We start from the raw sequence: 57,671 nt of genomic DNA on the forward strand, positions 1-57,671 counted from the left end.
ATGACCATTAAGATCATGCGCTTCATCCACAAACAGAGCGACGGGACGCTTACTTTTCTTAATCAACTCCTGCAATTCTCGTTCCCGACGTTCGCCTTGCTTGGGAATTTGTACCGCTTTATCCTGAACCAAATCATAGAACAGAGCAGAAATCAGCGTAGCCAGCTTAATGCCGCTTTTCTCCACCTACAGTGATTTGGCCACCAATAGTCAATTGACGTTTTTTATTGTCTGTCCTATGGTTAAATTGTAACGTTTCATTAAGTACCGTTGATGATCCTCTAACCAATAGAAGGTGTTCAATGATATCAAAATTAATCGCGACAATTTTCATTGTGTTTAGTGTAAATTCAGCCCTCGCAAATGGTCAGATTAGATTTGTAGGTGCTATAACAGAATCTACATATAGAGCAAGTGACTTTGAAAAATCTCTCACGAGCATTAACCGTCTCAGTAAAACGGTGCGTGCTGTTTCTGATATAAAAAACAAGATGATTAATATTAACTACCTTAATAAAGAAAAAACCTTCGCAGTAACTCAGATTAGTTATAAATAATAGCTTTTGAAAATGTATAAATTTTCCTGTTGCTAAAACCATTCAAAATAGGAATAAAATGATTTGTAATAAACATGTTGAATTCAGTAGAATATGAGGGGAAAATAAGGAACAACCACAATTGTCGGAAATATAGCTACACCGTGCACAAAAAAATAATTGTATTCTTCTCAAAAGACGTGATTTGTCACAAAAAAGTTGAAGCTTATAGTGGAATATTAGTAATCAATGTGGCGACCCGCGACTGGATACAGTATCTCGATGCGCTGGAAATATTTATAAATAACAACACCATAAGTAAATATTATTCACAAATAGTGTTGCATACTGACAATGCAAAACCATTAAAACATCCAATGCCTTTTCAAAACAAAGGTAAGGTAGTATTTAAAACGGGAATTCCCTCCATTTATTATAGAGTTCAACCAAGCTAGTCGCTTCATATTTCTTAAGTATATTTATTTTATGAGAACTGATTGTTTTTAAATTAATACTCAATAAATCCTCAATGTCTTTAGTGTCCATACCAAACATTAAAAGTGATAATATTTCATTTTCCCGCCTAGTTAATTTCAATGATTTATTTTCATGGGACATGGAAATATTTGGAATTTTATTCCGGGAAGTTACAAGTCTATGAAAACACTGAAATATGGTTGATTCTATCTCCATGAGCGTTGCTGTTTTACAAAGGTGTATTACATCCACACCTTTAAAATAGGAATAATTATTTGATAATTTACTTTCTTTAGAGTAAAAAACAAGATTGATTTTATTTATTTTTCTCTTAATCTTTTCTAGTATAGAATACTGATTAATTATGGGCACATTATCAATATCAAAAACAACAACCGGATTGACGGACGTTAATATCTCACGCTCAAACTCTGGCAATGAGGTACAGACCTTAAGGACCGCACTGACTCTATCAGGCTGGTGAATGATCACTGGCTCTATAATCGCTCTTAAGGCGAATCGGATTAAATCACTGCCACTGAATATAACAATATCTCTCATAAATCACCTTTTGCATTTAAATTATCTAACGATTAATTGAATAAAAAACAGTTAAACGCAAAATCAAATATCTGGTGTGGATTAAAGAGTGTGCGTTGAGACCTTCCTTGGTCTCTTTATCCATCGTGGTTTAATAGCGGTTAATCGTAAAAATATTTTCCTGTCAGAACAATAAAAATCACCGTTACGCTCAACAGCCTCAAATTACGGACTTATTAAGTTCAACGTTATTTATCCAACACGCCATGGGAAATTCACTTCCCTCGGGCGAGGTTAATAACGCATTCGACGTAGGACATTAATAATAATTGATCAAGAACACGGCTTTACCATTCGCTTTACCCGGTGTGACGTTCGCTTCTGTTTGAATATAACGGGCAGACAGCGGAACACGGATTGTAGAACTGCCGTCTTTTGGCAGCGTCACTGTTTGTTCTGCCGCAAAGTTAAACAGCGTTGGGGTTTGGCTACTACTTCCCCAACCAATCTGGATACCTACGCCCGATGCTGCACCGGATACCGTCGAGTCGATAGCCATAATCCCATTGGCGGCATCAATTACATTGGTAGCAGGTGTCAGGCGCACGCCAATACCGTTATTGAGCGAGTTGGATGGACTCCCCATTCCGGTATTGTAATCCATCAATATCGTCGTATTGGTACTGTTATAAAAACCGTAGAATCTAGGGCAATTTATAAGGTTAATTGACGCATCAATCCAAGGTGTTGTTGAGTTTATCCCCCTAAAAATTTCATTTTTGTCATAACGTCCCAATGCAACCGTGACATCTGGTGTGGTGCAGGTTTGCGTAGACACCGTCAGGGTTCCCTGAAAATTGATATTGTAAAAAGTAAACGGCAACCCGGTGACGGGAACAGAACCCGCATGAGTATTCACCGCGGGCTCAATCGCAGTCGTGATACTCGGGAAATTTGCACCGCTAATCGTAAAGCTACCGGGGGTAATAGCCCCCGTTTTAATGAGCGAGACATAACGTGTTGAACCGCCAAAATTCAAGGCGCCGCCTAATTCATTGCTTACCTGCCTTATAGGGTTCTCTACATCCGTGGTTACCGCAGGCCGGTTAACTATTATCGGATTGCCATCCGGGGTTCGTGAAATGGCCACACCAATCCCCGGAATATTGGTCTGATAGACGGCACCCGCAAACGGACCGGTCATCAAGCCGCTCAGAGGGAGTGGGGCATGGCTAATCAACGTTGAACTGCTGTACCAAAATGATTTACCTACGTCAGCCTGTGCCCACTGGCACTCCATAAGCGTATTTTTCATCACCCAGGCCCCTTGATAAAGAACCGTCCCCACAGGAATATCGACCCCTGCCGAAATCACTGGTGGACTCAAGGGGACTGTTTCGGTTTGAGTCGAGCCAGCGGGAAATGAACAATTCGCCACGGCCCAGCTACTGGTACTGATAACACTTAACAAGAGGCCGCCAAACAGCCCACCCACTTTATTCATAGATAGTTTCATACATCATTGCCTCTTTTTCTGGCAGTAAACAGCATTGGGTTAGTGCCTTCCTGCAGCGTTATCGTCTTTTCCGCTGAAAAAATACGTCATATCGAAGCCTTTACTCACGAAGTGATTGCTCCTGAGGCACACAGGTCGAGGTAAACCGCATCATCGCGCTGGCTTTACCGTTGGCTAATTGCGGCGGCAGAATATAGTTCAGGTAACATTGCTGGCCGGTACCTTCACCCCAACTGACTTGCAAACGGCCACGCTCCTCGCTCACCCGCGCATAAATCTGACCACCCTGACCGACAGAACCCACTACCTGACCTTTGGTGTCTAACACTTGCGACCCAAACGGCACCGGCTCGCCATCTGACTGGGTGGCATTGACCAATATCGGATAGCCCTTGGTACTTTTATATTTCACCATCACCACCGCACCGGCATTCGGCGCCACTTTCTGACTGGTGGATTCCAGCTCCACGTCATAAGAGGTCCCCTTCGGATCGATGGTTATCTCATTCATCTGATAGGCACTCAGATACGGCACCACGGCATAACCCCGTGAATCAATTTTCACGCCGGAGTAACCGGACACTTCGGCCCCTTCAGCGCCCTTAGCTTCCACCACCGCAAAGGTCTCACTGCTGTACGGCGTTAATGTCACGCCGCCGGGGTGGGCAATCATGCTGCCTGAAATGCCGACCGAGCCACTCTGATAGTCGCGACCGCCACCGTAAGACGCCATACTGGTGGCTTTAGAACCGCGGTACTGACCATTGACACTGCCACTGGCCCCCGACCCGCCGTTGCTGTTCATGGCGGTTGCCCCATAACTGAACTGGCTTTGCTCGCCAGCACTGCCTGAAACCGATGCCTGTTCGCCCCAGTTGCCCTGACCATTGCGGTTCATTTCCAGTCGCATTTGCGGCACGTTCTGCTGGTCATTACGCCCCAACGGGAAACTCATACTGACCAGATAAGTATTTTGCATCTCGCCAAACCCGGAGCGGCTGCGATTCACGCTGACGCCGTAGGTCATGCTTTTATAGTTGTTGCTGTAACCCACCTGATACTGCTGGTCACTGCCACCTTTATTCCAGTAATCCTGCAAAGAACCACTGATATACATCTGGCCCCAGCCGTCCGGTAATCCCTGATTGGCGGTCACGGTTAAGCGGTTTTTTGCCCGGTAGATACTGTTGGCGTCATAGCCCTGACGTTCGGCATCAAGGGTTTGCATCGCCGTGGCGAAATCGAGATAGCCCTGAGTCGAAAAGCGGTGCGCCGCCACACTCAGGTTACTGTTGGTTTCAGCAATCACCTTGCTGTAACTGACCTGATAGCTTTGGCCACTTTCATTGCCGTTACGCAGGCGGGTATTGGCCTGGGTCACGTCGACCGCCACCGCCCCAATCGGGGTACTGAACGCAGTCCCGACCTGCACGGCATAGTAGTCTTCACTGGCCTGCGCCCCGGTATAACCGGTAATGCTGTTGTTCAGACCACGCTGATAGGTTCCCTGATAAAGACCCGGGGTAAAGGAGAGCGAATCATTGCGCACTTTACCCACCGTCAGGCTGTAGCGCTGCGAACCGGGGCGCAGCAATTGCGCCACTGCCGCAAACGGCACCTGGAAATTCTGTGTGCTGCCGTCGGCTTCACGCACCGTGACATCCAGATTGCCGCCGTAACCGGTCGGATAGAGGTCATCAATGATAAATTCGCCCGGCGAAACCGTGGTTTCATACAATACCTGACCACTCTGGCGCACGGTCACCAGCGCATTGGTGCGGGCAATCCCGCGCACTTCCGGCGCATAGCCACGCAGGGACTCTGGCAACATGCGGTCATCGGTGCTGAATTGTGCTCCAGTGAAAGGCACGGTATCGAATAACTGCCCGGTGGTATTGGATTGTCCCAGCAACACCCGGCCCAGCGCAGCCGGGACATCCCGCTGCACATAACTGTTAATACTGGTGTATTTGCTGTCACCGTCTTCTTGCCAGTTATACGAGCCGTTATGACGGAAATACCATGAGCCGAGGTTTACCCCGGTGTTAATCCCGGCAAAAGCCGAGTTAAATGTCTGTCCGTTGGCGGAGGAGCTGTAGCCATTGAGTGAATAGCCCAACATCCCTGATGTCACGCCGCTGTCCCACAACGCGGGGTTGACGGTGCCACGGGCGGTACGGAGTAACAATGCCTGGGGAATAGCGATATCCAGCCGTTGTTCGCCGCTGTCAAAAGCCACCTGGGCATCGGGGATCAGCGACGCCAGATCAACACAGCCGTCCTCTTCTTTCAGCGGGGCCAGTGATTCAGGCGGTAAGGCTTCTGTCTTGAGATTAAGACTGGCAATGACCGACGAGGATAAGCAGGCATGGACACTTTTATCGTCGCGGGCCTTAAATTCCACATTCTCATTGCCAATCAGGGTATTGTTTAAATAAATGTCAGCCCGGTAAGTGCCGGGTAGCACGCTGCCCCCTTTCGAGAAGCGGCTTAAATCAATGCCGGAACCACCGTGTTCGGTATTTAAGTAAATACTGTCAAACTCCACCGCCTGAGGTTTATTAGGCTCAAGTGATACAGTACTCTCTGTTTTTCCAATGCTATCAACAGCAAAAACAGTTGGTGACAAAAAAACGGTAATAACCGCCGCCGCAACGGGTGTTAAACCAACATTGCGGGTACGCCGTTCTGCTGAAAAAGGCATTGCAGGGTGTTTCATTATTCAATTATTCCGTAGTGTACAGATGTATTCCGCCCCCACGAGATAACCTGCGGACGCTGTGTATAACTGCTGTATATAAATTAAATTAAGGTTTAATGGGCTGACTCAGTTTATTGAGTGCGCCATAATCATTAACAAATTCAAAATCAACGTTATTGCCGGCGGTATTTCCCGGTAACGAAAAGGTCAGCGAATTATTAGGGCTAATCATTTGGCCTTCAACCGGCGCTGTTTTACTGCCCGTTATCCCCACCGTGACCAAAGAAACATGAAACGGTGTCGGATTGGTGGCTTTAAGTCCGCCAGGGACTTTGGTCCAGACTAAAGATTGTGCAGCATCATTCGCATTACCCACTAACCCTGCGGGACGGAAAAACAATTTAATACGGGAGCGGTAGGCCATCTGTAAATAGTTCTGGCTGCTACCCGCATCCGCTTTAGCCGGTATCTCTAATACATTTAACCAAAAAACAGATTCTTTATCTTTTGGTAACGCCGCACCGGTATAACTGATGCGCAGTGTCTGGCTTTTATTCGGCTCAACCCGGTTAATCGGTGGTGTCAGTACAAAAGGCACTTTTAATGTTTCCGGGCGGGCATTCACATCCCCGTTGTCAATCCAGCTTTGTAATACCACCGGGCCGGTGCCGGTGTTATTAACCTTTACCGTCACTTCTTTTTGTTTTTCCGGATAAATTACCCGGGTGCCGGTAATAACCACACTGGCCTGAACAGAGCGTCCGACAAATAGAATCAAGAACAAGGCTGAAAATACAGTTAATAAAAGACGGTTAGTGCTGTTCATAACAACCTCGACACTTAATGAATGTGTGCATGCTTTAATTTTAGTGCTTATCGTCAAAAAGGGCAGATATCTGCCCTTTAAAATTTATATGTTACTCGTTAATACTTATTTGTACTGGATAGAGTAAACCACGTTGCTGATAACTGTACCGGCAGTGGTTGCGCCATCAGCATAATATTGAACCGCATACGGCAGTGAAGCAGAACCCGTAGAAGCATCAATATAAGTGGTGCTGGTCGTCTGGTTGCTGTTACCGGCTTTAATTGGCGTCATGGCGTTAGACGCGTCCAGCAGTTCCAGGCTAACCTGACCGGCAGTACCGCTTACATTTTTCAGGTGACCGGTAACCACATCGACACTTGGGCCTGCTTCAAAGAAAGCAGAAACTGTTTTCAGAGTGCCAGCACAGTCGCTCAGCGCCATGTTAAAGCCTGTGCTACCAGCAACCTGGTTAGCAGAAGTCAACTGGTTGGTACCGACAGTTGGCAGTACCACTGTTGCGTCTGCACCCTGGCCGTCGACGGATACGTCACAAGTAGACGCTGTCAGTTCACCGTTAAAGGTGATGGTACCGGTAGAAGCGGCTTGAGCAGCGTTAACACCCGCGAATGCAGCAACGATTGAGGCAATAATAGCTAACTTTTTCATATATATTCCTAACGTTTTAATTGAGCTATATGAAATATAAATTCATATAACAGGTGAATGTTCACCTAAAGTGAATAATCATCTTTATTGCTTTTCGATATATTTATCGAATGCATTGGTGATGATTAAGTAATGTTATTTTAAATCAGAAATACAGCTTCCATAAAGGTTGGTGGTGCATTTTTAAATATCTCTAATTTTTTATTTCTGTTTTAAGGTAAACAATTTAATAAGCATTCTCGCTAAATTGTGTGCAAATAATATGAGATATTTCTCGGTAGAGGAAGTCGCCATTTCTGTTGTGCGTGATGCTTATTTTGAACTAAAAAATTAATTAATTGCTTAATAACAATGGGTTGTGATTTTATTGTCATTTTCTTTGTTAAATAAACCACATTAAAACCTGTTTTATTTTTTATTTCGTTTATTTGTTTTCGGAGTCATTACCCAGATTTGTGTGAAATTTCCCAGATAATTTTGTATTTATAGAATCATTTCTGTGAATGTTCTGACCATACCCCTTGGGTGAGGATAAACATAGTATAAATTAATTGGGGAAGGATTCAGCGCTATGCCCCTGAAATGAAAAAATGGCTGCGCTGGTACTGGCATCATCTCACCGACCTACATCCCTAGCATTTGGATGAAACCTACGTCAAAATCAGCGGTAAATGGGCTTATTTGTACTGGGCCGTCGATAGCCACGGTCGGACTATCGATTTTTGAAGAAAATGCTGGGTAACCGAAGAGATTGGGAATAGCCGCGACACCGCATTACAGATAAGGCACCGACCTATGGCAGAGCACTGGCGCTGCTGACAAGTGAGGGAATATGTCCACCTGGCGTTGAGCATCGGCAGGTGAAATACCTTACAACGTGATTGGATGTGATCATAGTAAGCTGAAATGGATAATCAATCTGATGCTGGGCTTCAAGTCGATGAAGACGGCTTACGTCACGATTAAAGGCATTGAGGTGATGCGCTCATTACGCAAAGGACAGGCTTTATGGCCATCTTCAGGTCGAAGTGCGCCTGGTGAACTATGTTTTCAGTCTCTGAGGCCTTTGACCTGAGAGGAAACTTACCTTTCGTGACTATTTGCAACAGTGATCCCCGAGCACTGCGAGCCTAAAAAACAGTATGTTACTTGATTGTTGCCTTAATATGATACAGCCCTTATCGCTGAGTCTTCGAACGCCAAAATCATGTCGTCAACTAAACGTTGTGCCATTGGAGTTAGTGCCACATTCTGGCTATGAATAAAACTATAGTGCCCCTGAGGTAAAGACTCTTTAATCGGGATATAACACAATCGGTCTTTAAGATAGGGAACGTTTAGTAATTCTTTTGGCGCGATAGTTAAGTACCCTTCATTAAGAATAAGTTGTTCTCCCAGTATTGTTGAATCGCCAATAATTAGAGAACCTAATGGACTCCGACCATTGGGGAAGACAAATTTATTCATATCACTGTAATATCCTGCACTAGCTTTTGGTAGATACCACTTTGCTTCCTTCAATTCAGCTAATGAAGTACACATAGCAAGCGGGTGACCTTTAGAGGCAACGACACAAAACTCTGATGTCATCAGAGGCTTCTCAACAAAGCTACCGAGTGATATATGTGGGTTAACGATACCAACAAAGAAATCCATCTGACCAATACGTAAATCAGGCAACAGCTCTGACAATTGCCCTTCGCTCAGGATTATATTGACGTGTGGATATTTTTTTTGAAACTTTATGATTACATCAGGGAGAATAGAGAAGGATAGTAAATACGAACACCCTAGTGTGATAGTTCCGCTTAAAGATAAGTGAATCTGTTCTATTTCATCAGTGGCCCGTTGTATCTCATTTAAGATTAATTGCATTCTGGGTCTGAAGACTCTTCCCATTTCCGTCAGCACTATCCCCTTAGCTCCTCTTATCAATAAAGGAACACCTAACGTTTTTTCCAAGTCTCTTACCGCTCGAGTCAGTAATGGCTGAGTTTGACCTAATGCCTCAGCCGCAGCACGATAACTTCCATGCTTTATCACGGCATGAAATGCTTTAAGTTGGCTTAGTTTTGGTAACCTATTCATAGAGTATTCACTCTCATCATTCTTCAAATTTATCAAGACTAGATAGTTAAATATAATCCAACGACTAACAGTGCCTGAAAAAGAACAGGCACATCTCTTTGAAGAGTGGGTGGGTATGTGCAAGATTATCTGATCCAGACTTTATAGTGGTCAACTAAAATTGGCCAGAGCCGCCGCTGGCGTTCCACGCTTCTTTGACCCGGCTGCGTTTAACCACTCGCTCAGCATCGGGTTCATCAGTCTGGCTATGCCAATGCCGGTAGCTACTGCGATGAACGTCAAAAATCTGGCACAACGACGTAACCGGATATCGCGCCCTAAATGGGGACAGTTTGGATACCTACGCTAATGCGACAGAACCGTAATAAATGAAGATCAGCAGAAATTAGAATAGATAACGAGCACCCAGCACCACTTCGCTGGAAACCAGACGGGCTTTCATTTGCTCGTCTTTCAACCCTCTAACGTTGTTGAAGTTATTGTAGCCACTTTCAACGTTGCCCATATCAACGTAACGGTAGCCCAGATCGAGGTTAAGACGCTTTATCGGCGCATAACTGATCCCTGCACCAAGTGAGTAAGCTAGGTTGGTTTGCGTATTTGAACCATATTGACGCGAGGTATTACCCTGCCAGCCATCAGATTCTACTTTAGCGATACCTAAACCAAGGGTACCATAAATCGAGAAATCATAACCCAATGCGTAGTCACGGTAAGCATTGAGCATCAAACGTTGTACATCCACTTTGTGGTGATTAAAGCTGTTGGCAAAGGTGGTTGAACCGCTGGTGTATTCGCTCTTTTTCTTGAAAACGTATTCACCTTCAGTGCGCCAGCCATTACCAAACTGATAGCCCGCGGCCGCAGCACCATTAAAAAAGCTCTCTCTTTCGTTACCGCGGACAAAACTCCCAACGCCCGGACGGCTGCTGGTGTCCATATTTTTTGCAGATTGCTCAACATGCAGTAACTTCAGTGAACCGTAATAACCTTGCAAATAATTATCAGCAAAAGCCTGGCCAGAAATAGTCGCTAAAGAAATAGCCAGCACAAGAGGTTTAATATTCATACGTTCCTTGCTTTAAAGAAAATTAATGATGATGTAGAACATCGCAGTCTGGATTATTTACATCATCGCAATTGATTCAGTTAAAATAACCAGCCCGAAGCAAGGAAACAATTCGTTCGATTACTTAACCTACTAGGTATTTTTACTTAGTAAGTGGAGAGCATAAAAAGGGCACTGTGGCAAATAGTCGCTAAGGGGGGTTCCACGCGCAAACCGCCGAAAATTCCGTCTGGCCTGTTAATCGATTTTTTGAGGCATAACCCCGTTGCACAAACGTTCGTTTATGCTTGGTTACTATAGGGCATCGGCAAATCAACGGCTTATTTGATGCAAAAACCTATTGCTAAATCATCCAGAAAGGCAAGAGGTCACTGCAATCCACCCTCGCGGAATTTTCGGCGGTTTGCGCTTACAACCCCATATACAGCACGATTAGTACCATTGGTACCTCAAACCAAAATGTCGTCAAATCACAGCTTCGCTTCCAGTGCCAGTGGGCCTGGTTGCAGTTAATGTGGGTTAGTCTGAATGGAATGCAGGTTGACGCCATCAAATGCAGGTTCATTTGCACTTAATCTGGGTTTACCACTCCGAATACATACAGATAATTCGGGTCGAAAAACGCGATAAATGCAGGTTTGTGAATTTATAAACGCAGGTCGCTACAGATAGCACTTTATACCGATTGCGTGGGGGGTATCACTTGCAGGGACAAAGGATAGCGTTAAAATAGAAATGCCGTTTCAGAAATCCGATAAGCAGAGACAGGAGCCATCATGCCCTACCAAGCAGACCCTTCCCGATATAACCAAATGCAATATCGTTTTTGTGGAAAAAGTGGCTTACAGCTTCCGGCGTTATCGCTTGGGCTGTGGCATAACTTCAGTTTTAACAATACATTAGAATCGCAACGTACATTATTGCGCAAAGCCTTTGACCTAGGGATTACTCATTTTGATTTGGCCAACAACTATGGCCCACCTCCTGGCTCTGCCGAGCAAAATTTTGGTAAATTGCTGCACGACGATTTTAAGCCTTACCGTGATGAGCTGATAATCTCGACCAAAGCCGGTTATAACATGTGGCCTGGCCCGTATGGTGCGGGCAGCTCGCGCAAATATCTGCTTGCCAGCCTGGATCAAAGCTTACAGCGTATGGGGCTGGACTATGTTGATATCTTCTATTCGCACCGTGTAGATGAAAATACGCCAATGGAAGAAACCGCCTCGGCACTGGCTCAGGCGGTACAAAGTGGCAAGGCACTCTATGTGGGGATTTCTTCATATTCTTCTGAGCGTACCGCCACAATGGTCGAGCTATTGCAGCAATGGAAGGTTCCGCTGCTTATTCATCAACCTTCCTACAATATTTTGAATCGTTGGGTTGAGCAGACTCATTTGTTAGATACGCTGGAGCAACAGGGGGTGGGTTGTATTGCTTTTACCCCATTGGCTCAAGGGCTGTTGACGGGGAAATACCTCAATGGCATTCCCGATGATTCTCGAATGAAAAAAGAAGCGGGCGGCTCGTTGAAGGAAAATATGTTATCAGCCGCCAATCTGCGCAGTATCAAGGCACTGAATGCATTAGCTCAACAACGTGGGCAATCATTGGCACAAATGGCATTGAGCTGGTTATTGAAAGATAATCGTGTGACCTCGGTATTGATCGGTGCCAGCCGCCCAGAGCAGTTGGAGGAAAACTGTGTAGCCCTGACTAACCTGAGTTTCAGCGCTGAAGAGTTACGTGAGATTGATCAGCATGTGGCCGAGGGTCAGCTTAATTTATGGCAGGCCTCTTCGGACCGCTAACCGGTGATAACGTGAGAAGCCGGAGATGTTCCCCGGCTTTTTTAGGGGCAAAACCCTTATTTTGCTTTGGGTGATGAGTCCTCCGCCAGCCCTAGCTTCAGTAGTTTGCCGTCACTCTCATCAGTTAGCAGATAGACATAACCATCTGGCCCGACCCGGACATCGCGGATACGCTCACCGCGATCACCCAGTAAACGCTCCTCTGCGATCACTTTGTCACCATCCAACTGCAAGCGAATCAACTCTTTCTGTGCCAATGCCCCGATAAATAGTGAATGTTGCCAGGTGGGGAAGCGGGCTGCGTCATAGAAAGCCATGCCGCTGATACCGGGTGATTTCTCCCAGTAATATGCCGGTTGCTCAGTACCCTCGACATGGGTACCTTTCGCCTCTGGAATGGCTAAACCTGAGTAGTTAACACCATGAGTGGCTAATGGCCAGCCGTAGTTTTTCCCGGCCTGCGGGATATTGATTTCATCGCCGCCTTTAGGACCATGCTCATTAGCCCACATTACTTCAGTCCATGGGTTAAGCGCCAGACCCTGTGGATTGCGATGGCCATAGGACCAGATCTCTGGCTTTGCCGGAGACTTATTGGCAAATGGATTATCTTTTACTACCTTACCATCAAGTGTCAGACGTACGATTTTACCTTGATGTAGGCTTAAGTCTTGAGCCGTAGGGCGCTGATTGTTTTCGCCCAGAGTAATAAAGATATGGCCTTGTTTATCAAAGGCTAATTTGCCACCAAAATGGTTGCCGGTAGATAATTTGGGTTGCTGGCGGAAGAATACCTTGAAGTTTTCAATGGCTGTCCCCTGAGGATTAAGATGGCCATAACCCACGGCGGTGCCCGCTTTACCCTCTTTTCCCACTTCAGCAAAACTTAGGTATATACGGCGATCCTGAGAGAATGTCGGTGATAATGCCACTTCTAGCAGACCACCTTGCCCCTTGGCATAGACTTCTGGTACCCCCTTTAAAGGTTCTGATAGTGGCTTCCCTGCTTGCCATAAACGTAATTGCCCAGAACGCTCAGTGATTAATATTCCCCCATTATCAGGCAGAAATGCCAGTGACCATGGATGATCCAATCCATCCTGTAATTCCGTTACGGTCACCGCCGGAGCGGCAAGGGCGGCCATCGAAACAAATACGCTAAATAACAGGCCACTCAAGCTATAGCCCAGTGTTCTATTTCCCAATATTGTCATCAGTTGCTCCTTTAAAATGCCAACAACTGTTAACTTTAGAGTATTAAGGGCAAGTCAGCGAATAACACCAGTAAAATCAGCGACTACATTACTGTAGCCAGTGCCATGCTGAGGAGTGCATTCTGATTTCGTTTCACAAAAAAAGCTCACAAGCTGAGCAGACGAAAAAGTGGCAAAGGCTAAGTTCAGACAATTCTGCAAACCGATAAGGTGTCCTAATTAATGATGCTGCCAGCCACTCATGGCTATTGCGAGTACGAGAAATCCATAATTGATGAGTGAATAATCATTAACTTAATGATATATAAATACATTAAACTTAATTCGCCTAGAAAAAGAATCATAATTTTGCGATAAACATCACATTGCATTTGCTTAGAAATGTGAAGAGCATCAATGTGAAAAGTCAATTAGAGACGATTATATGACTAGTTGAATTACTGTCTTAACTATCAACGCCATATACTGCCGACAACCAGAAACAATGGGGCTGGGCAAGGGGCACGATAAAGTACAGATAAAGGGAATTCACCATTGCACTGGCATACAGTTAACGTGTGTCTTTTGAACATCAAAAGGTGTTGGGTATGGAAAAGAAAAAAATTTATCTATTTTGCTCAGCCGGTATGTCTACCTCGCTACTGGTTTCCAAAATGAAAGTACAAGCAGAGAAGTATGAGGTGCCAGTGATTATCAATGCTTACCCCGAGGCCCTGGCCGCAGAACATGGTGCCCAAGCGGATGTCATCTTGTTAGGACCACAAATCGCTTACATGTTGCCTGAAGTTGCAAAAATGTTCCCCAATAAACCCGTTGAAGTGATCGACGCGCTCCTATACGGCAAAGTCGACGGTCTGGGGGTATTAAAAGCTGCCGTAGCCGCAATAAAAAAAGCAAAACAATAAGGGGTGCACTGTGAGCGCATTTATTAATTCTCTGGAAAGGGTCATCTTGCCTTTTGCTATTAAAATAGGCAGACAGCAACATATTAATGCTATCAAGAATGGGTTTATTCGGCTGATGCCGTTAACCCTGACGGGTGCCATGTTTGTACTGATCAACAACGTTTTCTTAAGTTTTGGCGAAGGGTCGTTCTTTTTCTCAATGGGCGTACGATTAGATGCCGATACCATTACCATGCTCAATGGTTTTAAAGCGATAGGCGGCAACGTTTATAACGGTACTCTCGGTATCATGTCGTTAATGACACCATTTTTTATCAGTATGGCGTTGGCTGAAGAGAAAAGGGTCGATCCTCTGGCTGCGGCCCTGCTGGCAATTGCTGCCTTTATGACCGTGACGCCATACAGTGTTGGCGAGGCCTATGCCGTCGGGGCTAATTGGTTGGGAGGGGCGAATATTATCTCCGGTATCATCATCGGTTTGGTGGTTGCAGAGCTCTTTACCTTTATCGTGCGACGTAACTGGGTTATCCGCCTGCCAGACAGTGTGCCGACATCAGTTTCCCGTTCTTTCTCTGCATTAATTCCCGGGTTTATCATTCTTTCCATCATGGGCGTGATTGCTTATGCCCTTGGATTGCATGGCACCAACTTCCACCAGATCATTATGGACACCATTTCAGCACCGTTGTCGAAAATGGGCAGTGTTGTGGGATGGGTGTATGTCATGTGCTCCTCACTGTTGTGGTTCTTCGGGATACACGGTGCGATGGCCTTATCTGCACTGGAAAGTGGCATTATGATGCCATTTGCATTGGAGAACGTCGCAACCTATACCCAGTATGGTTCTGTTGTTGCGGCGCTGGCTGCCGGTAAAGAATTCCATATGTGGGCTAAGCCGTTTGTTGACTCCTATATCTTCTTGGGAGGCACTGGCGCAACACTTGGACTGGTTATTGCCATCTTTATTGCTTCTCGCCGTGAAGACTATCGTCAGGTAGCAAAATTGGGTGCACCGGCTAGTATTTTCCAGATTAATGAACCTATCCTATTTGGTTTGCCGGTCATAATGAACCCGCTGTTCTTTATTCCGTTCATCTTGGTTCAACCGGTATTAGCAATTATCACTTCAGTGGCGTATTACACCGGCCTTATTCCGCCAATCACCAATATTGCGCCGTGGACCATGCCGGTCGGCTTAGGTGCCTTCTTCAATACCAACGGCAGCATTGCCGCGATGTTATTAAGTTTATTCAACTTAGGTATCGCGACATTGATGTATTTGCCATTCGTAATAATTGCCAATAAGGCGCAGAGCGAGATAGATCGTCAGGTTGAAAGTGAAGAAGAGATTGCTGATAGCTTGAAATTCTAAGCGTTAAATCTGTTTATCGTATAAGGCTGGAGGCCGGTATGAAATATCAATTTCCCGATGATTTTTGGTGGGGCAGTGCCACCTCCGCAGCCCAATCCGAAGGGGCGTCACTGCGGGATGGCAAGAGCAAGAACATCTTCGATTATTGGTACGAAATTGCACCGGAACGTTTTCATGGTCAGATTGGTCCTGAAAACACCTCCACCTTTTACGATAACTATCAGCAAGATATTTTGCTATTAAAGCAACTGGGCCATAACACGTTCAGGACATCGATTTCATGGTCGCGGCTGATACCAAAGGGTGACGGTGAGCTTAACCCCAAAGCTGTCACGTTTTATAACGCGGTGATCGATAGCCTACTGGCGAATGGCATTACCCCTTTCATCAATCTCTATCATTTTGATATGCCGTTATGCATGCAAGAGAAAGGCGGTTGGGAAAATCGTGCGGTTGTGGAAGCCTATGGCCGCTATGCTAAAAGCTGCTTTATGTTGTTTGGTGATCGGGTAAAGCATTGGTTTACTTTTAATGAGCCGATTGTGCCTGTTGAAGCCGGCTACCTGAACGACCTGCATTACCCTGGTGTGGTTGACTTTAAACGTGCGGTGACTGTTGCTTATCACAGCGTATTGGCCCATGCCAACGCGGTGCAAAACTACCGAGAGTTAAAGCAGGGGGGGGAAATTGGTATCATTTTGAACCTCACCCCGACCTATCCTCGCTCCGACAGTGCGCCAGACCTGATTGCAGCTAATCATGCCGATTTATTGCTTAACCGTAGCTTCCTCGATCCCGTCACCAAGGGGATATACCCTGATGAACTGATTACGTTGCTGCGAGAGCACGACTTATTGCCACAAATTGAAAACGGTGATTGCCAGTGCATTGCGGCGGGCGTCGTTGATCTGTTAGGGGTTAACTATTATCAGCCAAGACGGGTTCAGGCGAAAGATATCCCAACCCCTCGAGGGCTGGTGAAAACGCCGGAGGATTTGTTCAGTTTTTATGCGATGCAAGGGCGCAAAATCAACCCGCATCGTGGTTGGGAAATCTACGAAAAAGGGCTGTATGACATCCTGAAAAATCTAAGAGAGAATTATAACAATATTGCGTGTTATATCTCTGAGAATGGCATGGGTGTTGAGGGCGAAGAGCAGTTTATCACGCCATCAGGTAGGGTTGATGACCAGTATCGCATCGAATTTATCCGTGCACATTTGAAGTGGCTACATCAAGCATTACAAGAGGGCAGTAATTGTAAAGGGTATCATCTGTGGACCTTTATTGATTGCTGGTCTTGGCTCAATGCATACAAAAACCGCTATGGTTTAGTTCGGTTGAATATTGCCGACCAGACGCGAGTATTGAAACAAAGTGGCTACTGGTTTGCTGATGTCGCCAGGCAGAATGGTTTTAATTAATGGCTTTAATTTACGGAGTAACAATAGCATGTTTGATTTAGATAAAATCGTGGGTGAGGTGCAGCCTACCGATGAGATGGAAGATGTGGTTATGGGGCTGATTATCAACGCCGGGCAAGCCAGAAGTTTGGCCTACAAGGCTCTGAAACAAGCCAAGGCGGGTGACTTTTCCCAAGCGGATGAGCTGATGGTGCAATCTCGTCTGGCGCTGAATGAAGCACATTTAGTTCAGACCAGGTTGATTGAAGCTGATCAAGGTGAGGGGAAAACCAAAGTAACATTGGTGCTGGTACATGCTCAGGATCATTTGATGACGGCAATGTTAGCCAGAGAGTTAATTGATGAGTTGATCGAATTGCATCGAAAGTTACAGTGAACTTTGTCTAACACATTGGCTATTTTGAACGAGGGTGAAGGTAAATAAGATGGAAGTCAGATTAGTACGTCAAAAAGATTTTTTTAACGGAAAAGAATTCCATCTGTTTATTTATAACAAAACGGAAAGTGCCACCGGCTTACATCAGCATGATTATTATGAATATACGTTGATATTAACCGGTATGTGTTATCAGGAAATAAACGGTAAGCGAGTCTTTTTAGAGCGCGGCGATTTTGTTTTTATTCCGATGGGGTCCCATCATAAAAGTTTCTATGAGTTTGGTGCTACCCGTATTCTGAATGTGGGAATAAGTAAAACCTTCTTTGAAGAGCACTATTCTCATCTATTATCGCGGCCTATTGTGGCCTCTCAGGCTTATCGCCTAAAGGGTGATTTTCTCTCTTATATTGAATCGGCAATTTCTGCGCCACACTTTAGGGACGATGAGCTTACTGAACTGGTAGAACTGCTGACTTTTTATGTCACTAACCGCATCAGCCATCATAAAGAAAGTGACACTAACGACGATATTCCACTGTGGCTGAAGACCAGTATCGACAAAATGCATGATAAGTCGATGTTTGGTGAAAAAGCGCTGGTGAATATGATCGAACTGTCTGGCAAAACCCAAGAGTATTTGACCCGCGCTACCCGGCGTTATTACCAAAAAACGCCGATGCAGATTATCAATGAAATCAGAGTTAACTTTGCTAAAACTCAACTTGAAATGACAAATTATCTGGTCTCTGACATTGCTTTTGAAGCAGGTTACAGCGATACCACGTTATTTATTAAAAACTTCAAAAAACTCACCTCTTTTACGCCGGGGAACTATCGCAAAAAATTCAACTGCGTCAGAGAGGGGTTATCCGATTAGCTTCCGGCCAGATAGCTGCTACTGGAATGGCCTGACAAGGTACCCTCAATGGAAAAGTTACTTATTGTTAATGCTGATGATTTTGGTCTATGCAAAGGTCAAAATTACGGAATCATTGAAGCATTCCGGCATGGTGTTGTCTCATCGACTACAGCGATGATGAATTGTGCGGATATCTATCATGCAGCGGAACTGAGTAAGCAAAATCCAACGTTGGCTGTGGGGATGCATTTTGTTCTCACTTACGGGCGGCCGTTAACGTCAATGCCATCATTAGTTGATGCCAGCGGTGCTCTGGGCAAATGGTTGTGGCAACGCGCCGAAGCGGGTGAGCTGAATCCTGGCGAGATAGCTCGGGAGTTGGCGGCTCAGTTTGATAAGTTTGTTGCTGTCTTCGGCCGTGCACCCACTCACATCGACAGCCATCATCATATACATATGTTGCCGCAAATTTATCCGCTGGTTGTTGCTTTTGCCCACGAGAAATCTCTTCCACTGCGTATTGATCGCAATGAAGTACAGCGGCATGAGATTGTGCTTAATAACCCGCGAAGCAGTGAGTGGTTCGATGCCGGTTTTTATGGTGAGGCTTTATCTGAGCAGACATTTTTGCAGTTGTTGGAAAATGCCAGTCAAAAAGCAATTAACTCACTTGAGATTATGTGCCATCCGGCGTTTGTTGATAACATCCTCATGACCAGCGGCTATTGTTATCCACGCTTGACCGAGTTGGACGTGCTGACGTCGCCGGCATTAAAGCAAGCCATTGAGCAGCGTGGCTATAGATTGGGGTCATATTTGGATTGCTGAAATTATTAACATAAAGTCGCCCTTTGCCGATAATCATTATACTGACTTAGCGAGTGATAAGGATATGTCCGATGGGTATAAATGCGAGCTTACCAATAGCAGCAACGACGGGAAATGGCAGCAAGAATACTGCAAGTGCAGGAAATGATTTGGCATCTCAGATAAAGAATGTAATAGCAAAAATCGCTGAGGTTACGCAAAAACTCAAAGATGGCATTGATATGTCAGAAGATCAGCGAAAAAGTATTCAAGCTCAATTAACGATGTTACAGCAACAACTGGCTGAGTTGTTACGTCGTCAGACACAACAAGCGCAGCAAAAGCATGATGGGAAAAGTAGTGCTATTGAGAACGTAGGCCAGATAAAAGCACAAGATGGCAATATAGATATCTATATTTGATTCATTAAATTTTAATAAACTAACAGTATTAGCAATTACTTTTCAGGCCTCGCTTTTGAGGCTTTTTAACTAATAAAGAGAGTTCGTTATTATGTTTTTGGGCGTTTGAATATATTGTATTTTTTGATGAAAATTGAGTTAAGATCCGTGTCGCATTCCTAAACGTATCCTCATGTAGGAAAGTGATGCGGGGATAAACGCCCAGCGACTGTTGAGGTAATTGGTAAAGCATTAAAAAAATCGAGGCCGAGGTATAAATGACCGCAAAAGTTAAGGCTAGCTTGGCTGGTGGTATTTGTTCCGCGGCGGCAATTATTTCTGTCCAACATCCCTTGTAGCGACTCATTTTATCCTTTTTACATCGGGGTGTTTTTCACTCGCGGCTTCATGGTAGATATCAGCTAACCACCCAGCTATTTCTTCCTCAGTCAAAAATGAAGGAATAATGACGTCATATATTCGAGATGATTTCCCCTCATTGCAATCTACTCGGAATAGCTGCCATTCATTGGCAACACTTTTAACACCCAAGCGGCGACCAAAAACACCATAAATGAGCATAACAGGGTCCTCTATCTCAATATGTACGTTCAGTTAACTCCTATAGCAAATAAAGTTCAATATTGAAATTATGAGGATATTCCTCATGCCTGAATAATTGTCTCACCAAAAGGTGGGGGATCAAAATATGGCGCGATGTTGATTAGTTACCATTGCTAATGGTGGTGTTCTTAGGTTTAGTATTTAACAGCTACCGCTTCATTGTATGAAATAAGACCATTCTATATGGCTTATATAGATAGGATTAGCTAGATTTAATTTATATATAGCGACTAGCAAAGGTAATAGAAAATGTTTAAGCACCGTTTGTCTGTGATCGCATTAGCGCTGATTGCTTCTCTATCGTTATCTTCAGCCCCTTCCATAGCTAATCCCGGTAATGGGAATGGCGGTGGACACGGAAACAGTGGCGGAAACCACGGTAATAGTGGGGGCAATGGACCCGCTAATAAGGGGAGTAAAGCCAAAAATGGTAGTGATAATTTAGTTTCAGTAAATCTAACCTATGACCGTGTGCGCCCATTAGCTGTTAATTACGGATTGACTGGTTATCAGTCATTACCTCCCGGTATCGCTAAAAATCTGGCACGGGGTAAGCCGCTTCCACCAGGCATCGCTAAGAAAGCAGTTCCTGCATCTTTACTGGGGCAGCTACCTGCTTACCCAGGATATGAGTGGCGTATAGTTGGCAATGACTTAGTACTTATTACATTAAGTACAGCGATTGTTGCATCAGTAATAAATGGCGTATTCGATTAAGTATCCAAAGAAGGATACTCATCAGCGATTTTAACCACCTACGAGTTTAAGCCACTGGCCTTATAAGCCGGTGGCTTTTCATTTGAAATATTTATCTAGTGGATCGAAGTATCGGTACTTTCTGTAGAAAGCTAACATTCTGGCGGGACTTAGACTATACCGGATCATACAACTTATGGCTGCGGGATGTTCCACGACACACCGGCAAAGCTTTCAATGACAGCAAGTCGTTTGTCTGCAGGAACCGGACAGGCAATATCAGCACAAGCTCAAATAACGATAATTCAATGACTGGGACGGAGATCTATGGTAGATCTCTGCTGTTATGGAATGGTATATCACAGCAAAACAGACTTTAATTCTGAGTTAATTCAATATTAAACCCACCTTAAATATTCAGAGTGGTAAACAGATTAAAGCCAAATAATAGCGAATGGAATCTAAATGAAAGAACTATTGATACTAATAGCAACACTAGTAATCTGGGTGATTGTTGCTAAATTTTTAGCTAAATATTTCATTCATAAAGGGCATCGAGACTTGATGAGTAAAACAAGTGGGGTTATTGTTGGTGCAGTTGTTGCTTTTACTTTTTTGATTATTGTGGTAATCCCGATACCGGAAGAGACAATATTGACATCAGCCAACTCTCGCTCATCCGTCACAACGACTATACCAGAAAAAACAATTGATAAGCATGAAGAAAAGACGAAATCAATCGCGCCTCAAGTGCTTATAGAGGAACCTCGCAATCCTGATAATAATGAAAGCATAAAGACGTTGGGTATTAGCCCGGACATTTTTGAAAAAAGAATGAATGCCAACTTAGAAACATCTAATAGTTCGCTTAGACTAAAAATTAATTTAAAAAAAAATGGAGTTAAGAATACGTTCAATTATGCCTTTAATGATCATTTGGTTATTGTGGGAACGATCGACAAACCCAGTCAAAAATTATCAGAGATAACCCTGATAACAAGCGGCGATGGGACTGCTAAGTCTGGTATAGATATTGGCGCTGTGGTTGTTTCGGCTTTCTCCGCCACGCTGGGAGAAAATACGATGAAAACGGGTGAGCCAGGAATAATAATGATGAAACTGATGGCAATGAATAAGAGCAGCACAAAAGATAATGAACCAAGCTCAACCATTTTTAATGGCATAAAATTTAGTTTTTTCAGTAGTGATACTACCGGTTATCGGTTTACAGCAGAACCAGCCTGATTCCATATTATCAGCAATATAGGAAATGCTATCGTTATCAAAATAGCGGGGTAATGCTAGGTAATTTCTACAGCCAGGGCATCGCTCAATTAGGATTATTTGATGATAATCAGCCAGAAATTAACAGTGCAGTGCTGATGGCTGCGCTAGACGATATTAATAGGTCAGACAAAGGAAAGGTGTGGTTTGCCGGACAAGGCATACAGAAAGCATGGCAGATGAAACGTGAGATGCTATCACCAGTTTACACCACCAGGTGGGCTGAATTACCGGTTGTGAGATGAAGGTGGTAAGTAGTGAATGGGGCTCAACACTGAATAGACATATTGAGCCATAGCGACCAAATATAGACGGAGTTTTACCATTCTCTTACCATTGATTTACCATTGCCAAATCCCAAAGAAAACCAACCCTAACGGATTGGTTTTCTTTGGGATATTTAGTCGGCATGAGAGGATTTGAACCTCCGACCCCCGACACCCCATGACGGCGATCTATAGGCGAAAAAAAACCTCTGGGTTAGCAGAGGCTTTTTAATCTTCAAAGGAGCCGCGTATTTTTTACGTATCCTTTTTGGTCCAAACTAGGTCAGTGCTTCGTCCGGTCATTTATCATAAGTCACTGGTTTATATGATACTGTCCGGTCACTGTCCTATCAAAAGTGGGCTGGGGTCCCTGTGATTAAGCGTATAATAAATTGATTTTTATAATTATTTTGTTTTTATATTTAATTGAGGGTTCAATGAAGGGACCAAAGAAACAACATGAGCAAAGTTGTTTCGTCTTTCAGCGTTAAAATCATCGATAACGCTAATGCTGAGGAGTTGAACTCACGACAAGCATCAAAATCTATTAGGGTCAGAAATAGCATATTTAACGCTCGGTGGTAAATCTTACACCTACCCAAACATTTTTTAGCCTGAAGCAAGATGAATAACAGATGATAGTTCAGAATTTAAACTCAAAGAAATTAACCGCATGATAAATAACAAAATATTAAATAACTTCAAATAGAGTAAAAAAATAGCACTTTTTGCAAAAATGCTTCAAAGCCCACGGCAACTGGCTTTCGTTACTCCCATCTCTAATCTGCCTAAAAATCCCTCACATCTTGATCAATTCGTGCTTTTTGAGAGTTGATCGTCATAAGCGATCTGAAGATACTACCTCCATCAAAACAACAATGGAGAAATGTATGACAGAAAGAAAAAGATTTATCCGTTTACCTGAAGTGCTGAAAAGAACGGGTCTTTGCAAAGCTTGGATCTATAAACTTATTAGTCAAGATCGTTTCCCTGAACCTATAAAGCTTGGTGAGCGTGCAATAGCATTTGTCGAGAGTGAAATAGATGAATGGATTGATCAGATGATTGAGTTATCCCGAAATAAATCGGCCTGATATTTCAATATCGTAAAATAAAAATATTGTTATAAAAATATAGATGAAAACTGTATGGAATTCTTTTAACTAAAATAAGGTGATAAATATGAAGATTAAAACTTTTGAAAATACAGCAACAGAGTTTTTTTATGTGTTATCAATGAAGATTTATGTAGAGGCGGTCAGTGATACAGAAGAAAGTTATAGTGTATTTTGTGACCGAGCAATGAATATTCCATTTATGGATGCATTCTTTTCAGAAATAATAAGTCTCATAGAGAAAAACTTTAATCACTATGTCAAACGTTATGGCGCAGATGAAAAACTAGCAGATGTTGATTTCAAAGCAGTGAAAAGAGCGCTGTTTGAAACTCACACCGAGGCATTAGAAATAAACGAGTGCTGATTTTTAATAGGAATATTCATTCTATATTAACGCATATCGTAAGTTAATAAAAATACCAGTAATGCTTATTTAGCCCCGAAAGGGGCTGATAGAACTACGCCATCAATTTGAACTAAATATAATGAGGTGTTAAATGAAAAATAGATTAACTGTTAAATATTTTAAAAATAAAAATTCATTTTTCTTCTATGCAGTATCCTTAATAACATGTCAGGAAAGTATTGATGAAATCAGCAGCTATTACAATGGTAATAGAACTGATTCATTAAGCAACGATGTTTTATTGAAACTTCTGATAAACAATATCGTTATGTATATATTCAATAACTTTGAAAATATGGTTGAGACCTATGGATATAATGAAAACCTTGATGAGGTAGATTTAGACCAAGTCATAGAGAAGCTCGGTGTTATCCTGAAAGAAAAAATAAGTGAAGGGTTAGTCTAACCATTATGATTGATATCTGGCCTCTAACGAGGCTGGGATAGATAATCTACGGTTTCTCTTAGTGTTGTATCATATATTACTTGTATTGGCTCAGACTTGATCTGCCATTGTCACGATACAGAGCTTAACCTAATCTGATAGGCAGCTTTGTGCCAGAAGCAGACGTTCAAGCAAGACTCAACCAATATCATATCAAGGTTGTCTGTAGGTTGTCTGTAGGTTGACTTGTGGCAGTCGAGGCATAAAACTGGACCTTCTATAGAATTCGGGAGTCACAAAATACTTTTAGATAAAGAAAATTCATGTTTGTGCCTCTGAATTTTGCAGTTACACATGCTATATATGGCTGCTATTATGTTCTATCTTACTCGTAAAAAGCAGGATAAAATCACCTGTTACCTGTTACCTGTTACCTGTTACCTGTTACCTGTTACCTGTTTTTATTCTCCTAGTTACAGGGTTTACCAAGATAGTTATTTGGCCTGACTACGATTTAGTGATAGAAGCAGATGTTGTTCACCCTTATGTGCTAATCTCTGGGGAGCAGGCCACTGAGCACCAAAAGGCTCAAACGTGTGGCGCCAAACTGGATACATTCACAGTATTAGCGATTCTATGTTTACAGGAGGAAAAAGTGAAAGAAGAGAAACTTGAAATTAAAGGAATTAAAATAGATGGTCTCTTTGAAGAATTCAATTACTCACTTTCTTTTAATCATGATATTAACATAATAACATCTCCCAATGGGTATGGTAAATCAACAGTATTAAGATTAATTTATAGTTTTTCGACCGCCAACTTTTTCTCTTTTTTCTCTGAGGTTTTTAGTGAGATAACCTTCTTTATAGAGAGTATTGATAGAAAGAACATCAGACCTACATTAAATTCAGATGATGAATATTATTGCGAAGATAACTCCCCAAGTGAAGTTCAGCACCGTTCTATTTTTTTTGAAGGTGACCAAAAAGCTAATAACTATGGATCTACTTACCTCGTACAGATAAAGAAAATGAACAACATTATATCAATAACTGATTTAATTGATAAAAAAAATAAAACGGTTATTATTGATATAGATTCTGAAGGTGGTAGCATTAATGATTTATGGTCAAAGTTTGAACATGACTTTCCGTATATAAATAGAGTCGCATATGACCGTTGGGAAAATGATCTTACAGGTGAATCATATAATAAGGAGTCAATACTTCGAGTCTGTGGCGCTTCAACTTTAGCTCGAAGGAACATTCCAAACATAGAGTGGGTTGATGAAATAGCAAGAAAAATAAAAAGTTATTATATTACAACTGATAGAATAAAAGTAAGCGAATACTCAAATATAGATCCTCGATTCCCTAACTCAAGTCCAAGAAGGCGTAATAATTTCTCAAGAAAATCGATGATTAATATCCTTGCCGGTGATGTCAAATCACAAATTCAGCAAGGTATTAAGAGCCAGTTTGAATTAGGAAGAAGACGAGAGTCAACTTTCCCACAGCGTTTGATACAAAGCCTTCAAGGTGGTGAGGCAACCGCTAGGGTTGAGGATGTCATGAAGTCTATAAAAGACATACAAAAATATGAAGAAAGGTTTTCAACCCTAGGTATTTTATCCAATGAAAAAGAAAGAACTACTGAGCAGTTGAATCAATTCTTTTCATATCAAAATGAAGGGGCTGGACTTACTGTTTTGAAGGTGTACTTGGACGATATTAAATCGAAGTATAAAGTTCTTGACAATCTTGCGATGAAATTGAACTTATTTAAAAACTCAGTAAATAAGTTACTTTCGTTTAAGCAGCTAGAAATTAATTTTGAAAATGGCTTTGTTATTTCTCCTTTACGTAGAGGGGATATTCATCTTGAACTGACAAGTCTTTCATCAGGAGAACAGCACCTTATTGTTATGCTAGGGAAGCTCGTTTTTGGTGCAACTAAAGGTGATGTTGTTCTTATTGATGAGCCAGAAATATCATTTCATCCAGAATGGCAAGAAGATTTCATTGATATAATCAATGAAATAAGAGGAATAAAGGATTTTACCGTAATAATGGCAACTCATTCTCATATTCTTATTGGTGGCAGATGGGATAATGTGATTGAACTGGCTGAACAACATTCACAGGGCAGTGAGTTATGAGTAGATCTCGCGGTAGTTCTTTGAAAAAATATCAAGAAAATCCATCAGTTTTGGTTGGTGCCGCCATACAATCATTTAGAAGCAAAGGCAAAAAAACCATCTTCGTAGAAGGGATTAATGATAAAAGTTTTTTACAACCATGGATCAATGACGGTTTTAGATTTGATGGGTTTGTAGGTAAGGAAGTTGTTGAGGGTGTTGCTAGATATTTTAAGAATGATAGGACTTCTAACAAGTATATTGACTCATCATTTGCTCTAGCTGATATTGACTATGATTTAACAGCAGAAATTGGGACCGTATCCGGAGTTAAGTATTTTTTTATAACCAATGATGCCAACCATGTATATAATGATTTAGATGTTTTTATCTTTAACAGTAAGGGACTGAAAAAGTTATTATCAAATCTTCGCATTGAGCTTTCTCAAAATGAAATAGATGATTTAAGAGATAAGGTTCAGATCGCATCCAGCATCATTGGAAAATATAGAGCTGCCGATTATAAAATGACAGGTGGAAACGAAGAAAAAACAGTACTTAATGGATTGAATATCATTGATTTTTTCGATCCATTATCTCTAGTTATAGATGATGAAAAAATAAGAGAAAGCATAAAAAATTGGTCAGACTCTTTGGATATAGAGGAATTGATTGCGGAAGCTGACAGCATCAGTCGAAAACAACTCGCAAAATGGTCTCTATCGAGAGGACATGACATATCGTTGATGCTCGCAGAACATTTAAAACAAAGATATGGAAAGCACTTTGTATCACCGCAGTTTGTAGAAGAACGTCTTCGCATTGGATGCGAATTGAGCGAGTTGCTAAAGACACACACAGGGCAAAGATTACTCGAATTTGGAGCCCTTCCTTCGGAGTGAGATTAAAAGAACCTATATCAGATAACAGCACTCTGCTTGAGAGGGCTGTTATCTTGGATGCTTCTCTTTAGGTGACAGGTTATTCAGGGGGAATGTCCGCTCCTCGCTCAAAGCAGACTGTCAGATTTGTTTGCGTTCTGCCAGAGAAAACTGTCAGATCAGGTCTGAGCTAATACATATTACTTTAGCTTTTTTTCTTCCTTGACTCTAATCTCTTCAATAAACTTGGCTCTATCACCATTAAAAAGAACCGCAGGATTAATGTAATATATATATTTTGATTTACTTTGTGCGATGATCTTTTTATCAATAAGTTCTTTGATGCCCCTATAGTAAACAGGGTTAGATAAATTAAAGTCACATTGAGCTGCAATGTCTTTTGCTTTTTCAAAGTTCATATAGACTTCATCTTTACCAATGACGTCAGACATCACGAACATAAAAATATAAAAAAGCTTGTTGCCGGTAAGGGTTAGATCAAATAAAACCCGGACTCGTGATATGAATATTTTTACGAACTTGGCTTTATCCACTTCTTGTATCGAGTGGATGACTTTTTCATATTTATCACCTTCGGGTGTTTGAAATTTCTCTCCACGCGCCACAGTTCTTTTTCGGCCTCTGGTTTCTATTTCAATATCATCTTCGAAAATAAATGGGTTTTGGTTAAATGTTTTTCCAGCCATAAATACTCCTTTTTATTATTATGTTTAATCTATATAATATTTTTAATAGAAATGTCAAATATAGTTTGAAGTTTTATCTTCATTTTTTATAGGAGTAATGAAGTAAATACCATCAATAATGAAGTAATCACCATCAATCACGAAGAAAAATCTACAATCGTGAAGAAAGATCTACAATAACGAAGAAAATAGACTTCTAACTCATTGTTACTAAATGAGTTATTTTCCCTTAAGAAGTATAAGAAATATAAGAACTAAGAGGATTGGGCATTCGCCCTAGATTTTTATAACAGATGACGGGCTTTTCTTTTTATTTATCGAGTGCCGAATAAAATGGCACCCAATGACGTTCTGTTAATTTGTTTTTCCGTGTCATTGTATTAGCGGCTACGCCGCGATTTTTTATGGATAAATCCATCATTATCGGAGGCAAGCTCCTCACAGCAGAGTGATTGTTAATGACAATCACAAAGCGCTGCTATCAATTTATATTTTTCCGATATATGGGATTAAGAGTAATCTTTTATTGATAATGATACTATTTCTTCACTGTTGTTTCATTTACCTTCATATTTAGCATTGAAATAGATGCAAACTACTTCACCGAGTGAAGAAAAAAATTTTGATATCATCGTTGGGGCGTAGCCGTGCGACAGCACCATGAGCTTTAGCTCATAAGATAAAGATGTTTTCAAAAAAGATCTCAATAAGTTTTTGCTAAAACGAAGAGAGCAATGATATCAGGAAAGTTTTTTCTAAAACTGGGTGTTAAATTTAAAGATAAAAATACCAATAAATATAAATCACTCAATGTACTTGGTTTGCAGTGCTTTGGTAATATTTTATTTTGATGAAACATATTAAATGCTTAGATAAAACTCAGATTTGAGGAGGAAATAATTGAAACATCTCTTGTCTTAATAAGGCCAGTCTAATGCTGGCCTTTCTTGTTATTAAGTCATTATATAAATCATGATCTTTAAGTTGTTAAAACTTTCCCTGATATTGTATGAATAACTACATATTATCAGATGACTTTTTCATCTTTTTTACTTAAAAAGCCATTAAATCGCTCTCTGAGCTTCATCTCACTCTACTCATCCACTCTCAATATAGCAAGAAATGATCGATTAAAACGATCTATAAACTAACATTGATAGTTTTTAACGATTAATTGGCTCTTATTGATCGGGTTTTTAATTGATATAAACGATCGATAATATACTTATGATAGGTAATGGCTATCATAAGTTTGATTTTGATCGTTACAAACGATATGACGAAAAACAAAAATAATTTAATCCTATCAATTGGTTAAAAAGTTGGTTTGTTCCTTCGTATCAATCGATGCCTCGTATAGAGCCATCTTATTGGTGCCGGAACGGCCTTTATCCTCTCAAACTGACTTCTTTCGAGGGTGTGTATGAGTAAAAGCATTGCGCTATCGCTGGCACTGACGGTTATAGCTTTATCAGGGTGCCAGCAACTTAATGAAGGCGTGAATAAGGTCAATGGGGCGATTAATACCTCGTTATCCTCATTGAACGGAACAGTAGATAACGCATTAGGTCTTTCCACAGCAAAACAAGATACCGGCCCGGCATCCTCAGTTGCTGGCCTTGGTCCTGTCTGTAAGGACTATGAAGAAAATGCAATGGCAGCAGAAAAGAACTGGACGGGTAAACGGATCTCAATTGCTAATGCCACTGTTCTTGAAGTCACTAAAGGCAGGAGTGCCAGCGATATGATGACAGGTATGGAAAAAGCAGCTCATGCGAACTACTACCTTCTGTTTAAAACCTCTGATACCAACTACTGCGGCGGTATGGTCTGGATCAATTATTACTCCGGCCTTGATGATGCTGTTCTGACTTACAAGAAGGATCAGAAGGTTAGCATTACCGGGACTATTAATAATTTCGAAGTTCGTGGTTTCGCAACGGTAAACAATGCCGATATGCCGGTTCGTCTGGTTGTCCTCAAAGACGGCACTATCAGTCATTAATAAAGGATTAAATCTATGCGTAATTTTTTATTCGTTGTTGGTCTCGCGGCTCTATTATCCGGTTGCGGTGAAAAGGGCGATTTTGAAAAAGCGATCAATGCAAGGCTCTCAACATCAGAACTTTGTTACTCACTGAAGGACAATGACTTTGCTTTTAATAAAGGTTTCCCGGTGAAGGTTAACAACGGGTATCGTTCTTCTGGATACAATGCCAGTGATGAGATCTTAAATGGTCTGGCTGAACAGGGATTACTGACTGTTTCACAGCAACCTAATGGCTTTGGCAGCGTGACTGTTTTAGAGGTCACTGATAAAGGCCAAGAGGTTGATTTTTGGAACCGTGAGAAGGGTGCCTGTGTTGGGCATCGTGCTGTTGCTGAGATCAAAAGATGGACTGAGCCAAGTGAAGGTAATGGCGTTAAAATGACGCAAGTTACTTTTACATGGAAACTGGCAGATGTTCCGGGCTGGGTTGATAAAAGTGCTTTTTCTGGTGTGAAGGGTATGGATGAACCTGTTGAAACGAAAATTGTTCTGGTTAAGACCAATGATGGTTGGAAAGCTAACTAAGAAGCTATTGTAAAAACAAAACAATCCGATTCCCTTTCTGTCTAAAAGTCAGAAGGGGATTTATGTCTGTACTGGCTGCCATGCATCAGTGCGCTAGAAAACCTATTCGCAACGTTCTCTCTTTAGCTTCGGTTTGCAAGTCGGGTTCAGTATTCCATCAGGTATGATGAGAGTTATAATCAGTCTTCCGATAATCGCTTCTAATTGGGTTTGTCGCCGGGCAGGTGATTTTTCTAATAATTATTTTTAGGAGAATGATATAAAAGGAAAAAGATATTATAACCGGTGATTTTTTATTTTTATTCGTTAATGTTTTTATCATCTCCACCGAGAAAGTATCAAGATGGAGAATTTTCGATATAGTGTTATCTTCTAATTTAAGTGTTTTTATAAATTACTTTTTTATCTTTTTACTCATTTCTAGTAAACCATCAATAACATCTTTTGATATGTTTTTCATGCAATAATCATCTATGAATTCTTTTGATATTGATATTGACATCATTGGGAAATTATCTTCTCCTGTTATTTGATTAAATGCCGTCATATAACCAGCTAGCCAAAAAGATTTACGCCCATTAATCATGTTTTTAATAATTTGATCCTTTTCTTCATTTTCTTTTTGTGTCAGTTCTGTCCATAATTTGCAATCATAAAGTCCACCATAAACAGTGACATTCTTCGAACTGACTGAAAAGCTAGTCATAATTAGGAAAAATAAAAATAAATTAAATGATTTCATTTTTAGCACCGCCTAATATAAATGTTTTATTTAGAAATCTGGATTCGACTTCAATGATAAAAAATAACTGTATAATATTTATACACGCCCCGATAGTTATACATATTAAACGTAATAAATTACTTCCATGTAAATCATTTAATATGACATTATAAAATCCATAATAAGCAGGTGCTGCCATTAGTATAAATATACCTACTAAAATAGATGTCCTCATAAAAAATGCTGTATAACCATATGATTTAATTTCATTTATTGATTTATCATCACCCAAAAGTGATCTCTCTATTAATGTTCTTGTTTTTTTTGACTGGTTTTTTTTGTCTAATATACTGAATATATTCAAAACGTGAGGATAAGCATTCATTATTATCTTTTCTTCAAGTATTAAATATGTTTCGATTCTACGAGTTATCACTATAGAGCCAAACCAGATAACAAGAAAAATTGGCATGACAATCATAGACCATTGTTCTATATTATATAGCGATATACTTGACTTCATGTCACCAATTGAAAATGGCACATTTAATGGAGTTTCTATATCAAATATTTTTAATTTGTCATTTTTAAAAATATCAATATTTTTATCCAAAATGTTTATTATATTTTCTACACTATCCTTTGTATCAATGATTGAATTCAATTCTTTGTAAACTTCTAAGTTCTTTGTTATAACATCTTCTATCAGAGAGCGTATTATTGTGGTATCGGCACCATGCGCCGCATCAAGGCTAGCGTATTTATTTATGCTAGATCTGTGGGTGATGTCGTTTATTTCTTCAAGATCCATATCATAAGTATAATAATGTGATGGTGTATATACCTTATCAACAATAGGAGGATTAACTGATAGACCTAATTTTTTCCTTATTCTATTGTTCTTTTCTTCTTCAGCCTTGTTATTAATCAAGGATTTTGATTTTTCATATTCATTCTTCCTTTCAATTTCACTATTTTTATATTTTTCATATGCCGAGAGGATTGATTTGGTTCGCTCTATATTCTCTTTTTCTTTGAAGAGCGAAGCTCTTACCTCTTGATATATTTGATATTTATTGGTTGCGGCCGATATTATAATTGAATTGGAAAGAGAGTATATTAATAGGCTAGCGACAATAACTATAACACTTGTATAAAGCAATCGTTCGATTCTCTTCCCTAATTCGTAAAGATGATTCATGTTTTTTCCAAGTGCAGATGTGTTTAGATGTATTTTAAACTATCTAGAACAATATGAAAAGTCATTTAAAACAATAACAATAACAATAACTGGTTGATATATATTGATTATAGAGTGGGTCAGATACTCCCAAAGAATGATTTTATAAATTAAGAATAAATTTTGGTGGGAACTATTTTCGGTCATAACTGTTTTGACTCAAGGCAGACAAGAATACTAAGTTTAGCTAATTGCAGACGAAATCTAATATAATAGATTTTATTCCTATCTAGTAGAATGCAATTTAGATGTCAGTTTATGAAGGCAATATCTCATATTATCTATGCTTGTTAAATCCAGATGGTTTTAATGACGTATTATTCCTACCTCTTCCAGATACTGGTGGAGGAGCAGGAGTGTAATCCAGATCATTATCGGCCTTGTGCTGTTCTTCTTTAGGACGGCTTGGGAAGCGTTTAATCTCAGTGGGTGAAGGCTTGTAATCATCACTGTTCAACCTTAGTCGTTTTTCATGCTCAGAGCGTGAAACATAGATACCCTTAACCTCGTCAAAGACATAGTTTTCAGCAATACGCTTATCATGCTCAGTATCCACGGAAACAGGTGCAGGTTTCTTCTTGGCCCAGATAAATTTTTCTTTGAAGAATTCAGCTATTAGTAAGGTAAAGCGCTTAAAGATACTTGCCTTCTGTGGTTGAACCTGTTTCCTCTTAGTCTTAACTGGAGCGCGTTTAATTGCTCCGGGTGTTGAAGAGGATGAGGTTTTCAGTTTAGTGCGTGTATGTGGCGTAGGAGCAACCAGAACAGGTTTTTGCCCTGTAGATGAAGCGGATTGTGAACCTGTTTCAGTCAGGATAATTTCTACTGGTTCAGGTAGTTCAGATACCGTGAAACTTCTGAGGTCAACAACGATCTGCAGATCTAAATCTTTGAAGGTGTTGTAAGTGGCCTGAGCTTCTTGTTGCATCTCATCACGAACAGCCTGTTCAGTAGCACGATTCTCCTGAACGTGCTTACTGTTCCACTTGGCACGATGAACACGTTGCATAGCTGGACGGCTGGTTGCTGTTGCCTTGGCAATCCATAGCGCTTTTTCTTCAACATCCAATGTAATAGTGGCGTTTTCGAGTGCTTCACTGTGTTGAGCATCAATAGAACGGTGGTCGATACGCTCACTACTGCCAACGGCAGCCAGATAGCGATTGGCAATCACAGACCACGATTCACGCCAAAGGATCACGTTTTTCTTGTCGTTCCAGCTTCTTTCTTTTTTACCGAAGCCATCGGCGGTGATCGATTTTAATGTCAACATCACATGTGCATGAGGATTAGTGCCATCGAGATCGTGAAAGGCGATATCTGCAATCATGCCCTTATCAACGAAAATTTTCTGGCAGTATTCAACAACCAATTTTATTTTATCTTCATTGTTAAGCTCACAGGGAATAGCAACATCAAAATAACGGGCTGTTTGACCATCTTTCTGACGCTCAACCTTTTCTACTTCATTCCATAGGGCGGTAGAGCTTTCAATAATATGGGCGGGTGCGGAAGCAGGCGCTAATATCTGATGATAGAATAAATCTGATCTGTGGCTGAAATCATATGTGTTGCCTGTGCGATCATCTGTTATTTTGCAACGCGCATGGTAGGCAGCCTTCCTACAGGAAGACATGCCCTCAGAACGTTTCACAATTTTAAACTCCAGATGAAATATCGCCATATACTAATTAACCTCAAATATAACCATGCTGCTGTTAGTTTTTTGCAAGAAAAACTCTATGTCTTGACCTTGGTTTTGCTTTTAGCTTGCGGCAGGCAACCCCCGGTAGGGCCCACACGCTCACGAAGTGAGTGTATAAGTGGGCATTGTTTTGATAACAATGTAAAAGCTCTCCTTATTAATTAATACAACTAATATGAAAGGCTGTAAATAAAGAGAAAACAAAACGCCGAATTAAGCGGCGCAATATAGATTAAAGGAAGATGTCATCCGTTAATGTTATTAGATGGCTTCCAATGAATTTCCGAAGGACAAGACGAGTTATCTATTAGGCTATAAAAATAAAATAACTAATGAGATAAATTAAGTAACGTGGTGAGTAAGAGGTTTTGGGAATAACTATTATCTAAAATCCTGTTGCATAAATACATTTCATGGCGGATTAATAGCAGTTAATGCTATCAATAATTTGTTATTTAAATAAATATGATGTAGGTAATAAAGAGAAAGTATAAAAAGGAAATAATATGAGACTTGGTGAACTTGACGACGTGGCATTAATTTTACTTGGCGTTAATGCAATAATGTGGGGAATTAATATCGGACTATTGAGCTTGTGGATAGTGAAATAAATATTACTTATAATATTGATTTTTATTATAAATATGCTAATGAATAAAAAAGGAGTAAAATACAAGGGGCATATATGTTTAAAAAAAACGATGAGGCTATCGATTTGGAAGCCAAAAGGCTGCTTGATGACGGGATCTTTACTGATTTTGAAAAAGCCTATTTAGAAGCAGAAAAAACAATAATATATATAAGGGAAAAAGCAAAAGAGAGACAAGAGAAAAGTAAGTTTCGATTGAAGATAAAATCAATAAAGAAACAACTTAGTTCTGATCATGAAAGTGTGAATATCCCTTACAGAAATAAATACTAAGGGGGATTTATGACAGAAAAGACAATTAAACAACAAATTGCCGCAGCACAAGAACGATTATATTTCTTGGAAGCAAAAAAGAAACAGCAAACAAAAAAAGAAAATACACGTCAGAAAATAATTTTTGGTGCAGAGGTTGCCAAAGTCTTGGGATGTGATATTGGTTATGTAGATAAGGAATTAGTGTATGGTATTTTACTTAACATATCTAATCTTCGTGAGAGTGATATCGAAAAACTCAGACAGCAAGGAAAAATCTACATTAATACCTTTATCAATAAATAATCCTTTCACGTCCGAACGGTGAACCGACTTAAAATTTACTTTTAGGTCGGTGAACTGTTGACCAAGCCCCAGAGGGCGCGGTAGTTAAATTAATTCACTATTTCCCTCATTATGTACCCCATCGCTATTGACCTCTTTTTTATTTTTGTTAATTAATGATTACGTGAAAATAAAAAAGGACGCGAAAATGATTAAACAATATAAAAAAGGATTTTCCTTATTAGAGTTGGTATTGGTTTTAGGGGTTGGCACTGCAATGGCTTTTATTAAATTTCAGGATATGAAAAATGAGCAAGAAGTTGCTATCGCTAATACGGTAGGAGCGCAGATAAAGCAAATTGGTGAAGCGGTTAATCGCTATATCAGTATTCGATATGACAAGCTTTCAACCCTGACAAGCAGCACCAGTCAATCCAATGATCCGGGGCCAAGAGTTTGTTCATCCAATGGCTGCGAAATCACTTATCAGACATTAATTAATGAAGGACTATTGCCTGTCAGTTATACCGGGATAAATGCAAATAAATCTTCGTATAAAGTTTTATTGAAACGTTCAGGTATTGCTCCTAACTATGTGATTAACGGCCTTGTGATGACAACGGCAATATGGAATGAAGGAGGAAAAGTTCGATATGACCTCCTTGGTAAAGCGATGCAATCGGCAGGAATAGACAGCGGAATGACCCGATCACCCACTGTAGCTTCTGGCTATGGTGGTCAATGGAATGAAAAATCATCTGACTACAGCAATATCACTACAGAAGGTTTATTGGCCTATCGTGTGGGCTATGATTCATCAATGTATTCGGTTTATCTGCGCCGTGATGGCACATTGCCAATGACGGGAGACCTGAATATGGGCGGCAAAAGTATTAAAAACGCCAAAGATATTACCGCTGCAGGCACTGTGATGGCTGAGATATTAAAATCGACAGGAGCAACCAATGTTGGCGGTGCCTTAACCGTTGTAGGGAATTCGGCTTTGACTGGTCCTTTAGAAGTAAGATCTACCTTATCGGTCAGTGGTGCTTCAACCTATGGCGGTGTTGTTCAGGTTAATAATGTGATTAACGCCACCGGCAATATCAATACGACTGCGGATATTAACAGTAAGCGTGTCTATTCTGGTTATATTCAGTCGACAGGGCGTATCACATCAGATGAGTATGTTCAGATAAATGGGATTGCTGTATCTGGTGCAACCTGTTCACCTAATGGGCTTATTGGGCGATCAAGTGCAGGGGATATGCTGTCTTGTCAATCCGGTGTTTGGGGTTCAGGTGGAAAGGTAGAAGTTATTTACGGGAGTAATCCTGTATGTTCAGCTAATAAAATCCCTGTAGCACGCTATTGGACGCAACCGGGAGGTTCTAACTATGGCAATTATTGCACCTTACAAACCGGCTGGGCTGGAGTCACGATACCTTCCTGCGAATCGTGTGCAAACTGGGAAAAATGTCATATGGTTTATTCTGCATCGTGGTCAGCAACAGCGTGTAGTTAGTAGATATAGTCTTATTGAAAATAGACTTGCTTATAAGTTGGGAGTTTTGTTTGTTTACAGTAAAATGTCAATTTTAGGACTTAAATTATTCTACCCCATGGATAGTTCCTCTGGGAAAGACAAGAGAGAGCCATACGGATATTTCCTATTATTAAGAAGCGTTATTTTTCTCTTGACTTTTTATCTTTTCCCAATGAGAAAGGTCAATATCCCAGATGGATAAATAATCTTCAATATATAAATCGATAATATCTGGACTTAGTTTTTCTTTTTCTCTCATGAAGCGTAATTTATTTTGAATTTGATATAGCTTTAATAATGTCCATTTTTGTCGTGCCCATTGTTCTTGATAGGAAAAATGTGATTCGAGGCCAATGGTTAAAGTCAAAAATGCGCTTGTTATTAATGATAATGTAGATAGATTCATATGCCCATTACTTACACCAACTAAAATAGTAGTCAGAGCAGCGAAAGACAAACTTAGTATCTTAAGTGTATTTGCTTTCCTCTTTGTATTTTTGACTTTTTCTTTCATTTTTAATATTTTTTCATCTACTTCATTCAGCAAAGAAGTTAAATTATTGTTCATCAGTTACCCATTATTAACATGATTTCGTTTAGATCATTTTCTGAAAATGGCCATTTGTTCTTAAATATTTGTGTTTTTTTATCTACCATAAATAAGCAAAAAACTATAGCAGCACTTTGTTTTATATAACTTCCTGTAATACAGTCTGAGTTTATTTTCTCAGCGAAATATTCTTTATAGCCATCATTATCATCTAAATAGGTAAGGTATTTTTTGAATAGTTGATCAGTTAAAGTTTCAAAATATATATTTAATATGTGATATAATATTTTATCTTTTGCTTTCTTGTTGTAGCTCACATTGATATGATAATACATAGATATAGAGTGGTTAGCCCATTTCTCTATTTTAACATTGCTTTTGCTTAGCTCATCCTTTGCTAATAAAAACAACTCATCTGTAGATTCCATCAACGCTATAGTTCTTGCCATTCTTCGTTTAATATCAGAAGACGGCTTAGCTTTGCATTTATATACTGAATCATGTGATACTTCTGCGTATGCATGCTGAAGAAGGGTTCTTACTTGAATTTCACATGGGGTTCCAGTAGGAATTAAGATTTTTTCTCCTATTGATATGGGTTCTAAATTCTTAACCACGTAATGTACAGACTGATAATCAAACAAGTATGGTTTATCTTCTTTTTCTTTTATAAAGTCTCTATCGTCGGAATATTCCCATTGAGAACAGTCCTCTATAATTTTTTTTATGATAGGAATATCATCTGTGAGGAGAACAACAAATCTTACTCCAACTTTATCTGTTATGTCTTCGTATGGATTTTTATAGTTTTTGGAGCGATAGAAAGCTTTTTCTATTAGTGATGATATGTCTTTCATTCTATAAGAAGGTTCTATTTTTAAAATAGATTCCATCTCATTTTCTTTTAATTTATTTTGTATATTTTGAAGAACGAGTTTACCCCAAGAGGAATAGATGTCCTTCTCTCTTTCAAATGTTGCGATAAACTCGTCTATCTCATTCATATCTTAGTTTCCTATTAAATAACCATTTATTTTCACGATGGTAAATTCATCATTATTTTCGATTATTTTACAGGGACTATCACCATTAACCGAAGGATAGATTATTTTAACTTCGTTGCTGAATTTAAATGTGGAGCTTTTTATTTTGCTTCGAATCAATGTGTCATCTTTTTTGAATGCTGAAATTATTGGGTTTTTTTCTTCGCAAAATGAAATGTAATCATCGCGTTTAGCAACTGGAATATATTTCTCTGAGAAGTCGTTTGTTCCGATAATTTCAGATTGCTCTGTTTTAATATAAATTCTTAGCGCACTTGAAAGATCAATTTTTTCTTCGATAGATTTACAATTTTCATTAATATAATCTTCGGTGATTTCATAAAAACTTCTTGTTAATCTTCCTGAATCAGCAGATATGGATAGTCCCAAAAAAGTTTTGTAAAAGTAAGCCGCTGCTCCTGAATCATCTTTTGATGTTAAATTATTATCGAATAAAAAAACCTCATACGCATTTTTATTCATAACAGGCAAACGACTTTTCTCAGAAAAGAATGCGACTTTGTAAAGTTTTTGTTCTGGAGTAAGGAACAGATTATTTAAATAACCGATCGTGGCTACATTATCTTTTACAGTAGAAGTAAAACCTTCATGTAGCTCAGCCTTAATTATTGCTACAGCTCTCGTTTTTTTTGTAATCCCATAGGAACATCTTACTACGACCAGAACTCCTTCAGGATGCTTCTTGCTTGTTTGAGCTTTACCAAGTTTGTCGGCGATATCTTTACTTTTAGATACGAAAACTTCCTCACCAGCATCATGCAAGGTATGAATTTTTCCGAGTGGATCATCTTCAACTATGTCCATCTCAATACATTTTGAACCTTTAGACAAAACTTTGGTAAGTCGTTGCTCAAGTGTCAGCTTTGCCTTTCCTGTCAAGGGTATGATGTTGTTTGAATGCTCTACATCAAAATGAGACTGTTGACCGGGTAAATAGATTCTGTGGATGATCAGATCGGTTATGTTTAGATTTTTTAAATCCAGTGGGCCTTTTATCACTGTTTTATCCTTATCAATCACATGGTTAGCTGATGAGTTATATTCTCACAGCGCCATAATACCACATTCAATCAATAACATAGGAATACTCCCAAAAAACAAAAACCACTTGCCCAGATTACACTTGCTTTTAAAACTCAATCAGTATGTATTATCTTAAATTAAATACTGGTTATCTGTACAGTCAAATTGCAATGGGAGCAATATTAATCTGCTGGTAGCTTAACTTCGACTCATACCCTGCTTTGTGTAATAAGTATTTTCACGCAGTGCTTTGTAGATCCATTAGAGACGATATCTTCACGCAGCAATAGCCTTATGTTTCTGCACTTGAATATAATCCCCCCACCATTGCATAAGATCTGCTCTTTCGACGAGATACTCGGCACGATTGTAAGCGGCTATAATCTCAGTGCTTTTGGTATGAGCCAAAGCTGACTCAAGAACTTCCGTCCTGAATTTACCGCATTCCTCTGCTGCTGTTCTTGCGATAGATCGCATACCGTGGGCAACCAATTCACCACCTAAACCCATACGGATTAACGCTGCATTGGCTGTTTGCTCATGCATATGGGTCAATGGAGTTTTTATGCTGGGAAATACCCATTCACGATGGCTGCTGATAGGCTGCATATTTTCTAGTATACGAAGAGCTTCTTTGCTGAGCGGCACCTTATGAGGACGCTTCATCTTCATAAATTCGGGGGGAATGTTCCAGATTTTTTTCTCTGTATCGATGTCAGCCCAACGCGCACGAACAGCCTCTCCGGGGCGAACCCAAGTAAGCAATTGCCATTCAATCAGCATACGTGTTTCCAGCCGTATGGAAGCATTCGCCAGTGCAGCCATAAATCTTGGTAGTTCGCTGGGGGGAAGTGCGGGCATATTTTGCTTTTTAGGTTTACTAAAACGCTGACCAAGGTTATCAGCAGGATTAAACTCAATAAGTTCTTCTGTCGCTGCCCAGCGGAAGATTTCATTCAGGCGGGAAATGATTCGGCGCAGGGTTTCCAATACACCGCGTTGTTCAATTGGGTCAAGATGCTGCTTCAATAACTTAGGCCGGATCTCTTTGATAGGGACATTGCCTAATCCGGGGAAGATATTTCTTTCAAGACTGCGCCAAATGTCTTCTGCATGGTCTTTGGATATACCAGATGTCTTTACCTTCTCATCTAACCACTTTCGAGCAACGGCTTGGAGCGTGTGCTCAGTAGCATCCTTCAATGCATTAGCTTTATCGTTGTTATGGACTTGTGGATCGATGCCATTGGCAAGTAAAGATAGGTATTCATCCCGCAAAACTCTTGCTCTTGCTAACGTGAGGTGGGGGTAGGTTCCGAGGCTTATCTTTGTTCGCTTTTTAGTTATTGGCACTGCATACCTGAAATACCAATTTTTCTTACCACCCCTTGAGAGGGGGGCGATTCTTAGCATTAGGCCATCACCGTCAAACAAGTTGATTTCTTTGTCTGAAGGTTTAGTGCTTTTGATTTCAGTATCCGTGAGTTTTTTTGCGAGTTTTGCCATTTTGGGACCCTCAAGTTTTGGACCCTTTGTGTAGGGTCCCAAGGAGGGTGCCATAAGTAGTGGTTTCTAGCAATTCTCAGTAGACTACTATAGACGTAAAAAAGCCCGCAAGGCTGGTTCCATGCGGGCTTAGTAGACTTTACTATACTTCGGTAAAACTAAAATTGGTGGAGCTGGGGGGATTTGAACCCCCGTCCGAAATTACTACGCCGTCGGCACTACATGCTTAGTCCAGTCATTACATTCGCCGGTTAGCTGCGGACGGACACGCCACTAACAAACTATCCTGATTAGTTTTAATGCTTCAACCCCAGGCAAGGTTTCCACACGAGCTCTTTTGGGTTTGACCTCTCTTGATCCCCGTCCTAAGAGCGGAGGCTAGGGAGAGAGGGAACCTTCAGTTTCTTAGGCTGATTAAGCTGCTAAAGCAGCAGATTCGTATTGCGAGTCGTTTGCAATTATTTTTTTTGCGGTTTTTTACGAGGCCTCCGCACCTCGGCATGCACCTTGGGTTTCGCGAATCCCGTCGAATCCAGAATCAGCCCCAAAGAACTTCTATAGTATACCAGAACTATACGCTGATAAGCCAGAGACTTAACGGTTAGCGTGTTTCATTATTCTAGCTTTATCGACCTGCCATTCACGATCTTTGATGTCATCACGTTTATCGTGATCTTTCTTACCTTTTGCGACACCGATTTTAACTTTAACCCAAGCATTTTTCCAATATACGGAAAGGGCAACTACGGTAAAACCGTCGCGATTAACTTTACCGAGCAGCGAATCCAGCTCGCGTTTGTTTAGCAGCAGTTTACGGGTACGCATTGGCTCGCAGACAACATGAGTCGACGCAACGTTCAACGGCGTAATGGTGGCGCCAAACAAGAAGGCTTCGCCATTTCTAAAGGTTACGTAGCTATCACTAATGTTGGCTTTGCCAGCACGCAGAGATTTTACTTCCCAACCTTGCAGCGCAAGACCCGCTTCGAACTCTTCTTCAATGAAGTATTCATGGCGGGCTCGTTTATTTTGCGCAATGGTTGCGGAACCGGGTTTGTATGCTTTTTTCTTTGTCATAGTATTGATCATTATACTGTATGCGGAGGCGAATGAAATCCTTTCCCGCAGGATGCCTGTGCATTTTGTCTCATTTGTTGCGTAGAATGCCTAGCAGATTTTTGTCTGGCGGTAGATAAATGGTATTATCAGCGCGTTTTATGTCTCACAGGAAATGTTATGCCACAGATTAGCCGCTCTGCGTTGGTTCCGTTTAGCGTAGAACAGATGTATCAACTGGTTAATGATGTTCGCTCTTATCCAGAATTTTTGCCTGGTTGCACCGGCAGCCGGGTGCTTGATGTTACTGAAAATGAAATGACGGCCGCAGTTGATGTCGCCAAGGCTGGTATCAGTAAAACGTTTACTACACGCAATACATTGACTGATAACCAGAGCATTAATATGCAATTGGTAGATGGGCCATTTCGGAAATTAATGGGCGGATGGCATTTTACCCCATTAAGTGCAGATGCTTGTAAAGTTGAACTGCACCTGGATTTTGAATTTACCAATAAGCTGATTGAGTTGGCTTTTGGTAAAATATTCAAGGAATTAGCTGGCAATATGGTGCAGGCGTTCACTCAACGTGCTAAAGAGGTATACAGTGTCTGAGATTCGCGTTGAGGTGGTTTATGCCTTGCCTGAACGCCAATATTTGCGGACTGTTTCACTTGAGGCTGGTAGTACTGTTGAGGATGCTATCAAAGCATCAGGTTTACTTGAGTTACGATCAGATATTGATCTGACAAAAAATAAAGTGGGTGTTTACAGCCGCCCGGTAAAGCTGGGAGATAAGCTTTCCACGGGTGATCGTGTTGAGATTTATCGCCCTCTGAGCGCAGACCCTAAAGAGTTACGCCGACAACGCGCCGAACAGGCAAAAAAATAAGGCACCGTCTGTGCCTTATTTTTATTGTAGCCCTGAACTGCTATCGAAGAAAAAGCGTACGCCATCCTATGGTTGCATAAGCATTAGGCGGCTTGTTGCCTAAAACCATAATCAGTATTCGTTCCCTTCATCTGTTCTGCAATCTTCGGATAAATTAATTTCCTGCTAATGTTGGTTCGTTTTTGATATCAGTCAGCACGCCGCTGCTATCAAAGGTCAACGTCAACGTCTGTTGTGTTACTTTCTGGTGGCCAGGTTGTTGGCGGAACACATAGAACCAGGTTTTGGTGCCAAACGGGTCCTGTAGCATTGGTGTGCCTAAGGTATATGCCACTTGTTGCTGGGTCATACCTTTATGAATTTTGGACGCGTCATTAGGTGATAAATAGTTACCCTGATTAATATCAGGCCGGTAGACCACCTTCTCCAGCGTTGAACAACCCGCAGTAAGCATTGCAAGCATCACAGCGGCGGCAGTCAGCATTTTACAGCGCATAGTAATCACATTCCTTTAGGGCGTAGGATGACGATGATAATAGACCTTGCAGCAGTTGGAAACCTTTACAGGGCACCTGTATGACCTCTGGAAAGGAAAAAAGTTAATCTTTTCTATGCTGCGAGCAATTCTTTTGCATTTGCCAAGGTGTTTTTCGTCACTTCACTGCCGCCCAGAAGGCGCGCCAACTCTTGCAAGCGGGCTTTTTTATCTAGCCGATGCATATGGGTTTCGGTTTCAGTGCCATCGGTTTGTTTACTCACAAAGAAATGTTGATGGCCACAACCCGCAACTTGTGGGAGGTGGGTCACACACATAACCTGAGTCGATTCACCAAGCTGACGCAACAGGCGGCCCACTATGGCTGCCGTTGGTCCACTGATACCAACATCAACTTCATCGAAGATAAGCGCAGGAGTATCCATTTTACGCGCTGTAATCACCTGAATCGCCAATGCGATGCGAGACAGTTCACCACCGGAGGCGACTTTGGCCAGTGCTTGTAGCGGTTGACCTGGGTTGGTAGTGACGCAGAACTCAATGCGGGTCGCCCCTTCAGCACTGAGGTGCTCTGGCTCAAAATGGGTGTCAATCGTGAATTGGCCATGTGGCATTGATAATTGATGCATGCTTTCGGTAATTAGCGCGGCCAATTCATCAGCATAATGCTGGCGTTCTTGGTGCAACCGGTTAGCTATCTCTAACGCGTGTTGATAGTGAGTATTTACCGCGTGGCTGAGTTGCTCATGGTCGTTTTCTTGCCGTGACAGCTGTTCTTGCTCATCCAGCAATTGCTGGTGAAACAAGGGTAACTCTTCTGGTGCTACATGGTGTTTACGGGCCAGATTTAATTGACGAGATAACCGTTGTTCCAATTCATACAAACGGTTAGGGTCCATATCAAATTGCTCCGCATAATGGCGTAGCTCATCACTGGCTTCACTGATTTGGATAGAAGCCTCTTCTAGCATATTTAATAAATTATTAAATTGTTCATCCATGCCAGCCAGTTCGGTTAACTGGTGTTTGGCTGAGAAGAGCTGGCTGAGAATGTTATTCTGTTCATCATCCGACAGCAATTGTAAGGCTTGTTGGCTGAGTGACAACAACTGCCCACTGTTTGCCAAACGCTTATATTCGATATCAATTTGTTCATATTCCCCCGCTTGTGGGACAAATGAATTTAGTTCCTTCAACTGATATTGCAATAATTCCTTTCGGGCGTTACGTTCCAGAGATTGCTGTTGATGGAGTGCCAGTGCCCGGCAGCTTTGGTGCCAGATTTGATAGGCTGTTTTCATTTCGCTCAGCAAAGCAGACTGGTCTGCGTAGGCATCTAATAGCTGTTTTTGATGATCTGGTCTTAATAGCAACTGATGGGCATGTTGGCCGTGAATCTGGATGAGATGTTGGCCTAACTCTCGCAGTTGTGACAGGGGGACTGCCGTACCATTAATAAAGCCTCTTGAGCGGCCATCGGTTCCAATAGCCCGCCGCAATAGGCATTCATTACTGTCATCAAGATGGTTATTTTCCAACCACTGTCGGGCCGATGGGGTGTCTGTCAGTGAAAAGCGAGCACAAATATCAGCACGCGTTGCACCTAAACGCACCATGCTGCCATCTGAGCGGCTACCAAGGCATAACCCCAATGCATCTATGGCGATAGATTTACCTGCCCCTGTTTCGCCAGTAATTGCTGTCATCCCGGGTTGAAAATCGATTTCTAACTCACGCACAATTGCAAAATTACTGATGGTTAATTGGGCCAGCATGGCAAATCTCCTGTACATAAACACATGGCTGTATTTGAATACAGTATAGACTGGTTTTATATACAGTAAAGTCCTTGCGGCACTTTTTAGAATAATTTTTTCGACCAGCCTAGTTTTGTACTTAACGTATTGAAATAACTGTAGTCCTTTGGATGAATAAGATTAAGGTGAAAATCACTACGGCGAATTAATACTTCTTCACCCTCCTGAATCGGTAGTGCTATCTGGCTATCACAGCTTATTTCCAGGTCGCTGGTGATTTGCGAAAACTTCAATCGGATGGTGCTGCTACTATTAATGACCAGAGGTCTGGCGGTTAGAGTGTGTGGGAACATCGGGACCAATACGATGGCGTCTAGGGTGGGGGTGAGGATTGGACCACCAGCCGAGAGCGAATAAGCCGTCGAGCCGGTAGGGGTGGCAATGATCAGGCCGTCTGAACGTTGAGAAAAAGCGAAGCGGTTATCGATATACACTTCGAATTCAATCATATGTGCCACTTTACCCGGATGCAAAACCACTTCATTGATTGCTGTGCTGATGCGGCTTTGCTGATTGGTACGAGTCACTTGTACTTCTAGTAAGAAGCGTTGTTCGCTTAGGTATTCGCCTTCCAGTACATCTGAAAGTTGTTGTTGGGCATTATCCGGGTCCAAATCAGTCAGAAAGCCCAGATTGCCTCGGTTGACACCGATGACTTTGATATCATAGCGAGCGAGTACTCGCGCGGCACCGAGCATATTGCCGTCGCCCCCGACCACCACGGCTAAATCGGCTTTTTGGCCAATATCAGCCAAGCTGCCGGTAATGGCATCGGTTAAATTTAGATCTTTGGCGATCTGCTGTTCAACCATCACGTCATAACCTTTGGCGTTTAACCAGTGGTAGAGCATCTCATGGGTGGCAAGTGCCGCCGGATGCCGTGGGTGACCGACAATACCAATACAATTGAATCTTTTATTATTCATTGCCGTGATTTTCCTTACTGGGGCGTCTTTTACCCCACATTATGACCGGTTCCCTTGAATCCCCGGTTTTGATCCCCATAATAAGCCAAGTAGCGAGATTAATGCTAAAACGCGGAGATATCCATGAGTAGTAAAGAACAGAAAACACCAAACGAGCAAGTCTCGGAAGAAATGGAAAATGCAGCAGAGCAGCAAGTGGAAGCGACACAAGAGACGGGTGAAGGTGTAGATCCGCGTGTTGCCGAGCTTGAAGCGCAGTTGGCTGCAGCCGTACAGCGTGAGCGCGAAAGCTTGCTACGCGCTAAGGCTGAAGTTGAGAATATCCGTCGTCGTACTGAATTGGATGTTGAAAAAGCGCATAAGTTTGCACTGGAAAGATTTTCATCTGAATTATTGCCAGTGATCGATAATCTGGAACGTGCACTGGATACTGCTGATAAAAGCAATGCCGAACTGACTTCGATGATTGAAGGTGTCGAGTTGACGCTGAAATCACTGCTCGATGCAGTAGGTAAATTCGGCATTGAGGTTGTCGCTGATACCCATGTGCCGTTTAATCCTGATGTTCATCAGGCAATGACGATGCTTGAATCTGCTGATCATGAACCAAATCATGTGATGATGGTGATGCAAAAAGGCTATACGCTAAATGGCCGTTTGCTACGCCCGGCAATGGTTGCGGTATCTAAAGCGAAAGCTTAAGGTGTCCTGACGTGAAAAAGGCACCTTCGGGTGCCTTTTTTTATTTAACTATCTTGGTATTTTAATCTGCTGTTGGTAGTTTTGGTTGCCAATCAATAGCTTGTTGATTGTGCTGTTGCAGTAGCTGATTTGCTTGTGAAAAGTGCTTACAACCAAGAAAACCACGATGGGCAGACAGCGGCGATGGGTGCGGCGCTTTTAAAATAAAGTGGCGTTGGGTATCAATGATCCGGCCCTTCTTCTGGGCATGTGCTCCCCACAGCATAAAAATCACCCCATCACGATGTTCATTCAGGGCTGCAATGACTTTATCAGTGAAGGTTTCCCAACCAAGGTTAGCATGAGAGTGCGCATTACCTGCTTCAACGGTTAGCACGGTATTGAGCAGCAATACCCCTTGTTCGGCCCAGCTTTGCAAGAAGCCATGATTGGGGCGCTCAAAGCCTGGAATATCGGTAGCCAACTCTTTGTACATGTTCACCAAAGAGGGAGGCGCCGGCACACCAGGTAACACAGAAAATGATAATCCATGTGCTTGATTGGGGCCGTGGTAGGGGTCTTGCCCTAAAATAACCACTTTAACCTGACCCAATTCAGTCAGGCGGAATGCGTTAAATACATCTTTTTGCGCAGGATAGATAGTCTTGCCAGCACTGCGTTCTGCTGCCACATAGGCCAGTGTATCTCTAAAGTAAGGCTGTTCTTTTTCCTGGCCGATCACATCGTGCCAGGTAAGGGAGGCAGACATAAACACTCTCCTTGGTTTCTGCAAAGTATTGATGTGCGTTAGCTTACCGGTTCAAACCGGTGAGTGAAACCGTTAAACCTGACTCTGTGACGTAATGATGATTTTTTGACCTTTTTATGCAAAAAATGTTGAAAATTTACAAAAATATTTGCTGTCAGTTGTTTTGATAAAATTGATATAAAACATAAATTTGCCGATGGAGTTATTACTGACATGGCTGAAAGATTGATTTAAGTCAAAGAATTGCGACGGTCTGACTGGTATACAGAACAATAAGACAACAATGGTTTTACCAAATAACCAAGATAGTTTCTCCCCCTTGGAATTTATATCCGCATTATGGAGGCACCAAATGATTACTGGTATTCAAATTACTAAAGCTAACAATGAAGCCTTACTGAACTCTTTTTGGCTGTTGGATGATGAAAAATCTGAATTGCGCTGCGTTTGCGCTAAAGCGGGTTATGCCGAAGATCAGATAGTTCCTGCCAGTGAGTTAGGCCAGATTGAATATCGCGAAGTTCCACTGGAAGTGCAGCCAACAGTGCGTGTTGAAGGTGGTCAGCATTTGAACGTTAACGTTCTGCGCCGCGAAACACTGGAAGATGCAGTGAAAAATCCAGAAAAATATCCTCAGTTGACGATTCGTGTTTCTGGCTATGCAGTGCGTTTTAACTCTCTGACACCAGAACAACAACGTGATGTGATTACTCGTACTTTCACTGAAAGTCTGTAATTTTTGTCATAACGTTTAAGTCATTCAAAAATTCTAAGGGAGCTTCGGCTCCCTTTTTCATCTCTGCTATTTAGTGGTCGATAAATTTGATAACGATCACACTTCTCTATATTTATAAGTAAATCTTATCATTTCTATTTAAGAACTCATCCGATGTGTCGATAGATAAACCCATAACGCCGAACTAATTATCTGGATTATCTTTCGACAAGGAGTTGGCATGAGTGGACCTGTCAGTTTGATTGGGCCTACTGCATTAGTAGGTTTAATGAGTCAAGTGAACCCATCGGAACTGCCAAAGAGGGATGTCACCACCGCGGACAAGCCTTCAGTGGGACAACCGACTCATCATACAGCAGCAACGCTGGCAGGTAATGAGCTTTGTTACAGTATGCAAGCTAACGTTAGCCTGACACGAAGTAACGGATCTGCGACGGGGAGTGAGCATGTTGCGATATCAAATGGACAAGGATCACAGCAAGGGGACTATTCATTAGCATTACTCGCTAAAGATGTTTACGCTCCTGCTGCTGGGAGCATCGGCGGGTTTACACGTTTGAGTGATGGTGAGTTACTGGCTGCGGGAATAGATCCGGCGAGTTTATTTAATAGTGCTTCAGGATTTCAGGCTGGGATTTATCATGATAATCAGCAGTATGTTTTATCCTTTGCCGGTACCAATGATGTAAATGATTGGCTAAGTAACATCCGGCAAGCCACTGGCTACGATGATGTACAGTATAATCAAGCCGTTGCTGTAGGGAAAACAGCAAAAATGGCATTTGGTGATGCGCTGGTGATTACCGGGCACTCATTGGGGGGCGGTTTGGCGGCGACCGCAGCATTAGCGAGTGGAACATTTGCGGTGACATTTAATGCCGCGGGTGTTTCAGACCATACCATAAATCGCCTTGGTATGGACCCCACTCAAGCACGGATTTCAGCAGGAAACGGTGGTGTGCGCTGCTATAGCGAACAATATGATTTGCTGACAGATGCACAGGAATCTACGTGGTTAATTCCTGATGCGGTAGGCCATAAAATCACTCTGACAAATAGTGACAAACTCACAGGGATAGATGATTGGCTGCCACATAAGCACCTTGAACGCCGCTTATCGGCACACAGTATTGATAAAGTGATCAGCTCAATGAGTGAACAACAACCTTGGGAGCGGCAGTATGCCTGAATCGACACTGGCAATGAGGGTGAGGCGCCATTTGCGTTATGCCATCTACGGTGTTTTGATGCCATTAATAAGTTTTGAGGGGCAGGCGATGACAGATATTAATACAGCTTTTACTGATCCGACTGTAATACCGATCGCTGATGCGATTGTCCACGGAGATGTAAAACAGATCCATCAGTTAGCAAATGAAAAGTTGTTGCAGCAGCAAGGTGATCGGTCGCTAACCCTGATGCAGTGGGCTATTCTCAACCAACAGCCAGAAAGTTTAGCGGCGTTGCTGCAAGAGCATGCTGATCCATTTCAGTCGGGCATGCAGGGTGATACCGCCTGGCATACGGCGGCTAGTGTGCAAGATGCGCATTACCTGCAAATTTTACTTGAAGGTCGTATGAAACCTAATGCGCGCAATAGTGTGACACTGGCGACGCCATTGGCTGCGGCTGTTATGGCGGGGCGCGGAGTTCAGGTTATCCTGCTGTTAGTTGCTGGGGTCGATCCGAATATGGCTGATCGGATGGGGGATACACCACTGCATTTAGCGGGCAAAACCAATGCGCCAGATCTGGCATTGCGGCTATTAAAAGCCGGTGCTGATCCTGAATTACGCAACAAGCAGGGGGCGACCTTTCAACAATATTTTGCCATGACGCCTTTGAATATTCAAAGTGCTGAAATGCAACAAAAACACCAGCAATTGAATACCTGGCTGCGCGGGAAGAAACTCGCTGAGATTTATCAGCAGTAGTAGAATATTAGCCGGATAGGCTAAAACGCAACTTGAGTGCGAAATACAGTAAGGTTGTCGCCATCGTGCTGATAATAAAAAAGCCGCTATTGTAAGCGGCTTCTTCGCAAGAATGCTAAATCAATCAGCACTCTTGGTATCAGGTTTTTCCTTTGGCTTACGCCGCTTACCAACATTTTTGGCATCGCGGTGACGTACCTTAACCTTTACCTTCTCTTTGCTGGCTTCTTTTAGCTCTTTACGCTTTGCTAAAACCTTTTTAGAAGGCTTACCGGTGGTTTTTTCGCTTGGTGCCTTACTGGTCGGGCGTAATTCATCAATAACCCGTGGCTTCAATGGTTCGTTCAGATAACGGCCAATTTTACCCAGCAATAGATGGTCATGCGCTTCAACTAATGAGATAGCAACACCTTTGCGCCCGGCGCGGCCAGTACGGCCAATACGGTGCAGATAGACGTCAGATGTCAGCGGCAGATCAAAGTTGAATACATGACTGATATCGTCGATGTCGAGGCCGCGTGAAGCCACATCAGTGGCAACCAGAACGTTAACCCGGCCATCGCCTAAACGAATAACGGCTTCGGTGCGCTTCGCCTGAACCATTTCACCTTCGAGGAACCAGGCGTTAATTCCGGCCTCACGTAGCCAACTGACCAGTTGGTGTACCTTTTCACGGGTTCTGACGAAAATGATGGATTTCTGCACTTCCGGTTGCTTGAGCAGATGCACTAGCAGCGCGGTTTTGTGTTCGATATTGTCAGCACGATAGTACCATTGCTGAATTTTTTTACGTTCGCGACGAGATGGATCGGCTTCCAACTCTACCGGCTCATTCAGGATGCGTTCCGCAAACTCACGGATAGCTTCACCTTCAAGCGTGGCGGAGAACAGTAAGGTTTGTTTACGCCAGCGAGTCTCTGCGGCGATGGTTTCAATGTCCTGCGCAAAGCCCATATCCAGCATACGGTCGGCTTCATCCAGAATCAGGGTTTCTACTGCCCGACAGTCAAAGTTCTCTTCTTTGATGTATTGCAACAAGCGGCCAGTGGTCGCAACAACGATATCCTGATTTTCACTAAACACTTCCGCGTGGTTCATATAAGCCACACCGCCGGTGATCGTGGCGATATCCAGTTGTGTATGCTTGGCCAATTCACGGGCTTGATCCGCAACTTGCATGGCTAATTCACGGGTTGGCGTCAGGATCAGTATCCGTGGCGGGCCAGATTTTTTGCGTGGGAAATCGAGCAAATGCTGCAAGGCAGGCAGCAAAAAGGCGGCAGTTTTGCCAGTACCTGTTGGAGCCGAACCCAATACATCGCGCCCATCCATAGCTGGCGGAATAGCCGCAGCTTGAATGGCGGTAGGGCGCTCATAGCCTTTGTCGCGCAGTGCGTCAATCAGGCGTTCATCGAGATCGAGTTCGGAAAAATTGGTTACAGTCATGGTCTTCCTCTACTTGGGGCGCCGATTATAGACGGGTTAGCCGAATTCTTCACCTGTTTAAGCTGTAATGATGTCTTTTCCCTTCAATCATATTGTCCTATGCTACGCCGGTTATGGATTCTGGTGACTAATGTGGGCGAACAATTGAAAAAAAAACCGGTGTTACGTGGTGGTGGTTTCACTTTTAAACAATTCTTTGTGGCACATGATTGCTGTGCGATGAAGGTAGGCACTGATGGTGTTCTACTTGGGGCTTGGGTGCCGGTGGAAAAAGCCCGTAAAGTGCTGGATATCGGTTGTGGCAGTGGACTTATTGCTCTAATGATTGCTCAACGTTCAACATCTGAGGTATTGATTGATGGCGTTGAACTGGAGCCAGAAGCCGCACGGCAGGCAAGCAGCAATGCGGCGTCATCTCCCTGGGCTGAGCGGGTTCGTATTTATCAGCAGGACGTGCACCAGTTTGCTGAAAACCACCCTCATCAGTATGATCTGATTGTCAGCAATCCACCTTATTTTGCTCCGGCGGTCGCCTGCCGGGATGAGGCCCGCGATACTGCGCGTTACACCGGCTCCTTAACGCATGATGCTTTACTAAACTGTGCTGAGAAGCTTATGACACCGAGCGGTGCGTTTTGTGTGGTTTTACCTCATGACTTGGGAATTGAACTCTCCCGCCTTGCTATTCAACAAAACTGGTTCGTTCACTGCCAAGTAGACATCAGGGATCGTCCTGGTAAGCCGCTAAATAGAATGTTATTGACGTTATCGCGCCAGACGGGAGAGACGGAGTATCAGCATTTAGCTTTGCGTCAATCTGAAGGGGTCTATTCCCCTGAATTTTGTCAGTTGATCAGCGAGTTTTATCTCAACTATTAGTTATCGTGATAAGTGGTTGTAGTGATAAGTCAAAAATCAGGATAAGCAGGGCGCGATAGTGAAACGCGCCCTGAAAAGCTATTATGGATGGAGAATGGTAGGCTGTGGATTCTCTATTTGATCAGGATAATCAAGCGTATAATGCAAACCACGGCTCTCTTTTCGCTCCATGGCACAGCGCACGATTAACTCAGCGACCTGCACGAGGTTACGTAATTCCAGCAGATTATTGGAGATACGGAAGTTGGCATAATATTCATCAATCTCCTGCTGTAATGTGTTGATACGGCGTAAAGCGCGCTCTAAGCGTTTGGTGGTGCGCACAATACCGACGTAATCCCACATGAATAAACGCAGTTCATGCCAGTTATGCTGAATGACGACACGTTCATCAGAGTTATCAACACGGCTTTCGTCCCAGTCTGGCAAATGTTTCGCCAATTTGGCATGTGGCAAGCGCATAAGAATATCTTCAGCGGCAGACCAGCCATACACCAGGCACTCGAGTAGAGAGTTAGAAGCCATGCGGTTAGCGCCATGCAAGCCGGTATAGCTGACTTCGCCAATCGCATATAAACCATCCAGGTCAGTACGCCCATGTTGGTCTACCATTACACCGCCACAGGTATAGTGAGCAGCAGGTACGATAGGAATGGCTTCTTTGGTCAGATCGATACCGAGCGACAGTAGTTTTTCGTAGATCATCGGGAAGTGTTGCATCACGAAATCAGTCGGTTTATGACTGATATCCAGATACATACAATCAGCACCGAGGCGCTTCATCTCATGGTCTATGGCGCGGGCGACGATATCACGCGGGGCCAACTCCCCTCGGGGATCAAAATCAAGCATAAAGCGGCTGCCGTCAGGGCGCTTAAGGTAAGCACCTTCGCCACGTAATGCTTCGGTCAGTAAGAAGTTACGCGCTTGCGGATGGAACAAGCAGGTAGGATGAAATTGGTTAAATTCTAAATTAGCGACACGACACCCAGCACGCCATGCCATGGCGATACCATCGCCAGAAGAGATATCGGGGTTAGTGGTATATTGGTAAACTTTGGCGGCACCACCGGTAGCTAAAACGACCGCTTTAGCCCGAAAAGTTTCAACTTTCTCAAGCTCCCGGTTCCAGATATAAGCGCCGACCACACGTTTAGTGCCCGTCAGACCAATTTTATTGGACGTGATAAGATCGACAGCATTACAGCGTTCTTTCACTAAAATGTTAGGGTGGGTCCTTGCTTTACCTACCAGGGTAGTTTCTACTTCTTTACCTGTAGCATCAGCAGTATGCAGTATACGGCGATGGCTATGGCCGCCTTCACGGGTAAGGTGATAACGTTCTTCGCCGCTGGCATTGGTTTCGGTATCAAACAGGACGCCTTGATCAATAAGCCATTGCACGCAAGAGCGGGCGTTACTGGCAATAAACTCTACGGCGTCTTTGTCACAAAGCCCGGCCCCAGCAATCAGGGTGTCATCGACATGTGAACTAATGCTGTCAGTTTCATCAAAAACGGCAGCAATACCTCCCTGAGCATAAAAAGTGGCACCTTCATTAAGTGGCCCTTTGCTCAGAACAGTTACTTTACAATGTGGCGCCAGGCGTAAAGCCAATGACAAACCGGCAGCGCCACTCCCGATGATCAATACATCGCTAACGTGTTCAGATGATGATTGCATATCGTATGATGTGTGCAGAAGAAGAGTGAAATTCATGTTAGCCTATCTGCCAGAGCAAAAGCTATGGCTATAAGATGTCTAAAGAATATTCAGACAAATAATCTGGCAACATGGAACTTTGCAATTTTTATAAACTCCAAGCGTGTGCTTGCTCAGGAAAATAAAGATATGGCTGGCAGTACTACTTTTAGCGTGAGGATAGATTTCGGGAGAGTTCACCTCGGATGAGCGAGCAGTTAACGGATCAGATGCTGGTTGAACGGGTCCAGAAAGGTGATCAGCAATCGTTCAATTTACTGGTAATTCGATACCAGCATAAGGTTGCGAGCCTTGTATCCCGCTATGTGCCTCAGGGTGATGTCCCTGATGTAGTTCAGGAATCTTTTATCAAAGCTTATCGTGCATTGGAGTCATTTCGTGGCGATAGCGCTTTCTATACGTGGCTTTACCGTATTGCTGTGAATACAGCAAAAAATTACTTAGTTGCTCAGGGGCGGCGCCCACCATCCAGTGATGTGGATGCAAATGATGCTGAAAATTACGAAAATGCGGGTGCATTGAAAGAAATATCGAACCCTGAGAACTTAATGTTGTCTGAAGAATTGAGGCAGATAGTTTTTAAAACCATAGAGTCACTTCCTGAGGATCTGCGGATGGCAATTACACTCAGGGAGTTAGATGGTCTAAGCTATGAAGAGATAGCTGTGATTATGGACTGTCCGGTCGGTACTGTTCGTTCCCGTATCTTCCGTGCCAGAGAGGCTATCGATAATAAAGTTCAGCCGCTAATTCAGCGATAAGCGGACACATAAAGGGTATTTGGCATGCAGAAAGAAAAGCTTTCCGCTCTGATGGACGGAGAAACTCTCGATAGTGAGCTGCTTGGTTCTTTATCGAAAGATAAAGCATTGCAGCAAAGCTGGCAGAGCTACCATTTAATCCGTGATACCCTGCGGGGGGATGTTGGTGAAGTCTTGCATCTGGATATCGCCAGCCGAGTCGCAGAGGCACTCAAAAACGAGCCTGCTCGTTTTGTACCTATTGCTGTGCCTGAATCTCAGCCACAACCTCATGTCTGGCAGAAAATGCCTTTCTGGCAAAAAGTTCGCCCATGGGCCAGCCAGATTACTCAGGTTGGGGTTGCCGCGTGTGTTTCTCTAGCGGTAATTGTTGGGGTTCAACAATACAACCAGCCCGAATCAGGTAATTTGCAACCAGAATCACCTGCATTTAATACCTTACCGATGATGGGTAAAGCCTCGCCAGTAAGTTTTGGTGTGCCTGCTGATGGTTCTTTCGGAACGTCTCAACAGCATCAGGTTCAGGAGCAACGTCGGCGAGTCAATATGATGACTCAATTGCAAGATTTTGAATTGCAACGCCGCTTGCCACAAACTGACGTGTTGCAGCAGCCTTCAACATCGACACAAGCCGCTATTCAGGTTCCCGGAACTCAGTCCTTAGGAATGCAGCAGCAGTAATGAAGCAACTTTGGTTCTCCGTCTGTTTAATGACGGGCAGCCTGTTCATGCCAACAATTGCTTCGGCGGAAACGACGCCGATAGCAATGTTGCAGGAAATGAGCAGTGCCAGCCAGTCGCTCAACTATGAGCTATCCTACATTAATGTTAATAAGCAAGGGATTGATTCTCTTCGCTATCGACATGCTATTTTAGATAAAAAAACCTTTGCGCAATTGCTGCGTATGGATGGCCCACGTACTGAGATCTTACAGCGTGGTAATGAAATAAGTTATTTCGAACCTGGTTTCGATGCTTTCACTCTGGCGGGTGAACATATAGTCGATGCATTGCCGTCTATCGTATTCCCCGATTTTGAAAAGCTGTCAAAATACTATAACTATATTGCACTTGGCCGTGCCCGTATTGCAGACCGACCATGTCAGGTTATTCGGGTAGTCGCCCGTGACAGTACCCGATACAGCTATATTATTTGGATGGATGAAACGAGCAAACTCCCAATGCGGGTAGATTTGTTAGATCGTGATGGTGAAACACTTGAGCAATTTCGTGTGATTTCTTTTGCTATCGGTGAACCTATTCAGGATATTTTGCAAGGTCTGGTAAAGCTCTCTTTACCGCCATTACTTGCATTACCTGCTAAAACCAAGGTTGATTTTACCTGGGCCCCACGTTGGTTGCCGGAAGGTGTTTCCGAAATTTCACGCAGTCGCCGTACATTACCGAATATGGAGGCACCAACAGAATCACGATTATATTCTGATGGGTTATTCAGTTTTTCAGTAAATATAAATCCGGCGGGTAAAGATGCGCCTTCAGAGCAATCCTTACGTCAAGGTCGTAGAACTGTGCATACTGAAGCTCGTAATAATGTTGAAATTACCATAGTTGGCGAGCTTCCGCCTACAACTGCAAAACGTATCGCTGACAGTATTGTTTTGGAATCAACAAAATGATGAAAGAATGGGCTACAGTTATTTCGTGGCAAAATGGTGTTGCTCTATTGCGTTGTGAACCACAGTCTGGTTGTGGGAGTTGCAATGCGCGCACTGGATGCGGTAGTCATTTATTAAATGAATTGGGGCCGGAGTCGGAGCATCAATTACAAATAGCTATCTCGCAACCGCTTGAACCTGGCCAAAAGGTTGAAGTCGGTATTAGTGAGGGGAGTTTATTACGTTCTGCTTCTTTGGTTTATCTAACGCCTTTAGCCGGATTGATTGCGGGTGGCGGTTTATTTCAGGCTTTATTTGTCACCGATGCTTTTACTGCTCTAGGCGCTATTTTAGGTGCGGGGCTAGGTTTTTTGCTCGCCAGAACATTAGCCAGCAGAGTTGAAGGACAGAGTGACTATCAACCAATGATTCTACAGATTGGTTTACCCCCAACGACTATACGAATTCAGTAACAGAATAATTCCTTTCCTCTTACCCATGATAGGCCGGAATACGGTTCTGTATCATATGTTCAACTAAAGCAATAAAAAGATCGGCACTGATAAGCGCTGAGTAATCTACTGAGAAAAGTATATTACCTTTAGCATCAAATAAGCGTATTTTATCATGATCTTTCTCGCGTAACGTCTCGACACGCAGGATGTCTTCAATGCTGATAATACCGTCTGTTGTAATTAATGAGTGTGCACTAAGTGAAAGTGGAGTTGTATCTGTCTGAACATT

At 42.3% G+C, this 57,671-nt stretch carries 58 protein-coding genes, 1 other RNA gene and 3 pseudogenes (2 of these 62 only partly in view); 33 read left to right on the plus strand and 29 right to left on the minus strand.

Features of this window, described 5'->3' with window-relative positions; genetic code table 11:
• The 6 genes and pseudogenes from V1953_RS04805 to V1953_RS04830 all read right to left on the minus strand — a co-directional run.
• Window positions 1-171 (minus strand): annotated as a pseudogene (locus V1953_RS04805) (ExeA family protein); its annotated part reaches 39 nt to the left of the window's first position; the annotation flags it as partial.
• A 773-nt stretch (window positions 172-944) separates the two neighbouring features.
• Entirely contained in the window at window positions 945-1,574 is a 630-nt protein-coding gene (locus V1953_RS04810) for a LuxR C-terminal-related transcriptional regulator (protein ID WP_442850704.1), read from the minus strand.
• Window positions 1,575-1,872: 298 nt separating this feature from the next.
• Window positions 1,873-3,069 (minus strand): fimbrial protein, encoded by a 1,197-nt coding sequence (locus V1953_RS04815; RefSeq protein ID WP_032815442.1) that lies wholly within the window; start codon window positions 3,067-3,069, stop codon window positions 1,873-1,875.
• Window positions 3,070-3,169: 100 nt separating this feature from the next.
• A complete protein-coding gene (locus V1953_RS04820; RefSeq protein ID WP_442850705.1) occupies window positions 3,170-5,788 on the minus strand; it encodes a fimbria/pilus outer membrane usher protein in 2,619 nt (872 codons plus the stop codon).
• An 88-nt stretch (window positions 5,789-5,876) separates the two neighbouring features.
• A complete protein-coding gene (locus V1953_RS04825) occupies window positions 5,877-6,596 on the minus strand; it encodes a fimbrial biogenesis chaperone (protein ID WP_442850706.1) in 720 nt (239 codons plus the stop codon).
• Window positions 6,597-6,701: 105 nt separating this feature from the next.
• The gene (locus V1953_RS04830) at window positions 6,702-7,244 is read right to left on the minus strand and encodes a fimbrial protein (protein WP_083161376.1); all 543 of its coding nucleotides are present in this window, start codon (window positions 7,242-7,244) and stop codon (window positions 6,702-6,704) included.
• A gap of 639 nt (window positions 7,245-7,883) precedes the next feature.
• On the opposite strand from V1953_RS04830, the pseudogene V1953_RS04835 reads away from it, so the two are divergent.
• Window positions 7,884-8,305 (plus strand): annotated as a pseudogene (locus V1953_RS04835) (DDE-type integrase/transposase/recombinase); the annotation flags it as partial.
• Between the two features lie 100 nt (window positions 8,306-8,405).
• On the opposite strand, the gene V1953_RS04840 reads toward V1953_RS04835, so the two are convergent.
• From V1953_RS04840 to V1953_RS04850, 3 genes are all read right to left on the minus strand, one after another.
• Window positions 8,406-9,332: a LysR substrate-binding domain-containing protein gene (locus V1953_RS04840; protein ID WP_372569504.1), complete on the minus strand. Its 927-nt coding sequence runs from the start codon at window positions 9,330-9,332 to the stop codon at window positions 8,406-8,408.
• A 154-nt stretch (window positions 9,333-9,486) separates the two neighbouring features.
• Window positions 9,487-9,627 (minus strand): hypothetical protein, encoded by a 141-nt coding sequence (locus V1953_RS04845; RefSeq protein ID WP_372569503.1) that lies wholly within the window; start codon window positions 9,625-9,627, stop codon window positions 9,487-9,489.
• A 90-nt stretch (window positions 9,628-9,717) separates the two neighbouring features.
• Window positions 9,718-10,401: an outer membrane protein gene (locus tag V1953_RS04850; protein ID WP_372569502.1), complete on the minus strand. Its 684-nt coding sequence runs from the start codon at window positions 10,399-10,401 to the stop codon at window positions 9,718-9,720.
• 776 nt (window positions 10,402-11,177) lie between these two features.
• Between V1953_RS04850 and mgrA the strand changes: the two genes are divergently transcribed.
• A complete protein-coding gene (gene mgrA / locus V1953_RS04855) occupies window positions 11,178-12,212 on the plus strand; it encodes an L-glyceraldehyde 3-phosphate reductase (RefSeq protein WP_442850707.1) in 1,035 nt (344 codons plus the stop codon).
• Between the two features lie 56 nt (window positions 12,213-12,268).
• Here the strand turns inward: mgrA and V1953_RS04860 are convergent, their stop codons facing one another.
• Window positions 12,269-13,426 (minus strand): PQQ-dependent sugar dehydrogenase, encoded by a 1,158-nt coding sequence (locus V1953_RS04860; protein ID WP_420073648.1) that lies wholly within the window; start codon window positions 13,424-13,426, stop codon window positions 12,269-12,271.
• A gap of 587 nt (window positions 13,427-14,013) precedes the next feature.
• On the opposite strand from V1953_RS04860, the gene V1953_RS04865 reads away from it, so the two are divergent.
• The 7 genes from V1953_RS04865 to V1953_RS04895 all read left to right on the plus strand — a co-directional run bounded on the left by V1953_RS04865 (window position 14,014) and on the right by V1953_RS04895 (window position 19,594).
• Window positions 14,014-14,331: a PTS sugar transporter subunit IIB gene (locus tag V1953_RS04865; protein ID WP_005276021.1), complete on the plus strand. Its 318-nt coding sequence runs from the start codon at window positions 14,014-14,016 to the stop codon at window positions 14,329-14,331.
• 10 nt (window positions 14,332-14,341) lie between these two features.
• A complete protein-coding gene (gene chbC, locus V1953_RS04870) occupies window positions 14,342-15,703 on the plus strand; it encodes a PTS N,N'-diacetylchitobiose transporter subunit IIC (protein ID WP_442850708.1) in 1,362 nt (453 codons plus the stop codon).
• Between the two features lie 38 nt (window positions 15,704-15,741).
• The gene (locus V1953_RS04875) at window positions 15,742-17,127 is read left to right on the plus strand and encodes a glycoside hydrolase family 1 protein (protein WP_442850709.1); all 1,386 of its coding nucleotides are present in this window, start codon (window positions 15,742-15,744) and stop codon (window positions 17,125-17,127) included.
• A 28-nt stretch (window positions 17,128-17,155) separates the two neighbouring features.
• Entirely contained in the window at window positions 17,156-17,503 is a 348-nt protein-coding gene (chbA, locus tag V1953_RS04880) for a PTS N,N'-diacetylchitobiose transporter subunit IIA (RefSeq protein ID WP_083163086.1), read from the plus strand.
• A gap of 49 nt (window positions 17,504-17,552) precedes the next feature.
• Entirely contained in the window at window positions 17,553-18,383 is an 831-nt protein-coding gene (gene chbR, locus V1953_RS04885; RefSeq protein ID WP_083163087.1) for a transcriptional regulator ChbR, read from the plus strand.
• A gap of 48 nt (window positions 18,384-18,431) precedes the next feature.
• The gene (gene chbG / locus V1953_RS04890; RefSeq protein WP_372569499.1) at window positions 18,432-19,193 is read left to right on the plus strand and encodes a chitin disaccharide deacetylase; all 762 of its coding nucleotides are present in this window, start codon (window positions 18,432-18,434) and stop codon (window positions 19,191-19,193) included.
• Window positions 19,194-19,264: 71 nt separating this feature from the next.
• Window positions 19,265-19,594, plus strand: a complete 330-nt coding sequence (locus V1953_RS04895; protein WP_442850710.1) for a FlxA-like family protein — start codon at window positions 19,265-19,267, stop codon at window positions 19,592-19,594.
• Between the two features lie 28 nt (window positions 19,595-19,622).
• Here the strand turns inward: V1953_RS04895 and V1953_RS04900 are convergent, their stop codons facing one another.
• Together V1953_RS04900 and V1953_RS04905 are read right to left on the minus strand one after the other, a co-directional pair.
• A complete protein-coding gene (locus V1953_RS04900) occupies window positions 19,623-19,940 on the minus strand; it encodes a hypothetical protein (protein WP_442850711.1) in 318 nt (105 codons plus the stop codon).
• Window positions 19,937-20,155, minus strand: coding sequence for a DUF7661 family protein (locus tag V1953_RS04905; RefSeq protein WP_442850712.1), 219 nt, complete (start codon window positions 20,153-20,155; stop codon window positions 19,937-19,939). Before V1953_RS04905 ends, V1953_RS04900 begins: the two co-directional genes overlap by 4 nt.
• Window positions 20,156-20,446: 291 nt before the next feature.
• Between V1953_RS04905 and V1953_RS04910 the strand changes: the two genes are divergently transcribed.
• The 8 genes and pseudogenes from V1953_RS04910 to V1953_RS04945 all read left to right on the plus strand — a co-directional run bounded on the left by V1953_RS04910 (window position 20,447) and on the right by V1953_RS04945 (window position 27,391).
• On the plus strand, window positions 20,447-20,914 hold the full coding sequence (locus tag V1953_RS04910; RefSeq protein WP_083163091.1) for an anti-virulence regulator CigR family protein: 468 nt from the start codon (window positions 20,447-20,449) through the stop codon (window positions 20,912-20,914).
• Window positions 20,915-21,358: 444 nt separating this feature from the next.
• Window positions 21,359-22,138, plus strand: coding sequence for a hypothetical protein (locus V1953_RS04915; RefSeq protein WP_442820589.1), 780 nt, complete (start codon window positions 21,359-21,361; stop codon window positions 22,136-22,138).
• A gap of 29 nt (window positions 22,139-22,167) precedes the next feature.
• Window positions 22,168-22,422: pseudogene (locus V1953_RS04920) on the plus strand (DUF4113 domain-containing protein); the annotation flags it as partial.
• Window positions 22,423-23,333: 911 nt separating this feature from the next.
• Complete coding sequence (locus tag V1953_RS04925; protein ID WP_038822827.1) at window positions 23,334-23,537, plus strand: helix-turn-helix transcriptional regulator; 204 nt, start codon at window positions 23,334-23,336, stop codon at window positions 23,535-23,537.
• A gap of 88 nt (window positions 23,538-23,625) precedes the next feature.
• Window positions 23,626-23,925, plus strand: a complete 300-nt coding sequence (locus tag V1953_RS04930) for a hypothetical protein (RefSeq protein ID WP_005172864.1) — start codon at window positions 23,626-23,628, stop codon at window positions 23,923-23,925.
• A gap of 133 nt (window positions 23,926-24,058) precedes the next feature.
• Complete coding sequence (locus V1953_RS04935) at window positions 24,059-24,373, plus strand: hypothetical protein (RefSeq protein ID WP_442850713.1); 315 nt, start codon at window positions 24,059-24,061, stop codon at window positions 24,371-24,373.
• A gap of 634 nt (window positions 24,374-25,007) precedes the next feature.
• Window positions 25,008-26,510 carry an AAA family ATPase gene (locus tag V1953_RS04940; protein WP_442850714.1) on the plus strand — a complete coding sequence of 501 codons (1,503 nt, stop codon included), beginning with the start codon at window positions 25,008-25,010 and terminating at the stop codon, window positions 26,508-26,510.
• Window positions 26,507-27,391: a hypothetical protein gene (locus V1953_RS04945; RefSeq protein ID WP_442850715.1), complete on the plus strand. Its 885-nt coding sequence runs from the start codon at window positions 26,507-26,509 to the stop codon at window positions 27,389-27,391. The genes V1953_RS04940 and V1953_RS04945 overlap by 4 nt, the downstream gene beginning before the upstream one ends.
• Window positions 27,392-27,570: 179 nt before the next feature.
• Here V1953_RS04945 and V1953_RS04950 read toward each other — a convergent pair whose 3' ends face one another.
• Window positions 27,571-28,077, minus strand: coding sequence for a replication/maintenance protein RepL (locus tag V1953_RS04950; RefSeq protein ID WP_042570044.1), 507 nt, complete (start codon window positions 28,075-28,077; stop codon window positions 27,571-27,573).
• A gap of 1,423 nt (window positions 28,078-29,500) precedes the next feature.
• Here V1953_RS04950 and V1953_RS04955 point away from each other — a divergent pair.
• On the plus strand, window positions 29,501-30,082 hold the full coding sequence (locus tag V1953_RS04955) for a hypothetical protein (RefSeq protein ID WP_234055705.1): 582 nt from the start codon (window positions 29,501-29,503) through the stop codon (window positions 30,080-30,082).
• 15 nt (window positions 30,083-30,097) lie between these two features.
• Window positions 30,098-30,652 (plus strand): DNA-directed RNA polymerase subunit beta, encoded by a 555-nt coding sequence (locus tag V1953_RS04960; protein WP_442850716.1) that lies wholly within the window; start codon window positions 30,098-30,100, stop codon window positions 30,650-30,652.
• 394 nt (window positions 30,653-31,046) lie between these two features.
• Here the strand turns inward: V1953_RS04960 and V1953_RS04965 are convergent, their stop codons facing one another.
• From V1953_RS04965 to mobQ, 3 genes are all read right to left on the minus strand, one after another.
• Window positions 31,047-31,394 carry a hypothetical protein gene (locus V1953_RS04965; RefSeq protein ID WP_050535070.1) on the minus strand — a complete coding sequence of 116 codons (348 nt, stop codon included), beginning with the start codon at window positions 31,392-31,394 and terminating at the stop codon, window positions 31,047-31,049.
• The gene (locus V1953_RS04970; RefSeq protein WP_442850717.1) at window positions 31,381-32,577 is read right to left on the minus strand and encodes a hypothetical protein; all 1,197 of its coding nucleotides are present in this window, start codon (window positions 32,575-32,577) and stop codon (window positions 31,381-31,383) included. Before V1953_RS04970 ends, V1953_RS04965 begins: the two co-directional genes overlap by 14 nt.
• Before the next feature lie 316 nt (window positions 32,578-32,893).
• Complete coding sequence (mobQ, locus tag V1953_RS04975; protein ID WP_442850718.1) at window positions 32,894-34,300, minus strand: MobQ family relaxase; 1,407 nt, start codon at window positions 34,298-34,300, stop codon at window positions 32,894-32,896.
• Between the two features lie 706 nt (window positions 34,301-35,006).
• Here mobQ and V1953_RS04980 point away from each other — a divergent pair.
• From V1953_RS04980 to pilV, 3 genes are all read left to right on the plus strand, one after another.
• Entirely contained in the window at window positions 35,007-35,243 is a 237-nt protein-coding gene (locus V1953_RS04980) for a hypothetical protein (protein ID WP_234049462.1), read from the plus strand.
• A 9-nt stretch (window positions 35,244-35,252) separates the two neighbouring features.
• On the plus strand, window positions 35,253-35,528 hold the full coding sequence (locus V1953_RS04985) for a conjugal transfer protein TraD (RefSeq protein WP_020282882.1): 276 nt from the start codon (window positions 35,253-35,255) through the stop codon (window positions 35,526-35,528).
• 187 nt (window positions 35,529-35,715) lie between these two features.
• Window positions 35,716-37,032 carry a shufflon system plasmid conjugative transfer pilus tip adhesin PilV gene (gene pilV / locus V1953_RS04990; protein ID WP_442850719.1) on the plus strand — a complete coding sequence of 439 codons (1,317 nt, stop codon included), beginning with the start codon at window positions 35,716-35,718 and terminating at the stop codon, window positions 37,030-37,032.
• A 151-nt stretch (window positions 37,033-37,183) separates the two neighbouring features.
• On the opposite strand, the gene V1953_RS04995 is transcribed toward pilV, so the two are convergent.
• The 6 genes from V1953_RS04995 to smpB form a co-directional block, all read right to left on the minus strand.
• Complete coding sequence (locus tag V1953_RS04995) at window positions 37,184-37,621, minus strand: DUF4231 domain-containing protein (protein ID WP_442850720.1); 438 nt, start codon at window positions 37,619-37,621, stop codon at window positions 37,184-37,186.
• Window positions 37,621-38,607, minus strand: coding sequence for a GTP pyrophosphokinase (locus V1953_RS05000; RefSeq protein ID WP_427227059.1), 987 nt, complete (start codon window positions 38,605-38,607; stop codon window positions 37,621-37,623). Before V1953_RS05000 ends, V1953_RS04995 begins: the two co-directional genes overlap by 1 nt.
• A gap of 3 nt (window positions 38,608-38,610) precedes the next feature.
• Entirely contained in the window at window positions 38,611-39,666 is a 1,056-nt protein-coding gene (locus tag V1953_RS05005) for a nucleoid-associated protein (protein ID WP_439308692.1), read from the minus strand.
• Window positions 39,667-39,966: 300 nt separating this feature from the next.
• Complete coding sequence (locus V1953_RS05010; RefSeq protein WP_442850721.1) at window positions 39,967-41,196, minus strand: integrase domain-containing protein; 1,230 nt, start codon at window positions 41,194-41,196, stop codon at window positions 39,967-39,969.
• A 165-nt stretch (window positions 41,197-41,361) separates the two neighbouring features.
• Window positions 41,362-41,742, minus strand: a transfer-messenger RNA (tmRNA) gene (ssrA, locus tag V1953_RS05015).
• A 48-nt stretch (window positions 41,743-41,790) separates the two neighbouring features.
• Window positions 41,791-42,273 carry an SsrA-binding protein SmpB gene (smpB, locus tag V1953_RS05020; protein ID WP_049608454.1) on the minus strand — a complete coding sequence of 161 codons (483 nt, stop codon included), beginning with the start codon at window positions 42,271-42,273 and terminating at the stop codon, window positions 41,791-41,793.
• Window positions 42,274-42,432: 159 nt separating this feature from the next.
• Between smpB and V1953_RS05025 the strand changes: the two genes are divergently transcribed.
• Together V1953_RS05025 and V1953_RS05030 are read left to right on the plus strand one after the other, a co-directional pair.
• On the plus strand, window positions 42,433-42,867 hold the full coding sequence (locus tag V1953_RS05025) for a type II toxin-antitoxin system RatA family toxin (protein WP_005188672.1): 435 nt from the start codon (window positions 42,433-42,435) through the stop codon (window positions 42,865-42,867).
• Window positions 42,860-43,144 (plus strand): RnfH family protein, encoded by a 285-nt coding sequence (locus tag V1953_RS05030; RefSeq protein WP_083163106.1) that lies wholly within the window; start codon window positions 42,860-42,862, stop codon window positions 43,142-43,144. Before V1953_RS05025 ends, V1953_RS05030 begins: the two co-directional genes overlap by 8 nt.
• A 154-nt stretch (window positions 43,145-43,298) precedes the next feature.
• Here V1953_RS05030 and bamE read toward each other — a convergent pair whose 3' ends face one another.
• The 3 genes from bamE to nadK form a co-directional block, all read right to left on the minus strand.
• Window positions 43,299-43,640, minus strand: coding sequence for an outer membrane protein assembly factor BamE (gene bamE, locus V1953_RS05035; RefSeq protein WP_083163108.1), 342 nt, complete (start codon window positions 43,638-43,640; stop codon window positions 43,299-43,301).
• A 113-nt stretch (window positions 43,641-43,753) separates the two neighbouring features.
• Complete coding sequence (gene recN / locus V1953_RS05040; RefSeq protein WP_442820590.1) at window positions 43,754-45,415, minus strand: DNA repair protein RecN; 1,662 nt, start codon at window positions 45,413-45,415, stop codon at window positions 43,754-43,756.
• Between the two features lie 86 nt (window positions 45,416-45,501).
• Complete coding sequence (gene nadK, locus V1953_RS05045) at window positions 45,502-46,383, minus strand: NAD(+) kinase (protein WP_083163112.1); 882 nt, start codon at window positions 46,381-46,383, stop codon at window positions 45,502-45,504.
• Window positions 46,384-46,506: 123 nt separating this feature from the next.
• Between nadK and grpE the strand changes: the two genes are divergently transcribed.
• Window positions 46,507-47,085 carry a nucleotide exchange factor GrpE gene (gene grpE, locus V1953_RS05050; RefSeq protein ID WP_083163114.1) on the plus strand — a complete coding sequence of 193 codons (579 nt, stop codon included), beginning with the start codon at window positions 46,507-46,509 and terminating at the stop codon, window positions 47,083-47,085.
• 61 nt (window positions 47,086-47,146) lie between these two features.
• Here the strand turns inward: grpE and ung are convergent, their stop codons facing one another.
• Window positions 47,147-47,833 (minus strand): uracil-DNA glycosylase, encoded by a 687-nt coding sequence (gene ung, locus V1953_RS05055; protein ID WP_442850722.1) that lies wholly within the window; start codon window positions 47,831-47,833, stop codon window positions 47,147-47,149.
• Window positions 47,834-48,185: 352 nt separating this feature from the next.
• Here ung and grcA point away from each other — a divergent pair, with 352 nt between their 5' ends.
• The 3 genes from grcA to V1953_RS05070 all read left to right on the plus strand — a co-directional run bounded on the left by grcA (window position 48,186) and on the right by V1953_RS05070 (window position 50,503).
• Complete coding sequence (gene grcA, locus V1953_RS05060; RefSeq protein WP_005188661.1) at window positions 48,186-48,569, plus strand: autonomous glycyl radical cofactor GrcA; 384 nt, start codon at window positions 48,186-48,188, stop codon at window positions 48,567-48,569.
• Between the two features lie 220 nt (window positions 48,570-48,789).
• Complete coding sequence (locus V1953_RS05065) at window positions 48,790-49,758, plus strand: DUF2974 domain-containing protein (protein ID WP_083163118.1); 969 nt, start codon at window positions 48,790-48,792, stop codon at window positions 49,756-49,758.
• An 88-nt stretch (window positions 49,759-49,846) separates the two neighbouring features.
• Complete coding sequence (locus V1953_RS05070) at window positions 49,847-50,503, plus strand: ankyrin repeat domain-containing protein (protein WP_083164120.1); 657 nt, start codon at window positions 49,847-49,849, stop codon at window positions 50,501-50,503.
• 120 nt (window positions 50,504-50,623) lie between these two features.
• Here the strand turns inward: V1953_RS05070 and srmB are convergent, their stop codons facing one another.
• Window positions 50,624-51,949 carry an ATP-dependent RNA helicase SrmB gene (srmB, locus tag V1953_RS05075; protein WP_005188653.1) on the minus strand — a complete coding sequence of 442 codons (1,326 nt, stop codon included), beginning with the start codon at window positions 51,947-51,949 and terminating at the stop codon, window positions 50,624-50,626.
• A gap of 132 nt (window positions 51,950-52,081) precedes the next feature.
• On the opposite strand from srmB, the gene trmN reads away from it, so the two are divergent.
• Entirely contained in the window at window positions 52,082-52,828 is a 747-nt protein-coding gene (gene trmN, locus V1953_RS05080) for a tRNA(1)(Val) (adenine(37)-N(6))-methyltransferase TrmN (RefSeq protein WP_442851300.1), read from the plus strand.
• Window positions 52,829-52,909: 81 nt separating this feature from the next.
• Here trmN and nadB read toward each other — a convergent pair whose 3' ends face one another.
• Window positions 52,910-54,511, minus strand: coding sequence for an L-aspartate oxidase (nadB, locus tag V1953_RS05085; RefSeq protein ID WP_193784795.1), 1,602 nt, complete (start codon window positions 54,509-54,511; stop codon window positions 52,910-52,912).
• 224 nt (window positions 54,512-54,735) lie between these two features.
• On the opposite strand from nadB, the gene rpoE reads away from it, so the two are divergent.
• The 4 genes from rpoE to rseC are packed head-to-tail and all read left to right on the plus strand — an operon-like array spanning window position 54,736 to window position 57,400.
• Complete coding sequence (rpoE, locus tag V1953_RS05090) at window positions 54,736-55,311, plus strand: RNA polymerase sigma factor RpoE (protein ID WP_005159396.1); 576 nt, start codon at window positions 54,736-54,738, stop codon at window positions 55,309-55,311.
• A 24-nt stretch (window positions 55,312-55,335) separates the two neighbouring features.
• Window positions 55,336-55,992 (plus strand): anti-sigma-E factor RseA, encoded by a 657-nt coding sequence (rseA, locus tag V1953_RS05095; protein WP_083163122.1) that lies wholly within the window; start codon window positions 55,336-55,338, stop codon window positions 55,990-55,992.
• The gene (gene rseB, locus V1953_RS05100) at window positions 55,992-56,948 is read left to right on the plus strand and encodes a sigma-E factor regulatory protein RseB (RefSeq protein ID WP_083163124.1); all 957 of its coding nucleotides are present in this window, start codon (window positions 55,992-55,994) and stop codon (window positions 56,946-56,948) included. Before rseA ends, rseB begins: the two co-directional genes overlap by 1 nt.
• Window positions 56,945-57,400, plus strand: a complete 456-nt coding sequence (rseC, locus tag V1953_RS05105; RefSeq protein WP_442848557.1) for a SoxR-reducing system protein RseC — start codon at window positions 56,945-56,947, stop codon at window positions 57,398-57,400. Before rseB ends, rseC begins: the two co-directional genes overlap by 4 nt.
• Window positions 57,401-57,419: 19 nt before the next feature.
• Here rseC and V1953_RS05110 read toward each other — a convergent pair whose 3' ends face one another.
• On the minus strand, window positions 57,420-57,671 hold the final stretch of the coding sequence (locus tag V1953_RS05110; RefSeq protein ID WP_442850723.1) for a hypothetical protein. The gene runs 597 nt beyond the window's last position; 252 of the gene's 849 nt are visible here — the last part of the coding sequence; its start codon lies beyond the right edge, outside the window; its stop codon occupies window positions 57,420-57,422.

It is taken from the genome of Yersinia sp. 2541 StPb PI (genome assembly GCF_052217145.1).
GTDB lineage: Bacteria > Pseudomonadota > Gammaproteobacteria > Enterobacterales > Enterobacteriaceae > Yersinia > Yersinia enterocolitica_E.

Excerpts from the sequence above, each read along its gene's own strand:
- grpE (WP_083163114.1), top strand. The coding sequence starts at position 46,507 with ATGAGTAGTAAAGAACAGAAAACACCAAACGAGCAAGTCTCGGAAGAA.
- V1953_RS04860 (WP_420073648.1), bottom strand. The coding sequence starts at position 13,426 with ATGACAATATTGGGAAATAGAACACTGGGCTATAGCTTGAGTGGCCTG.
- V1953_RS04945 (WP_442850715.1), top strand. The coding sequence starts at position 26,507 with ATGAGTAGATCTCGCGGTAGTTCTTTGAAAAAATATCAAGAAAATCCA.
- mgrA (WP_442850707.1), top strand. The coding sequence starts at position 11,178 with ATGCCCTACCAAGCAGACCCTTCCCGATATAACCAAATGCAATATCGT.
- V1953_RS04825 (WP_442850706.1), bottom strand. The coding sequence starts at position 6,596 with ATGAACAGCACTAACCGTCTTTTATTAACTGTATTTTCAGCCTTGTTC.
- V1953_RS04995 (WP_442850720.1), bottom strand. The coding sequence starts at position 37,621 with ATGAACAATAATTTAACTTCTTTGCTGAATGAAGTAGATGAAAAAATA.
- chbA (WP_083163086.1), top strand. The coding sequence starts at position 17,156 with ATGTTTGATTTAGATAAAATCGTGGGTGAGGTGCAGCCTACCGATGAG.
- V1953_RS05000 (WP_427227059.1), bottom strand. The coding sequence starts at position 38,607 with ATGAATGAGATAGACGAGTTTATCGCAACATTTGAAAGAGAGAAGGAC.
- V1953_RS04970 (WP_442850717.1), bottom strand. The coding sequence starts at position 32,577 with ATGAATCATCTTTACGAATTAGGGAAGAGAATCGAACGATTGCTTTAT.
- V1953_RS04925 (WP_038822827.1), top strand. The coding sequence starts at position 23,334 with ATGACAGAAAGAAAAAGATTTATCCGTTTACCTGAAGTGCTGAAAAGA.
- V1953_RS04935 (WP_442850713.1), top strand. The coding sequence starts at position 24,059 with ATGAAAAATAGATTAACTGTTAAATATTTTAAAAATAAAAATTCATTT.
- V1953_RS04810 (WP_442850704.1), bottom strand. The coding sequence starts at position 1,574 with ATGAGAGATATTGTTATATTCAGTGGCAGTGATTTAATCCGATTCGCC.
- chbG (WP_372569499.1), top strand. The coding sequence starts at position 18,432 with ATGGAAAAGTTACTTATTGTTAATGCTGATGATTTTGGTCTATGCAAA.
- V1953_RS04950 (WP_042570044.1), bottom strand. The coding sequence starts at position 28,077 with ATGGCTGGAAAAACATTTAACCAAAACCCATTTATTTTCGAAGATGAT.
- chbR (WP_083163087.1), top strand. The coding sequence starts at position 17,553 with ATGGAAGTCAGATTAGTACGTCAAAAAGATTTTTTTAACGGAAAAGAA.
- V1953_RS05065 (WP_083163118.1), top strand. The coding sequence starts at position 48,790 with ATGAGTGGACCTGTCAGTTTGATTGGGCCTACTGCATTAGTAGGTTTA.
- V1953_RS04905 (WP_442850712.1), bottom strand. The coding sequence starts at position 20,155 with ATGCTCATTTATGGTGTTTTTGGTCGCCGCTTGGGTGTTAAAAGTGTT.
- nadB (WP_193784795.1), bottom strand. The coding sequence starts at position 54,511 with ATGCAATCATCATCTGAACACGTTAGCGATGTATTGATCATCGGGAGT.
- ung (WP_442850722.1), bottom strand. The coding sequence starts at position 47,833 with ATGTCTGCCTCCCTTACCTGGCACGATGTGATCGGCCAGGAAAAAGAA.
- V1953_RS04820 (WP_442850705.1), bottom strand. The coding sequence starts at position 5,788 with ATGAAACACCCTGCAATGCCTTTTTCAGCAGAACGGCGTACCCGCAAT.
- V1953_RS04900 (WP_442850711.1), bottom strand. The coding sequence starts at position 19,940 with ATGAGTCGCTACAAGGGATGTTGGACAGAAATAATTGCCGCCGCGGAA.
- V1953_RS05070 (WP_083164120.1), top strand. The coding sequence starts at position 49,847 with ATGACAGATATTAATACAGCTTTTACTGATCCGACTGTAATACCGATC.
- V1953_RS04965 (WP_050535070.1), bottom strand. The coding sequence starts at position 31,394 with ATGAAATCATTTAATTTATTTTTATTTTTCCTAATTATGACTAGCTTT.
- V1953_RS04850 (WP_372569502.1), bottom strand. The coding sequence starts at position 10,401 with ATGAATATTAAACCTCTTGTGCTGGCTATTTCTTTAGCGACTATTTCT.
- V1953_RS04955 (WP_234055705.1), top strand. The coding sequence starts at position 29,501 with ATGAGTAAAAGCATTGCGCTATCGCTGGCACTGACGGTTATAGCTTTA.
- V1953_RS04985 (WP_020282882.1), top strand. The coding sequence starts at position 35,253 with ATGACAGAAAAGACAATTAAACAACAAATTGCCGCAGCACAAGAACGA.
- rseA (WP_083163122.1), top strand. The coding sequence starts at position 55,336 with ATGCAGAAAGAAAAGCTTTCCGCTCTGATGGACGGAGAAACTCTCGAT.
- V1953_RS04915 (WP_442820589.1), top strand. The coding sequence starts at position 21,359 with ATGAAAGAACTATTGATACTAATAGCAACACTAGTAATCTGGGTGATT.
- V1953_RS04830 (WP_083161376.1), bottom strand. The coding sequence starts at position 7,244 with ATGAAAAAGTTAGCTATTATTGCCTCAATCGTTGCTGCATTCGCGGGT.
- V1953_RS04960 (WP_442850716.1), top strand. The coding sequence starts at position 30,098 with ATGCGTAATTTTTTATTCGTTGTTGGTCTCGCGGCTCTATTATCCGGT.
- rpoE (WP_005159396.1), top strand. The coding sequence starts at position 54,736 with ATGAGCGAGCAGTTAACGGATCAGATGCTGGTTGAACGGGTCCAGAAA.
- srmB (WP_005188653.1), bottom strand. The coding sequence starts at position 51,949 with ATGACTGTAACCAATTTTTCCGAACTCGATCTCGATGAACGCCTGATT.
- V1953_RS04910 (WP_083163091.1), top strand. The coding sequence starts at position 20,447 with ATGTTTAAGCACCGTTTGTCTGTGATCGCATTAGCGCTGATTGCTTCT.
- bamE (WP_083163108.1), bottom strand. The coding sequence starts at position 43,640 with ATGCGCTGTAAAATGCTGACTGCCGCCGCTGTGATGCTTGCAATGCTT.
- mobQ (WP_442850718.1), bottom strand. The coding sequence starts at position 34,300 with ATGGCGATATTTCATCTGGAGTTTAAAATTGTGAAACGTTCTGAGGGC.
- V1953_RS05025 (WP_005188672.1), top strand. The coding sequence starts at position 42,433 with ATGCCACAGATTAGCCGCTCTGCGTTGGTTCCGTTTAGCGTAGAACAG.
- V1953_RS04815 (WP_032815442.1), bottom strand. The coding sequence starts at position 3,069 with ATGAAACTATCTATGAATAAAGTGGGTGGGCTGTTTGGCGGCCTCTTG.
- V1953_RS04875 (WP_442850709.1), top strand. The coding sequence starts at position 15,742 with ATGAAATATCAATTTCCCGATGATTTTTGGTGGGGCAGTGCCACCTCC.
- V1953_RS04840 (WP_372569504.1), bottom strand. The coding sequence starts at position 9,332 with ATGAATAGGTTACCAAAACTAAGCCAACTTAAAGCATTTCATGCCGTG.
- rseB (WP_083163124.1), top strand. The coding sequence starts at position 55,992 with ATGAAGCAACTTTGGTTCTCCGTCTGTTTAATGACGGGCAGCCTGTTC.
- V1953_RS04980 (WP_234049462.1), top strand. The coding sequence starts at position 35,007 with ATGTTTAAAAAAAACGATGAGGCTATCGATTTGGAAGCCAAAAGGCTG.
- recN (WP_442820590.1), bottom strand. The coding sequence starts at position 45,415 with ATGCTGGCCCAATTAACCATCAGTAATTTTGCAATTGTGCGTGAGTTA.
- V1953_RS04895 (WP_442850710.1), top strand. The coding sequence starts at position 19,265 with ATGGGTATAAATGCGAGCTTACCAATAGCAGCAACGACGGGAAATGGC.
- nadK (WP_083163112.1), bottom strand. The coding sequence starts at position 46,383 with ATGAATAATAAAAGATTCAATTGTATTGGTATTGTCGGTCACCCACGG.
- V1953_RS04865 (WP_005276021.1), top strand. The coding sequence starts at position 14,014 with ATGGAAAAGAAAAAAATTTATCTATTTTGCTCAGCCGGTATGTCTACC.
- V1953_RS05010 (WP_442850721.1), bottom strand. The coding sequence starts at position 41,196 with ATGGCAAAACTCGCAAAAAAACTCACGGATACTGAAATCAAAAGCACT.
- pilV (WP_442850719.1), top strand. The coding sequence starts at position 35,716 with ATGATTAAACAATATAAAAAAGGATTTTCCTTATTAGAGTTGGTATTG.
- smpB (WP_049608454.1), bottom strand. The coding sequence starts at position 42,273 with ATGACAAAGAAAAAAGCATACAAACCCGGTTCCGCAACCATTGCGCAA.
- rseC (WP_442848557.1), top strand. The coding sequence starts at position 56,945 with ATGATGAAAGAATGGGCTACAGTTATTTCGTGGCAAAATGGTGTTGCT.
- grcA (WP_005188661.1), top strand. The coding sequence starts at position 48,186 with ATGATTACTGGTATTCAAATTACTAAAGCTAACAATGAAGCCTTACTG.
- V1953_RS04930 (WP_005172864.1), top strand. The coding sequence starts at position 23,626 with ATGAAGATTAAAACTTTTGAAAATACAGCAACAGAGTTTTTTTATGTG.